The sequence below is a fragment of the Leifsonia xyli subsp. cynodontis DSM 46306 genome, from assembly GCF_000470775.1.
GTDB classification, from domain to species: Bacteria; Actinomycetota; Actinomycetes; order Actinomycetales; family Microbacteriaceae; genus Leifsonia; species Leifsonia cynodontis.
The window spans coordinates 740126-797084 of record NC_022438.1; the positions used below are offsets into that span (position 1 = coordinate 740126).

The 56959-nt window shown below is 67.9% G+C and carries 50 protein-coding genes and 10 pseudogenes (2 of these 60 cut by a window edge); 37 read left to right on the plus strand and 23 right to left on the minus strand.

Annotated features, from left to right (window positions below; all coding sequences use genetic code 11):
- From O159_RS03505 to O159_RS03540, 7 genes are all read left to right on the plus strand, one after another.
- Positions 1-777: the 3' portion of an aldehyde dehydrogenase family protein gene (locus tag O159_RS03505; protein WP_021754371.1), read on the plus strand. 720 nt of this gene lie to the left of the window's left edge; only the last 777 of its 1497 coding nucleotides appear in the window; its start codon lies beyond the left edge, outside the window; its stop codon occupies positions 775-777.
- Entirely contained in the window at positions 774-1634 is an 861-nt protein-coding gene (locus O159_RS03510) for an aldehyde dehydrogenase family protein (RefSeq protein WP_043993480.1), read from the plus strand. The genes O159_RS03505 and O159_RS03510 overlap by 4 nt, the downstream gene beginning before the upstream one ends.
- Positions 1635-2251: 617 nt before the next feature.
- Complete coding sequence (locus tag O159_RS03520) at positions 2252-3217, plus strand: ABC transporter substrate-binding protein (protein WP_021754374.1); 966 nt, start codon at positions 2252-2254, stop codon at positions 3215-3217.
- A complete protein-coding gene (locus O159_RS03525) occupies positions 3214-4227 on the plus strand; it encodes a FecCD family ABC transporter permease (RefSeq protein ID WP_144267536.1) in 1014 nt (337 codons plus the stop codon). The genes O159_RS03520 and O159_RS03525 overlap by 4 nt, the downstream gene beginning before the upstream one ends.
- Positions 4224-5075, plus strand: a complete 852-nt coding sequence (locus O159_RS03530) for an ABC transporter ATP-binding protein (RefSeq protein WP_021754376.1) — start codon at positions 4224-4226, stop codon at positions 5073-5075. Before O159_RS03525 ends, O159_RS03530 begins: the two co-directional genes overlap by 4 nt.
- The gene (locus O159_RS03535) at positions 5072-5587 is read left to right on the plus strand and encodes a pyridoxamine 5'-phosphate oxidase family protein (RefSeq protein WP_021754377.1); all 516 of its coding nucleotides are present in this window, start codon (positions 5072-5074) and stop codon (positions 5585-5587) included. The genes O159_RS03530 and O159_RS03535 overlap by 4 nt, the downstream gene beginning before the upstream one ends.
- A 68-nt stretch (positions 5588-5655) precedes the next feature.
- Complete coding sequence (locus tag O159_RS03540; protein ID WP_021754378.1) at positions 5656-6321, plus strand: SGNH/GDSL hydrolase family protein; 666 nt, start codon at positions 5656-5658, stop codon at positions 6319-6321.
- Positions 6322-6431: 110 nt separating this feature from the next.
- On the opposite strand, the gene O159_RS03545 is transcribed toward O159_RS03540, so the two are convergent.
- Together O159_RS03545 and O159_RS03550 are read right to left on the minus strand one after the other, a co-directional pair.
- Positions 6432-6920: an O-acetyl-ADP-ribose deacetylase gene (locus O159_RS03545; RefSeq protein WP_021754379.1), complete on the minus strand. Its 489-nt coding sequence runs from the start codon at positions 6918-6920 to the stop codon at positions 6432-6434.
- Between the two features lies 1 nt (position 6921).
- Positions 6922-7200 (minus strand): metal-sensitive transcriptional regulator, encoded by a 279-nt coding sequence (locus O159_RS03550; protein ID WP_021754381.1) that lies wholly within the window; start codon positions 7198-7200, stop codon positions 6922-6924.
- Between the two features lie 55 nt (positions 7201-7255).
- Here O159_RS03550 and O159_RS03555 point away from each other — a divergent pair, with 55 nt between their 5' ends.
- From O159_RS03555 to O159_RS03565, 3 genes are all read left to right on the plus strand, one after another.
- On the plus strand, positions 7256-7480 hold the full coding sequence (locus O159_RS03555) for a heavy-metal-associated domain-containing protein (protein WP_021754383.1): 225 nt from the start codon (positions 7256-7258) through the stop codon (positions 7478-7480).
- Positions 7480-9609: a heavy metal translocating P-type ATPase gene (locus O159_RS03560; protein ID WP_021754384.1), complete on the plus strand. Its 2130-nt coding sequence runs from the start codon at positions 7480-7482 to the stop codon at positions 9607-9609. The genes O159_RS03555 and O159_RS03560 overlap by 1 nt, the downstream gene beginning before the upstream one ends.
- Before the next feature lie 211 nt (positions 9610-9820).
- Entirely contained in the window at positions 9821-10249 is a 429-nt protein-coding gene (locus O159_RS03565) for a hypothetical protein (RefSeq protein ID WP_021754385.1), read from the plus strand.
- Here O159_RS03565 and O159_RS13130 read toward each other — a convergent pair.
- Positions 10191-10850, minus strand: a complete 660-nt coding sequence (locus tag O159_RS13130; RefSeq protein ID WP_021754386.1) for an efflux RND transporter permease subunit — start codon at positions 10848-10850, stop codon at positions 10191-10193. The genes O159_RS03565 and O159_RS13130 overlap by 59 nt on opposite strands.
- A 354-nt stretch (positions 10851-11204) precedes the next feature.
- Here O159_RS13130 and O159_RS03575 point away from each other — a divergent pair, with 354 nt between their 5' ends.
- The gene (locus O159_RS03575) at positions 11205-13370 is read left to right on the plus strand and encodes a DEAD/DEAH box helicase (protein WP_021754387.1); all 2166 of its coding nucleotides are present in this window, start codon (positions 11205-11207) and stop codon (positions 13368-13370) included.
- Positions 13371-13637: 267 nt separating this feature from the next.
- Here O159_RS03575 and O159_RS03580 read toward each other — a convergent pair whose 3' ends face one another.
- Genes O159_RS03580 through O159_RS03590 form a run of 3 tightly spaced genes read right to left on the minus strand, consistent with a single transcriptional unit; the run spans position 13638 to position 15693 of the window.
- Positions 13638-13823, minus strand: coding sequence for a hypothetical protein (locus tag O159_RS03580; RefSeq protein WP_021754388.1), 186 nt, complete (start codon positions 13821-13823; stop codon positions 13638-13640).
- Between the two features lie 41 nt (positions 13824-13864).
- Entirely contained in the window at positions 13865-14503 is a 639-nt protein-coding gene (locus tag O159_RS03585) for a response regulator (RefSeq protein ID WP_021754389.1), read from the minus strand.
- Positions 14500-15693, minus strand: a complete 1194-nt coding sequence (locus O159_RS03590) for a sensor histidine kinase (protein WP_021754390.1) — start codon at positions 15691-15693, stop codon at positions 14500-14502. Before O159_RS03590 ends, O159_RS03585 begins: the two co-directional genes overlap by 4 nt.
- Before the next feature lie 148 nt (positions 15694-15841).
- Between O159_RS03590 and O159_RS03595 the strand changes: the two genes are divergently transcribed.
- From O159_RS03595 to O159_RS03610, 5 genes are all read left to right on the plus strand, one after another.
- Positions 15842-16468, plus strand: coding sequence for a CYTH domain-containing protein (locus O159_RS03595; protein WP_021754391.1), 627 nt, complete (start codon positions 15842-15844; stop codon positions 16466-16468).
- A gap of 90 nt (positions 16469-16558) precedes the next feature.
- On the plus strand, positions 16559-17587 hold the full coding sequence (locus tag O159_RS03600) for a 6-phosphofructokinase (protein ID WP_021754392.1): 1029 nt from the start codon (positions 16559-16561) through the stop codon (positions 17585-17587).
- A 40-nt stretch (positions 17588-17627) separates the two neighbouring features.
- The gene (locus tag O159_RS03605) at positions 17628-18263 is read left to right on the plus strand and encodes an NADP-dependent oxidoreductase (RefSeq protein WP_236609533.1); all 636 of its coding nucleotides are present in this window, start codon (positions 17628-17630) and stop codon (positions 18261-18263) included.
- Entirely contained in the window at positions 18260-18571 is a 312-nt protein-coding gene (locus O159_RS15575) for a zinc-binding dehydrogenase (protein ID WP_236609534.1), read from the plus strand. Before O159_RS03605 ends, O159_RS15575 begins: the two co-directional genes overlap by 4 nt.
- Positions 18568-18975 carry a hypothetical protein gene (locus O159_RS03610; RefSeq protein WP_021754393.1) on the plus strand — a complete coding sequence of 136 codons (408 nt, stop codon included), beginning with the start codon at positions 18568-18570 and terminating at the stop codon, positions 18973-18975. Before O159_RS15575 ends, O159_RS03610 begins: the two co-directional genes overlap by 4 nt.
- Before the next feature lie 341 nt (positions 18976-19316).
- Here the strand turns inward: O159_RS03610 and O159_RS03615 are convergent, their stop codons facing one another.
- From O159_RS03615 to O159_RS03640, 7 genes and pseudogenes are all read right to left on the minus strand, one after another.
- Entirely contained in the window at positions 19317-19739 is a 423-nt protein-coding gene (locus tag O159_RS03615) for a DUF1622 domain-containing protein (protein WP_021754394.1), read from the minus strand.
- 31 nt (positions 19740-19770) lie between these two features.
- The gene (locus O159_RS03620; protein ID WP_021754395.1) at positions 19771-21807 is read right to left on the minus strand and encodes an APC family permease; all 2037 of its coding nucleotides are present in this window, start codon (positions 21805-21807) and stop codon (positions 19771-19773) included.
- Between the two features lie 71 nt (positions 21808-21878).
- Positions 21879-22154, minus strand: a pseudogene (locus O159_RS03625) (short-chain dehydrogenase); the annotation flags it as partial.
- A pseudogene (locus O159_RS16975) lies at positions 22155-22250 on the minus strand (IS5/IS1182 family transposase); the annotation flags it as partial.
- 52 nt (positions 22251-22302) lie between these two features.
- Positions 22303-23244, minus strand: a pseudogene (locus O159_RS03630) (IS30-like element ISLxc3 family transposase); the annotation flags it as partial.
- Positions 23245-23644: 400 nt separating this feature from the next.
- Positions 23645-24772, minus strand: a pseudogene (locus tag O159_RS03635) (SDR family NAD(P)-dependent oxidoreductase); the annotation flags it as partial.
- Positions 24773-24807: 35 nt separating this feature from the next.
- A complete protein-coding gene (locus O159_RS03640; protein ID WP_021754400.1) occupies positions 24808-25215 on the minus strand; it encodes a DUF1801 domain-containing protein in 408 nt (135 codons plus the stop codon).
- 515 nt (positions 25216-25730) lie between these two features.
- Between O159_RS03640 and O159_RS03645 the strand changes: the two genes are divergently transcribed.
- The 7 genes from O159_RS03645 to O159_RS03675 all read left to right on the plus strand — a co-directional run bounded on the left by O159_RS03645 (position 25731) and on the right by O159_RS03675 (position 35096).
- On the plus strand, positions 25731-26066 hold the full coding sequence (locus O159_RS03645) for a hypothetical protein (RefSeq protein WP_021754404.1): 336 nt from the start codon (positions 25731-25733) through the stop codon (positions 26064-26066).
- Positions 26067-27568: 1502 nt separating this feature from the next.
- The gene (locus O159_RS03650) at positions 27569-28252 is read left to right on the plus strand and encodes a GH25 family lysozyme (RefSeq protein ID WP_236609559.1); all 684 of its coding nucleotides are present in this window, start codon (positions 27569-27571) and stop codon (positions 28250-28252) included.
- Positions 28253-28806: 554 nt separating this feature from the next.
- On the plus strand, positions 28807-29649 hold the full coding sequence (locus O159_RS03655; protein ID WP_021754408.1) for a hypothetical protein: 843 nt from the start codon (positions 28807-28809) through the stop codon (positions 29647-29649).
- Between the two features lies 1 nt (position 29650).
- Positions 29651-30799 (plus strand): site-specific integrase, encoded by a 1149-nt coding sequence (locus O159_RS03660; protein WP_021754410.1) that lies wholly within the window; start codon positions 29651-29653, stop codon positions 30797-30799.
- Positions 30800-30875: 76 nt separating this feature from the next.
- On the plus strand, positions 30876-33428 hold the full coding sequence (locus O159_RS03665; RefSeq protein WP_021754412.1) for a DEAD/DEAH box helicase: 2553 nt from the start codon (positions 30876-30878) through the stop codon (positions 33426-33428).
- A gap of 124 nt (positions 33429-33552) precedes the next feature.
- Complete coding sequence (locus O159_RS03670) at positions 33553-34767, plus strand: inorganic phosphate transporter (protein WP_021754413.1); 1215 nt, start codon at positions 33553-33555, stop codon at positions 34765-34767.
- On the plus strand, positions 34764-35096 hold the full coding sequence (locus tag O159_RS03675; RefSeq protein WP_021754414.1) for a hypothetical protein: 333 nt from the start codon (positions 34764-34766) through the stop codon (positions 35094-35096). Before O159_RS03670 ends, O159_RS03675 begins: the two co-directional genes overlap by 4 nt.
- 4 nt (positions 35097-35100) lie before the next feature.
- Here the strand turns inward: O159_RS03675 and O159_RS03680 are convergent.
- A pseudogene (locus tag O159_RS03680) lies at positions 35101-36384 on the minus strand (uracil-xanthine permease family protein).
- A gap of 155 nt (positions 36385-36539) precedes the next feature.
- Here O159_RS03680 and O159_RS03685 point away from each other — a divergent pair.
- The 3 genes from O159_RS03685 (at position 36540) to O159_RS03695 (ending at position 40807) form a co-directional block, all read left to right on the plus strand.
- Positions 36540-37958 carry an NCS2 family permease gene (locus O159_RS03685; RefSeq protein WP_021754417.1) on the plus strand — a complete coding sequence of 473 codons (1419 nt, stop codon included), beginning with the start codon at positions 36540-36542 and terminating at the stop codon, positions 37956-37958.
- 83 nt (positions 37959-38041) lie between these two features.
- Positions 38042-38725, plus strand: a complete 684-nt coding sequence (gene trmB / locus O159_RS03690) for a tRNA (guanosine(46)-N7)-methyltransferase TrmB (RefSeq protein ID WP_021754418.1) — start codon at positions 38042-38044, stop codon at positions 38723-38725.
- Between the two features lie 567 nt (positions 38726-39292).
- On the plus strand, positions 39293-40807 hold the full coding sequence (locus O159_RS03695; RefSeq protein ID WP_043993981.1) for an aspartate ammonia-lyase: 1515 nt from the start codon (positions 39293-39295) through the stop codon (positions 40805-40807).
- Between the two features lie 157 nt (positions 40808-40964).
- On the opposite strand, the gene O159_RS03700 is transcribed toward O159_RS03695, so the two are convergent.
- Positions 40965-41840, minus strand: coding sequence for a fumarylacetoacetate hydrolase family protein (locus O159_RS03700; RefSeq protein WP_021754420.1), 876 nt, complete (start codon positions 41838-41840; stop codon positions 40965-40967).
- A 45-nt stretch (positions 41841-41885) separates the two neighbouring features.
- Entirely contained in the window at positions 41886-42662 is a 777-nt protein-coding gene (locus O159_RS03705; RefSeq protein ID WP_021754421.1) for a glycosyltransferase family 2 protein, read from the minus strand.
- A gap of 582 nt (positions 42663-43244) precedes the next feature.
- Here O159_RS03705 and O159_RS03710 point away from each other — a divergent pair.
- The gene (locus O159_RS03710) at positions 43245-44636 is read left to right on the plus strand and encodes an FAD-binding oxidoreductase (protein WP_021754422.1); all 1392 of its coding nucleotides are present in this window, start codon (positions 43245-43247) and stop codon (positions 44634-44636) included.
- Positions 44637-44827: 191 nt separating this feature from the next.
- Entirely contained in the window at positions 44828-45202 is a 375-nt protein-coding gene (locus O159_RS03715; RefSeq protein ID WP_021754423.1) for an FKBP-type peptidyl-prolyl cis-trans isomerase, read from the plus strand.
- A gap of 88 nt (positions 45203-45290) precedes the next feature.
- Here O159_RS03715 and O159_RS03720 read toward each other — a convergent pair.
- A pseudogene (locus tag O159_RS03720) lies at positions 45291-46045 on the minus strand (SDR family NAD(P)-dependent oxidoreductase).
- A gap of 113 nt (positions 46046-46158) precedes the next feature.
- Between O159_RS03720 and O159_RS03725 the strand changes: the two are divergent.
- From O159_RS03725 to O159_RS03735, 3 genes are all read left to right on the plus strand, one after another.
- Positions 46159-46761, plus strand: coding sequence for an acyl-CoA-like ligand-binding transcription factor (locus O159_RS03725; RefSeq protein WP_043993982.1), 603 nt, complete (start codon positions 46159-46161; stop codon positions 46759-46761).
- A 139-nt stretch (positions 46762-46900) separates the two neighbouring features.
- Entirely contained in the window at positions 46901-47170 is a 270-nt protein-coding gene (rpsO, locus tag O159_RS03730; protein ID WP_021754425.1) for a 30S ribosomal protein S15, read from the plus strand.
- A 185-nt stretch (positions 47171-47355) separates the two neighbouring features.
- Positions 47356-47808 carry a VanZ family protein gene (locus O159_RS03735; RefSeq protein WP_021754426.1) on the plus strand — a complete coding sequence of 151 codons (453 nt, stop codon included), beginning with the start codon at positions 47356-47358 and terminating at the stop codon, positions 47806-47808.
- Positions 47809-48072: 264 nt separating this feature from the next.
- On the opposite strand, the gene O159_RS03740 is transcribed toward O159_RS03735, so the two are convergent.
- Complete coding sequence (locus tag O159_RS03740) at positions 48073-49644, minus strand: glycoside hydrolase family 2 protein (RefSeq protein WP_021754427.1); 1572 nt, start codon at positions 49642-49644, stop codon at positions 48073-48075.
- On the opposite strand from O159_RS03740, the gene O159_RS13785 reads away from it, so the two are divergent.
- Entirely contained in the window at positions 49603-49722 is a 120-nt protein-coding gene (locus tag O159_RS13785; RefSeq protein WP_269078385.1) for a hypothetical protein, read from the plus strand. The two genes, O159_RS03740 and O159_RS13785, sit on opposite strands and share 42 nt — an antisense overlap.
- Here the strand turns inward: O159_RS13785 and O159_RS03745 are convergent.
- Positions 49719-50717: pseudogene (locus O159_RS03745) on the minus strand (IS481 family transposase). The gene O159_RS13785 and the pseudogene O159_RS03745 overlap by 4 nt on opposite strands.
- Before the next feature lie 44 nt (positions 50718-50761).
- Between O159_RS03745 and O159_RS13790 the strand changes: the two are divergent.
- Together O159_RS13790 and O159_RS03755 are read left to right on the plus strand one after the other, a co-directional pair.
- A pseudogene (locus O159_RS13790) lies at positions 50762-51620 on the plus strand (IS5 family transposase).
- A gap of 246 nt (positions 51621-51866) precedes the next feature.
- Positions 51867-52226 carry a transcriptional regulator gene (locus tag O159_RS03755; protein ID WP_021754429.1) on the plus strand — a complete coding sequence of 120 codons (360 nt, stop codon included), beginning with the start codon at positions 51867-51869 and terminating at the stop codon, positions 52224-52226.
- A gap of 85 nt (positions 52227-52311) precedes the next feature.
- Here O159_RS03755 and O159_RS03760 read toward each other — a convergent pair whose 3' ends face one another.
- Both O159_RS03760 and O159_RS03765 read right to left on the minus strand, forming a co-directional pair.
- Positions 52312-52560 (minus strand): hypothetical protein, encoded by a 249-nt coding sequence (locus O159_RS03760; RefSeq protein ID WP_144267540.1) that lies wholly within the window; start codon positions 52558-52560, stop codon positions 52312-52314.
- 10 nt (positions 52561-52570) lie between these two features.
- Positions 52571-52819, minus strand: coding sequence for a hypothetical protein (locus O159_RS03765; RefSeq protein ID WP_144267542.1), 249 nt, complete (start codon positions 52817-52819; stop codon positions 52571-52573).
- Between the two features lie 194 nt (positions 52820-53013).
- Between O159_RS03765 and O159_RS14400 the strand changes: the two genes are divergently transcribed.
- The 3 genes from O159_RS14400 (at position 53014) to O159_RS03780 (ending at position 56154) form a co-directional block, all read left to right on the plus strand.
- The gene (locus O159_RS14400; RefSeq protein ID WP_144267544.1) at positions 53014-53445 is read left to right on the plus strand and encodes a hypothetical protein; all 432 of its coding nucleotides are present in this window, start codon (positions 53014-53016) and stop codon (positions 53443-53445) included.
- Positions 53446-53882: 437 nt separating this feature from the next.
- Positions 53883-54815, plus strand: coding sequence for a hypothetical protein (locus O159_RS03775; protein ID WP_021754433.1), 933 nt, complete (start codon positions 53883-53885; stop codon positions 54813-54815).
- 238 nt (positions 54816-55053) lie between these two features.
- Positions 55054-56154, plus strand: coding sequence for a tyrosine-type recombinase/integrase (locus O159_RS03780; protein ID WP_021754434.1), 1101 nt, complete (start codon positions 55054-55056; stop codon positions 56152-56154).
- A 39-nt stretch (positions 56155-56193) separates the two neighbouring features.
- On the opposite strand, the pseudogene O159_RS16980 reads toward O159_RS03780, so the two are convergent.
- Positions 56194-56286 (minus strand): annotated as a pseudogene (locus tag O159_RS16980) (IS5/IS1182 family transposase); the annotation flags it as partial.
- A 52-nt stretch (positions 56287-56338) separates the two neighbouring features.
- Positions 56339-56959, minus strand: a pseudogene (locus O159_RS03785) (IS30-like element ISLxc3 family transposase) (its annotated part continues 321 nt past the right edge of the window); the annotation flags it as partial.

The window sequence follows — 56959 nt, forward strand, 5'->3', positions numbered from 1 at the left end:
CGAGAGATCGCCCGCTCGGTCGCCGGCACCGACAAGAAGCTCACCCTCGAGCTCGGCGGCAAGGCGGCGAATATCGTCTTCGACGACGCGCCGATCTACCAGGCCATCGAGGGCATCGTCAACGGCATCTTCTTCAACCAGGGCCACGTCTGCTGCGCGGGCAGCCGTCTCCTGGTGCAGGAGAGCATCCACGACGAGGTCGTCGACCGGCTCAAGCGCCGCCTGGCGACGCTACGCCTGGGCGACCCGCTGGACAAGAACACTGACATCGGCGCGATCAACAGCGCCGCGCAGTTGCAGCGCATCCGCGAGCTCTCCGACATCGGGGAGGCGGAAGGAGCCGAGCGCTGGAGCGCCGACTGCGCCATTCCCCAGAACGGGTTCTGGTTCGCGCCGACGATCTTCACCGGCGTCTCGACCAGCCACCGCATCGCGCGGGAGGAGATCTTCGGCCCGGTGCTCTCGGTGCTGACGTTCCGCACGCCCGCTGAAGCGATCGCCAAGGCGAACAACACTCCCTACGGTCTCTCGGCCGGTGTCTGGACAGACAAGGGCAGCCGCATCCTGGCCGTCGCGGACAGGCTGCGCGCAGGCGTGGTCTGGGCCAACACCTTCAACCGGTTCGACCCGGCCAGCCCGTTCGGCGGCTACAAGGAGTCTGGCTACGGCCGTGAGGGCGGCCGTCACGGCCTCGGCGCCTACCTCGTCCCCGGGCGTTCGCTCTCGCCGGCCGCCGTCACCGCAACCGCCTCGACCCGCAAGGGAGCCAAGAAATGAGCAGACTGGCCGTGCCGAAGACCTACAAGCTCTCCATCGGCGGAAAGTTTCCGCGCAGCGAGTCCGGACGCACCTACGAGGTGCTCGCCGCCAAGGGGGATTTCCTGGCGAACGCGGCCAAGGCCTCGCGGAAGGACGCCCGGGATGCGGTGGTCGCCGCGCGTGCCGCCGTCTCCGGCTGGTCGGGTGCCACGCCGTACAACCGCGGCCAGGTGCTCTACCGCATCGCCGAGCTGATGGAGGGCCGTCGAGCCCAGTTCGTGGACGAGATCCAGCGCGCGGAGGGCGTCGCCGCTGCTGCTGCGGGCGCCCAGGTACACGAGGCGATCGACCGATGGGTGTGGTACGCAGGCTGGGCTGACAAGTTCGCCCAGGTCGTCGGCAACGCCAACCCGGTCGCCGGTCCCTACTTCAACATCTCGGTGCCGGAGCCGACGGGTGTCGTCGCCATCGTCGCGCCGCAGGACTCCAGCCTGCTGGGGTTCGTGAGCGCGGTCGCCCCCGCCCTCGTGTCGGGCAACGCGATCGTCGCCATCGCCAGTGAGCGCTTCCCGCTCTCGGCGATCAGCTTGAGCGAGGTGCTGGCGACCAGCGATGTCCCCGGTGGCGTGGTCAACATCCTCACCGGTTCGCCCGCCGAGGTCGCGCCCTGGCTCGCCTCGCACGCCGACGTCAACGCGCTCGACCTGGTCGGCGCGGGCGACCTGGAGTGGATCGACCTCCAGATCGCCGCGGCCGACATGCTGAAACGCGTCCTGCCCCCGGAGAACGGCCCGGATGCCGCCGCCCCCTCGCTCGACCGGATCGCGTTCTTCACCGAGACGAAGACCGTGTGGCACACCAAGAGCCTTCTTTAGCCCGGGGTCGCCAGGAGGAGTTTGCCCTCTGGTCCGCCATCGCACGAGTGCGGACGATCGTCCCGGTGTGATTCGCTCAGAGCGAGCAGACCCATGCGATTCCGAACATCAGCGCATATCCGCCGAGGGGCGCCGCGTTCAGGACCAAGGCGATGACGGCTGGCCATGTCGTCTGCCGCGGTGAGGCGATTCCCGCGACCGCCAGGCCGATTCCCCCGGCGGAGAGGACCACTGTCGCGTTCAGCGACAGGATCAATCAGGGCGACGAAAAGGATCCCGCCCCCTTCGCCCTCAGGGGCGGAGAGAAGCAGGATCCACAAGACCGCGCATGGCAGGAAGTTGAGTCCGCCGAGCGATGCGATCGTGAGAGACGAAATCCATGCCCAATGGCCCCGCTCGCGGCGCGAGGCCCCCACTGTCGTGGCGACGGGCGCGGGCAGTCCTCGAGAGTCGGCCCCGTGGATCGTCATCGCCGGCGTCCTGCCATTGCCTGGTCCAAACCGGCGTGGAAGCGGGAGGTCATGTGAACAGTATCTCCGCCTCTCCCGCGAGATGACATGCAGAATTCTTTAGGTTAGCCTATCCTCAGTAAGGTCACCCTAAGGAGTTTCACCCCTATGCGCCTGCCAGCCGCCTGTCTCCTCCCCGCCGCCGCCCTCGCGCTGCTCGCCGGGCTCACCGCGTGCAGCGTCCCCGCCGACCCCGGCTCCACAACCGTCCCGTCTGCGACGCCCCTCGCCGACGGTGTCGACCCGGCCGCGCTCGCCGAGGCGCTCGGACAGTTCCCGGCCGAGCCGCCCTCGAGCGTCGTCAGCGCGTCCGTGCCGCTCGCCGAGATCCTCGGCGAGCTCGGGGTCCCGGTCGCCGGGGTCCCGTCGACCACGACGCAGCAGCTGCCTCAGTCGCTCGCCGATGTTCCGCGCATCGACAGTTCGATGGCGCCCGATGTCGAGAAGATCGTCGAACTCGCCCCCGGCCTCGTCGTCGCGGCCGAGTCGGCGCGATCCACCGTGGAGGCGTCGCTGACGGACACCGGCACACCGAGCGTCTTCCTCCAGACCGATACGCTCGCGGACGCAAAGCTCGCGGTGAAGACCCTCGGTGCGGCGTTCGACCGCCAGGAGCGGGCGAGCGCCATTCTGGACCGGCTGGGCGCCGCCGAGGCCGAACTGCGCGCCCTGCGGCCGACCACAGCGGGGAAGCCGACCAAGGTGCTCCTGCTCATCGGCGCTGCCGACTCGTTCATGGTCATGAGCGACGGTTCTTACGCCGGCTCCCTGGTCGCGCTCACCGGGGCCGACAATATCGCCGGCTCCCAGCTGGGCGCGACCGGCGCCTTCACCGCGGTGGACCTCGAAAAGGTCATCGCCGCCGCACCGGATGTCGTGCTCGTCCTCTCCTCGAGCGGCGCGGATGCGGCCCAGCGGGCCCTCGACGCCGAATTCGCCGCACGGCCAGCGTGGCGGAGCGTCCCGGCGGTCGCGGACGGCCGGGTACACGTCCTCGACTACGGCCGATTCGGCTACACCTCGCTCGCGGCGCTTCCGGCCGCTGTCGGCGAGCTGAGCGGCTTCCTGCGGTGACGAGCACTGTGCTCGGGGCGCGCTCCCGCCGGCGGGCGGTCGTCCTCCCGGCGGTGGGTGTCGCGTTCGCCGCGGGGGTGGTCCTCGCGCTCGGCGTCGGCAGCGTGGTCATCGCCGCCCCCGATGTGCTCGCCGCGCTCGCCGGGCGGGCCGCTTCCACCGTCCACGCGGCGATCGTGTGGGATGTGCGGCTGCCGCGCATCCTGCTCGCCCTGCTGGTCGGCGCCTGCCTCGCCGTCTCCGGCGCCTTGCTGCAAGCGGTCGTCGGCAACCCGCTGGCCGACCCGGGGCTGACCGGGGTGACGGCGGGCGCGGCCTCCGTGGTTCTCGTGATCCTGCTCGCCGTCCCGGCCGCGACCGGGCTCGTGCCGCCGGCCGCCTTCGCCGGCGGATGCGTCGCCGCCGGGCTCGTCTACGCGCTCGCGTGGCGTCGGTCCGGGATGCGGCCGCTCGACATCATCCTGGCCGGCGTCGCCGTCAACGCGGTCGCCGGCGCCGTCATCGGGCTGCTCTCGCTGCGGTTCAGCGATCGTCAGCCGGCCGCGATCCAGCGGCTGAACGGCAGCCTGGCGGCGAAGGGCATGGACACCGTCCTGCTGCTCGTGCCGTATGCCGCGGTCGGTCTGGTCGCCGCGCTGGCCTGCTCCGGCAAAGCGAACATCCTGCGCCTCGGCGACGCCGTCGCCGGAAATCTCGGCGAGAACGTCGCCCGCACACGCCTGATCCTCTCGGCCGTCGCCGTGTTCCTCGCGGCGGTCGCGGTCGCCGCGGTCGGTGTGCTCGGCTTCCTCGGTTTGGTCGTCCCGCACCTCGCGCGGCTGCTCGTCGGCTCGGACCATCGCGTGCTGCTGCCGCTGAGCGCCCTCCTCGGCGCGCTCCTCCTCCTCGTCTCCGACACGATCGGCCGTACCGCGTTCGCCCCCGTCGAGATCCCGGCGGGGATCGTCATGGCCTTCGTCGGGGCGCCGTACTTCCTGTTCCTCCTGCGGCGCTCGGGGGCGCCGCGATGAGCGCCGCTCCTCCCGCCGCGCTGGTCTCCGCCCGGGAGATGTACGTGGGCTACGGTCGCAAGCAGGCCGTCCGCGGCGTCTCCCTCGATGTCGCCGCGGGCGAGACCATCGCGCTCATCGGTCCCAATGGTTCGGGGAAGTCGTCGCTGCTGCGCGCGCTCGCTGGCCGGGTGCCGGTCGACGGCGGCTCGGTCCGCATCGGCGGCCGGGACATCGCTCGCGCCGGCCCTCGCGAGCGTGCCCGCGCCGCCGGGCTGCTCGAACAGCGCAACCCCGCTCCGGCCGACCTCACCGTGCGCGAACTCGCGAGGTATGGGCGGCATCCGCACCGCCGCTGGTTCGAGCGCGGGGGCGAGGCCGACCGCGACGCCGTCGACTGGGCGCTGGCGCACACGGAGATGCTCGCCGACGAGGATCGCGTCGTGGCCGAGCTCTCCGGCGGCGAAGCGCAGCGCGCCTGGCTCGCCATGGTCCTCGCCCAACGGCCCCGGGTGCTGCTCCTCGACGAGCCGACCACCTACCTCGACATCGCCCACCAGGCCGATGTGCTGGAGGTGGTGGGCGAACTGCGGAGAGTGCTCGGGATGACCGTCGTCTTGGTGCTGCACGACCTCAACCATGTCGCTGCGGTCGCCGATCGCGTGCTCGCCCTGTACGAGGGCGTGGCGCTCGCGACCGGGACGCCCGCCGAACTGTTCACGCCCGAGACGATCCACGCCCTCTACGGGGTCGCCGCCGAGGTCGCCCCCGGTGTGGACGGCGGGCCGCCGCGCATCCACCTCGATCACCGTGCGCGGCGCGACCAGCGCACTCAGCGCACCCACCCCGACCAGAAGGAGAGACCATGACCGCCCCAGCCTCTGCCTCCGCCCTCGAGCACGCTGCCGAGCGCGAGCGCTACCGCGCCTTCCTCGCCGAGCGTGCGACGCTGACCCTCGGCGTCGCCGACCGCGACGGCGTGCCGATGGTCGCCGTCACTCCGTTCGCCGCGGTCGACGGTGCGCTCTATCTCTATGTCAGCGCCCTCGCCGACCATCACGACGCCCTCGCCGCCGCCGACGAGGTCGCTGTGCTCTTCCGTGCCGATGAGGACGGCGCGCCCAATCTGTTCGCCCTCGAGCGTGCGCGGTTCCGCTGCGCCGTGCGGGTCGTACACGATGAGGGCAACGAGGCCGTGTTCGACCGGTTCGCGGAGGCCACGAGCCCTGCGCTCGTCCGGCTGCTCCGCGGCCTCGACTTCGGTCTCTACCGGCTCGAACCGCTCGCCGGCCGATACATCGTCGGGTTCGGGAAGGCTTACGATGTGGACTGGGCCGGTGACCGCTTCGACCATGTCGTCATCGACAAGACGCAGAGCTGATGCGTCTCTGCCTCACATCGCCGCGGAAAGTGCGAGAGGATGGCTCAGGACGCGCGAAGGAGGTCGCGATGACGCACGGGACAGGCGGAGCGCTCGCGCTGGTGGGCGACAGCCTGACGCAGGGCGGGGACTGGGCGGTCTTGCTCCCCGGTGAGGATGCGCGGAACTTCGGCGTCGCGGGCGACACCACCGACGATCTCCTCGCCCGCCTCGACGCCGTCATCGATTCCCGCCCGGACACGCTCGCCCTGCTGATCGGAACGAACGACCTTGCCTGGCGGCGTTCGGCCGAGCATGTCGTGCGGAACACCGAGACCATCCTGGTCACGCTCCGCAAGGAGCTGCCGGAGGCGCGCGTCCTGATGCAGTCGGTGCTGCCGCGCGGGCACGATTTCGCCGAGCAGATCCGCGACATCAACCGGCACCTGTGGCAGTTCGCGCCGACCGTCCACGCCGGATGGCTCGATCTCTGGCCGGCGCTGGCCTTGGAGGACGGCGAACTCAACCCCGCGTTCAGCGAAGACCGGCTGCATCTGAACGACGAGGGCTACCGCGCGTGGGCCGGTGAGCTCGTCCCGGGGCTGGAGCGCCTGCGCCAGCTTCCGCCCTCTTCCCGGGCGATCTCCCCCTCCCCGACCTCGGCGGCGCCGCCTAAGCCCACTCCACCGGACCCCGCCGCGCCGAAACCGAGGATGTTCTCACCCGTGAGCCCGGCGATGTCCTCCCTTTCCTGATATCCATCGGTCTCCGGGCGAGAGCTCCTCCCTTCTATGCGGCGGCGATGGGAGGGAATCGCACCGCGATCCGGGTGAGCACATCCTCCGATTCCGGCGCCCCGCCCCGTTCACCCGCCCGCCGCCGCGCGGAAGGCGGCGAAGGCGGCGTCCCGGAAGAGCACGAACCGAACGCGTTCCACCGATCCGACTCCGGACGACAGCACGGCGCGTACCGTGCTCACGGCGATGCGCGCGGCCTCGTCCATCGGCCACCCGTAAGCGCCCGCCGAGATCGCGGGGAAGGCCACCGTCGCCGCGCCGAGTTCGCGGGCGACCCGCAGCGAGGAGCGGTACGCGTTCTGTAGCAGCGGAGTCCTGTCCTCCTTCGCCGTCCACACCGGCCCGACCGTGTGGATCACCCAGCGCGCATCCAGGTCTCCCGCGGTGGTCGCGACGGCCTGGCCGGTCGGCAGCCCGTCCGGCAGGGCCGTCGCGCGCACTTCTCGGCAGGCGGCCAGGATGGCGGGCCCCCCGCGCCGATGGATGGCGGCGTTGACGATGGCGTCCGCGCTCTGTTCGGTGAGGTCGCCGAGGACGAGTTCGGTCGAGTCTGTCATCTCAGCCCCGGTTGTTCGAGAGCTCGTAGATTTTCAGCAGTTCCAGGATCGCGGTGTCGCGCTGTTCCCCGCCCTCCTCGAACATCTCGGAGACATGGGTCTTCAGGTGGTTCTCCACGAGCAGTTTGTTGAGGGAGCCGAGGGACTTCTGGATCGCGAGCGACTGGGTGATGATGTCGATGCAGTAGTCCTCGTTCTCGATCATCTTCTCGAGTCCGCGGAGTTGGCCTGAGAGGATGCGCGTGCGGTGGAGGGCCCGCTTCCTGATGTCTGCGATCACTCTCTCAGGGTACTCTTATATACCCCTAGAGGGTATCAGTGGTACTCTCGGCGGAATGAAGACCACCTATGACATTCTCGGCATGACCTGCGCCCACTGTGCGCGGGCCGTCAGCGAACACCTCGGCGCCCTCGGCGGCGTCACCGGCGTGGACGTGGATGTCGCGGAAGGCAGAGCGGTCGTCACGAGCTCCGTCGCCCTCGACCCGGTCGCCGTCGCCGTCGCCGTGGGAGAAGCCGGATACACACTCGGCCGTCCGGACCGTCTCCGGCTGCCGTGATGGAACCGGCGCTCACCCGCATCGACCTCGCGATCGAGGGGATGACCTGCGCGAGCTGTGTGGCCCGCGTCGAGCGACGGCTCGGACGCCTCGACGGGGTGGAGGCGGTCGTGAATCTGGCGACCGAGCGCGCGAGCGTCCTGGCCCCGGCCGGGGTGGGGGCCGAAGCGCTCGTCGCGGAGGTGGAGAAAGCGGGCTATGGCGCGCGGGTCCTCGCCGACTCCCGGGACATCGTGGGGGAGCAGGGGCCGGACGCCCGGCGGCTGCGGTTGCGGCTGCTGGTCGCCGCAGCCCTCAGCGTCCCGATCGTGCTGCTCGCGATGGTCCCCGTCCTGCGCTTCCCGGGGTGGGAGCTCGTGTCTCTGGCGCTGGCGGCGCCGGTCGTGCTGTGGGCCGGCTGGCCGTTCCACCGCTCGGCTGCGGTGAATCTGCGGCACGGTGCGACGACGATGGACACGCTGGTGTCGCTCGGGACGCTCGTCGCGTTCGCGTGGTCGGTCGCTGTGCTCGCGCTCGGCGCAGGCGGCCACATCTACGTCGAGGTCGCGGCCGTGGTGACGACGTTCCTCCTGCTCGGCCGGTTCGCCGAGGAGCGGTCGCGGCGCCGGGCGGGCGCCGCTCTGCGCGATCTGGTCGCGGCGGGGGCGCGCGAGGTGTCCCGGGTGGACGACGCGGGCCGCGAGCGCCGCATTACCGCCGATCTCCTGGGCGCTGGCGAGCGGTTCGCCGTCCGTCCGGGGGAGTGGATCGCCGCCGACGGGATCGTGCTGGAGGGCGCTGCGGCGATCGACGCGAGCGCTGTGATAGGGGAGTCCGTGCCCGTCGAGGTCGCCGTGGGAGACGAAGTGACCGCGGGGACGATCGCAGCGGGCGGCTCCCTCATCGTGCTGGCCACCCGTGTCGGGCCGGACACCCGGGTCGCCCGTCTCGTCGCGGGGGTGGAGGCGGCGCAGCTCGCGAAGACCCGGGCACAGCGCCGGGCGGACCGGGTCTCGTCGGTGTTCGTCCCCGTCGTGCTCGGACTCGCCGTGCTGACCTTCTTCGTGTGGACCCTCGTCGCGGGGGACCCGGCGGTGGCGCTGTTGCCCGCGGTCGCCGTCCTTATCGTCGCCTGTCCCTGCGCGCTGGGGCTTGCGACACCGACCGCGCTGCTGGTCGGGACCGCCCGCGCCGCGCAGCGCGGCATCCTGCTCTCCGGCCCCGACGCCCTCGAGCGCGCGGGCCGGATCGACACGGTGGTGTTCGACAAGACCGGCACGCTGACGACCGGCCGGATGACGCTTCTGGAGACGGTGGCCGGGGCGGGATGGGCGGCGGACGAGGCGCTGCGGCTCGCCGCCGCCGCCGAGCGGGTCTCGGAGCATCCGCTCGGGCGCGCCATCGCGGCCGAGGTCCCGGCGGCCGGCCCGGTGACCGTCTTCCGTTCGCTGCCCGGTGTCGGAGTGACCGCGTGTGTGGCGGGCCGGGAGGTCTCAGTCGGGAAAGCCGGCGAGTCCCTCCCGTCCGAACTGGCGGACGCCGCTTCGCGCATCAGAAGCGCCGGCGGAACCGCCATCGCTGTGAGCGTCGACGGTGTCCCGGCGGCTGTTCTCGGAGTCGGCGACCCGCTGCGCCCCGACGCTGCCGAGGCCGTCGCCCGCGTCCGGGCGGCCGGCGCGGAGCCGATCGTTCTCAGCGGCGACCACCCCGCGACGGTCGCCGCTGTGACCGCGCGGCTCGGCATCGCACGCACGCTCGGGGGAATGAGCCCGGAGGGGAAGGCCGCTGCGGTCGCGAGCCTGCGCGCCGAGGGGCGTCGCGTCGCGATGGTCGGCGACGGCGTCAACGATGCGGCGGCGCTCGCCGGATCGGATCTGGGCATCGCGCTCGGCTCCGGCACGGATGCGGCGATGGCCGCCGCCGACATCACCCTGCTGCGTCCTGAGCCGGTGATCGTGGGCGAGGTCCTGAGTCTGTCGCGCCGGATGGCGGCCGTCATCCGGGGGAACCTGTTCTGGGCGTTCGCCTACAACGTCGCGGCCCTCCCGGTCGCGGCCTTCGGCCTGCTCGACCCCATGATCGCTGGTGCGGCCATGGCGTTCTCCAGCGTCTTCGTCGTGCTCAACAGCCTCCGCCTCCGCCGCTTCTGAGCACGGCATTCCGATGCGGGAATGCGCGCGGGACGCCGCGGCCCGCGGCGGATGGGAGGTGGTGGCGGCGGGAGCGCGCGGGTCGTCGTCCGCCGTCGGACCGGCGTGCCGGGGCCGCCGCCCCTAACGGGGGGTGGGGGAGGACATACCGGTAGGTCTATCCCCCCTGTAGGGGTTGAGAGATATTTGTTATTACAGGAAAGGCCCGACTTTGCTGAAGAACCTCAGCCCGCTGCTGTCCGGTGTGCTCCTGAGCGCGCTGGATGCGATCGAAGAAGGCGGAACGCTCACCCTCGTCGGCAGCGGTTACCCGAATGAAGCACTGACAGCGCCCATCGTCCACCTGGGGGAGGAGGTGACCACCGAGGCCGCCGCCGAGGCGATCCTCAGCGTCTTCCCGCTCGCGGACCCCGACGCCTCGCCGATCGTCTTCCTCGACCTCACCGACGAGCCCTACGACGTCCCCGATGTCGTCTTCGCGGTCACGGGCATCGCCTCCGACGCCGAACTCCGCCGCATCCCGATGATCAGACTGGGGCTCGCGCCGTTCCTCGAACTCGCCCGACAGTCCTCTGTGATCGTCAGCGTGGGCTCCAGCGCTCCGCCGTGCGCCTTCCTCTTCCGGAAGGGCTCGCTCTGACGCGGTGGCGGCGCTTGCCCGAGGCGGTCCACGTCACCCGTGCCTCACCCGTGCGTTCGTGTTCCTGTTCGAGGGTCAGACGGGCTCCGCCGGCACGCACGCCGGGAATGCCGGCCAGCGCGGCCGAGACCGCCTGCCGTGTCGCCGTGCTCAGCCCGCCTTCGGCCGGGGTCAGCGCTGCCTGGACGATGAGGACGTCGTCGACGCTGGCCGCGCGGATCATCGGCCGGACGCCCTCCGGCAGCGCGCGTCCGGCAGCGTCCATGGCTTTGTCCAGCCGTTGCTCGATCGCGTCGAGGTCGGCGCCGAGGTGGAAACCGGCGAGGACCAGTGAATTCGATGCGCTGCTCACCGTGGAGACCGAGGCGAGTTCGTCGACCGAGCCGATCGCCGTGGCGATCGGCTGTGACACGCGCACGTCCATCGCTTGTGGGTCCGCGGCGGTGTACTCGGTGACGATCGCGAAGCGTGGAGCCGTGGTGGGCGGCAGGAGTTCCCGCGGCAGCATCGCCATCGCCAGGGTTCCCGTGACGCAGAGGACCCCGGCGAGCACGAAGACGAAGGGGCGGTTGTGGAGGGCCGAGCTGAGAAGCTTCCTCATCCGGCGTTCAGGGGTCGATCCGAAGTGCGCACCACCCGATTATAATATAATATATGTAATTATACCGACGATGATTGCTGAAGGGAGAGGGAGGCGTTCCGGCGCCATCGCTGCTGCTGGGCTCGCGCTCGCGGAGGGCGGCCGATGCGTCGCCCGCCGACACTAACCGCTGAATTCTCAGCGCTTGCGCCGTGTCGTGCGGTAAGGTAGCACACGCACGTCCATCCCGCGTCGTGCTTCCGGCGTCCTCGCGCCGGCTCGGGACCGTTCGGCTCCCAGCCGCTGCCGCGCCGGCCCTCACGCCATAACAGCGCCGCGCTCTCGGCAATCGCGCGACGCCCCCACTGGAGGACCATGTCTCGATCGGGTCAGCGCACGTCTGGACAGCGCACCGCGTCGCGGCCGCAGCAGCGGCGGAGCAAGCACGCCAACAACGACGGTCTCATTCCGGTCCTCGCCCGCAAGGTGCGCGAGGTCGAGGCGAAGGCTGCCGACGGCAAGAAGCTCGGGCCGACCAATCGAACCAAGTTCCAGGTGATCGCCTTCCTGATGCGCGAAGAGCGCGCCCGGGTGAAGTCCGACGTCAAGCTGATCGACGCCCAGCGCGCCGAACAGCTCAAACGCCTCGATGGCATCGCGACGATCCTGGCCAAGACCGCCGCGCGCGACACCTCCCTCCTCTCGCTGCTCGAGAGCGAGGCCCCGCCCACTGCCACCGCGCAGAAGATGCGCCGGGACTGGCTGTTGGAGTCGGGGACGGAGCTCAGCCCGGACGAGCTGATCATCACGGTGGAGCGCCCTGTCCGCACGGAGACCGTCCTCCCGCCGGAGCTCGCCCAGAAGCAGGTCGTGCCGCAGAGCGTGAAGGCGCGCCAGCTGTCGAACCCGTTCCTCGCCCCCGATTTCTCCCGTGCAGCCCCCGCCCCCGCGCCCCGGCGGCGGCTCGACTCGTGGGAGCTGCTCGGGCCGCTCTTCAAATCGTTCGAATACGGTTCCGGCAGCCAGGCGGCCAGCATGGAGCTGCCGCCGGCCCCGGGGACCGACCGCTACTCGCCGCACGGCCTGGAACTTATGCACCACCAGTCGCGGTTCATCGAGAGCGTGCGTCAGGGGCACCGCACCTTCCTCCTCGCGGACGAGCCCGGCCTCGGCAAGACGGCGCAGTCGGTGCTCGCCGCCTCCGTCGCGGGAGCCTATCCGCTGCTCGCCGTCGTCCCGAACGTCGTCAAGATGAACTGGGCGCGCGAGGTCGAGCGCTGGACGCCGCACCGCCGCGCCACGGTCATCCACGGCGACGGCGAGGGCCTGGACGCCTTCGCCGATGTCGTGATCGTCAACTACGAAGTGCTCGACCGGCACCTCTCCTGGCTGAGCATCCTCGGGTTCAAGGGGATGGTCGTGGACGAGGCCCACTTCATCAAGAACCTGCACTCGCAGCGTTCCCGTCTGGTGCTCGGTCTCGCCGAGGCCCTCCGCGAGAAGACTCCGGACCCGCTGCTCATCGCCCTCACCGGCACCCCGCTGATCAACGACATCGACGACTTCAAAGCCATCTGGCAGTTCCTCGGCTGGATCGACGGCGACCGGCCGGCCGCGGAGCTCATGGAGAGCCTGGAGGAGACCGGGATGACGCCGGCGGACCTCGGCTTCTACGCGGCCGCCCGCGAGTCTGTGATCGATCTCGGCATCGTGCGCCGCCGCAAGATCGACGTCGCCGCCGACCTGCCGAGCCGCCGCGTGGTCGACCTCCCCGTCGAGCTGGACGGCGACCTCGGACGCTCCCTCCTCCAGGCGGAGAAGGAGCTCGCCGACCGTCTGGTCGCGCGTTTCCACCGGGCGGCGGCCGCGGGGCGCCCGGACTCGTTCGACGGCGACGACGCTGCGCACCGGAAACACCTCATCCGGCTGGTCGCCCAGTCGGAGCTTGAGGAGTCGAAGTCGGCCAAGACCGGCGACAATGTCTTCACGATGGTGCGGAAGATCGGCCAGGCCAAGGCCGGTCTCGCCGCCGACTACACCGCCCAGCTCGCCCGCTCGGTCGGCAAGGTCGTTTTCTTCGCCAAGCACATCGACGTGATGGACGCAGCGGAGGCGGCGTTCGCCGCGCGCGACCTCACGACGGTGTCCATCCGCGGCGACCAGAGCGCCGCTGTCCGCCAGAGGGAGATCGACGCGTTCAATACCGATCCCGAGGTGTCGGTCGCCGTGTGCTCGCTGACCGCCGCCGGTGTCGGCCTCAACCTGCAGGCCGCCTCGAACGTCGTGCTCGCAGAGCTCTCGTGGACCGCCGCCGAGCAGACTCAGGCGATCGATCGCGTCCACCGCATCGGCCAGGAGGAGCCGGTCACCGCCTGGCGCATCATCGCCGCTCAGACCATCGACTCCAAGATCGCCGAGCTGATCGACGCCAAGCAGGGCCTGGCCGCCCGTGCTCTCGACGGCAGCGACGTCGAGCTGGGCTCCACCGACTCCGTGCAGCTGGATGCCCTCATCCATATCCTGGAAGAAGCGCTCGGCTAAGCCCCTCCTACCGTCGCTCTCTCCATCCGTCCACAAGGGAGGAGTTCCGGCCCCTCACCGCCCTCGAACTCCTCCTTTTCCGTTTCCCTCCGGCGTGTCGCCTCCAGAACTCCTCCCTTTTCGTCGCGGTCGAAAACGGAGGAGTTCTGGGGCTGGATGCGGCGTGTCGCCGGAAAGGGAGGACGATCGCCGTGGCCAGGGGGGAATCTCCTCCGTTTTCGACCGCGACGAAATCCGGGTCGGCGGAGGCGAGACAGAGGGGCGGGGTCAGGCGGGGCCGGTGTCGTCGGGGTCGAGGGAGACGGGGCGGTCGTCGTCGGGCAGAAGCCGCTCGTCCTGGCCGCCGTCCACGGGGAGGTCGTCCTGGTCGCGGATGACGGGCTCGGGCTCGTAGTCCGCGTTCTGCGCCTCCCGGAAGCCGGCCTCGCCGGGATCGCCTGCCCTTGCGTCCATGCCCAGAGGATACCGCTGCGCCCGGCGCCCGTCGAGGGCGCTCAGACGCGGATGAGGCCGAGCTCGCGGGCGCGGGCGACCGCGGCGGTCCGCGACGGGACGCCCAGTTTGGCGAAGACGTGGACGAGGTGGGATTTCACCGTCGCCTCGCTGAGGAACAGCTCTCGCCCGATCCCGGCGTTCGTCCGCCCGCCGGCCACCAGAGCGAGCACCTCGATCTCGCGGGCGCTCAGGCGGCTGCCGCGCTCCTCGCGCCGCGACCCCAGCCGCGCCGAGACCGCGGGGGCGAGGGTGCTCTCTCCGGCCGCGGCGGCGCGAACCGCGGCGATCAGCTCGGCGGGCGGCGCGTCTTTCAGGAGGTAGCCGCTCGCGCCAGCCTCGACGGCCGCGAGGATGTCCGCGTCCGTGTCGTAGTTCGTCAGCACCAGGACGCGCGGCGGCTGCGGCAGTCCGCGCAGACGCCGGGTGGCGCTCGTGCCGTCGCCGTTCGCGCCGGCCCCGAACTGGAGGTCCATCAGCACGACATCCGGCCTCAGCCGTTCACCGAGCGAGACGGCCTCCTCGGGGGTGCCGGCCTCGGCGAGCACCTCGATGTCCGGCTCGGTCGCCAAGAGCGCGCGGAGGCCGGCGCGCACGACAGGGTGGTCGTCCGCCAGCACGAGCCGGATGGCCGCCGTCACCGCGCGCTCCCGGTCGGCACGGTCACCGCGACAGCCGTCCCCCGGCCCGCCGCCGACTCGATCGCGACCTCGCCGCCGAGCCCGGCCGCGCGCTCGCGCATGGCGCGGAGGCCGAACGAGCCGGGATGCCGCTCCCCGTTGCCCGCAGTCGCCGCGTCGAAACCGCGGCCGTCGTCCACGATGTCGAGCGTCACAGCGCCGTCATCATAGCTCAGCGTCAGGCGGGCCATCGTGGCTTCCGCGTGCTGCACGACGTTCGCGAGCGATCCCTGCGCGCTTCGCAGCAGCGCGGTCTCGACCGGCATCGGCAGCGGCGACGCTTCGCCGCTCACGCTCACAGTCACCCGCAGACCGCTCGTCCGCTCCGTCTGCCCGGCGAGTCGCCGCAGCGCGCCCGGCAGGGTTTTGTCTTCCAGCGCGGGCGGGGTGAGCGCGTGGATGAAGCGGCGTGTCTCGGCGAGGTCGGCCGCGGCCGTCTCCCGGGCGAGGCGCACCGCGTCGAGGACGGCCGGCTCCGTGGTGGAGCGTTCGGCGGCGTGCAGCAGGAGCTGGATGCTGGAGAGCCCCTGGGCGACGGTGTCGTGCAATTCCCGCGCGAGCCGGGAGCGTTCGGCGAGCGTTCCCGCCGAGCGTTCGCTGGCGGCCAGCTGCTCCCGGGTCGCCACGAGGTCGCGGATGAGCTGCTCGCGCTCCTGCGCTTCGCGGAACAGCGCCCGGTAGCCGAGCTCGATCGCGACGGCGACGCCCGCGCCGATGACCGGGCCCAGGGCCCCGCCCGCCGTCCACCCCGAGTGCGCGGCGAACAGGAGGATTGTGGCGACCGTGCTGGCGCCGACGGCGACGACGCTCCACGGCAGGGGCAGCAGGTGGAGGAACAGGAAGAACAGAGGGAAGACGAGGAAGGCGGCGTCTTGGGTGAGCGCGGCCAGCAGCATCCACTCGGCCGTCAGCGCGCCCAGCCACAGCAAGCGCAGACCGCCGCGCATCCGGGTTCTCAGCGGCCCGCCCGCCGCGTAGGTGAGCACGAACAGCAGCGCCACGGCGATGACCGCGCCCGCCCGCCGCGCGTCGCCGGTGGCCGCGACCTCGACGCAGGCGCGCACGAGAACGGAGGCGGAGAGCCCCACCACCAGCGCGTGCAGGCCAATGCGCAGCGCGGTGAACACCGGTGTGAGGGCGGAGTGGTTCACCCCGCTAGCCTACGGCGGCCGGCTGAGCCTGGGGCGGAGACGAGGGCCGCGTCCGCGTCGTCGTGCCGGATGCGCGCCTCCCCTCCCGCAGGCCGTGCGGACTCTCCCGTCATGGCCTTGGAGAGCGTCATGGTGCTAGACAGGGGAGATGTCCCCGCACCGCTCCCAGATCGAGATAGAACGCACCTACGATGTCGGCTCCGCGCTCACCCCGCCGGATCTCGTCGGCGTCGGCCCGGTCGCCGCCGCGCTTGATCCGGCGACGGGCGAACTGGTCGCCACGTACTACGACACGCCGGAGCTCACGCTCGCCCGGGCCCGGATCGGTGTGCGCGCGCGGCGCGGAGGCGACGATGAAGGCTGGCACGTCAAGCTCCCGCCGGAGGAGGAGGGCCGCCGTGAGCTGCACTGGCCGCTCGGCGATGGCCGTATCCCGCCGGAGGAGCTGCTGGCTGCGGTGGCCGGGCGCCTCGGCGGTCCCGTCCCGCCGATCGCCCCTGTCGCCCGCGTGACGAATACACGTGTGACGACCGTGCTGCGGGACGCGGCGGGCCGCGACCTCGCGGAGCTCTGCGACGACCACGTCCGCAGCGAGAACCTCCGCACCGGCGGCACGGACGCTTGGCGGGAGTGGGAGGTCGAACTGCTGAGCGGCGCGCCCGGCACTCGTCCCGGCCGGACCGAACTCCTCGACGGTCTCGAGGAGAGGCTGCTGGCGGCGGGCGCGCGTCCGTCGGCCCGTTCCTCCAAACTTCAGCGGGCGCTCGGCCTCTGAGCCGTGGCCGGCCGCTCGGGGGACCTGCGCTTTTGTGCTGCAGGTCTGTCTCGGGCATGATGCTCAGGGACGCTACGAGAACGGAGCAGCATGAAGATCGGCATCCTGACCAGTGGCGGCGACTGCCCGGGGCTGAACGCGGTCATCCGCGGCGCTGTCCTCAAAGGCGACCGGGTCCACGACTCGGAGTTCGCCGGCTTCCGGTACGGCTGGCGCGGCGTGGTCGAGGGCGACATCATGCCCCTCGATCGTCATTCGGTGCGCGGCCTCTCCCGGCAGGGCGGCACGATCCTGGGCTCGAGCCGCACCAACCCGTTCGAGGGGGAGAAGGGCGGTCCGCAGAACATCCAGCGGATGATGGATGAGAACGGCATCGACGCGATCATCGCGATCGGCGGCGAGGGCACGCTCACGGCGGCGCGCCGGCTCACCGACGCTGGTCTGCGCATCGTCGGCGTCCCGAAGACCATCGACAACGATCTCGCCGCCACCGACTACTCGTTCGGCTTCGACACCGCGGTGGAGATCGCGACCGAGGCGATCGACCGGCTGCGCACGACGGCGGAGTCGCACCAGCGCTGCATGGTCCTGGAGGTCATGGGCCGCCACGTCGGCTGGATCGCTCTCCACTCCGGCATGGCTGGCGGCGCGCACGCCATCCTCATCCCCGAGCAGCCGCAGTCCGTCGAGCGGATCTGCGAGTGGGTCGAGTCGGTCCGGGACCGCGGCCGTGCGCCCGTCATCGTGGTCTCCGAGGGCTTCCACCTCGACACGATGGAGGAGGCGCACTCGCACAAGGGCCTGGACGCCTTCAACCGGCCGCGGCTCGGCGGCATCGGCGAGATGCTCGCCCCCCTCATCCAGGAGCGCACCGGGATCGAGTCGCGCGCGACCGTTCTCGGCCACATGCAGCGCGGCGGCGTCCCGAGCGCGTACGATCGCGTGCTCGCCACCCGCCTCGGTATGGCGGCGGTGGACGCGGCCTCCGAGGGCCGCTGGGGCTCGATGGTCGCGCTGCGCGGCACCGATGTCGTGAACGTCTCGATCGCGGACGCGACCGGCGGGCTGAAAACGGTCCCGCAGGCGCGTTATGACGAAGCGGCCCTCCTTTTCGGCTGACGCGGGGTTAAGCTCCCTCCTAGAAGAGGAAGGAGTGGGTGTGCCCAGATTCGTCCAGTTCGAGGAGTTCGGCTCCCGCGACTTCCTCCAGCTCGTCGAGCGGGAGCGGCCGTGGCCGGGTCCCGGCCAGATCCTCGTGCGCGTCCTTGTGTCGGGCCTGAACCCGATGGATGTGAAGGCCTACCGCAGCGAACAAGTGGCCGGCCGCATGGGGGTCACGCTCCCCAGCGGCATCGGCCAGGATTTCGCCGGCGTCGTCGAGGAGCTCGGTGCGGGGGTGACCGCTTTCTCAGCGGGCGACGCCGTGCTGGGCACCGCCCCTTTCGCCGCTGTCGCGGACTTCGTCGTCGTGCCCGCCGACGGCCAGGTGATCCGGAAGCCGGATGCGCTGAGCTTCCCGGTGGCCGGCGCCCTCGGAATCGTCGGCCGGACGGCGATGGCCAGCACGGCCTCCCTCAGGCTCGGCCCGCACGACACGGTGCTGGTGAGCGCGGCGGCCGGAGGCGTCGGCGTGCTGGCGGCTCAGCTGGCGATCCGCTCCGGGGCGAGGGCCGTCGGGACGGCGAGCGAGGAGAACCACGAATTCCTGGAGACGCTGGGCGTCATCCCGGTGCGCTACGGCGATGGTCTCGCCGGCCGGGTGTGCGTGCGGCGCTGGACGATGGCGACCGGGTGAGCGCTGTGCTCGACAACCACGGCCCGGACACGATCGCCGCCGCCCTCGAACTGGGTGTCCCTCCCGAGCGCATCAACACCATCGCAGCGTTCGGACCGGCGGCCCAGGGCGCCGCGACCGTGGGCGCGAGAGCCGCCGGCAACGCCGAGCTCGCGGAGGCCGCCCGGCTGCTGGCCGGGCGCGAGCTCGTGCTGCCCATCGACTCGGCCTACCCGATCGAGCGCGTCGTCGAGGCGTACGGCCGGCTGGAGGCCGGCCACGTCCGCGGGAAGATCGTGGTCGTCACAGACGAGAAGGATCTTCCATGATCGACGAGGACACGGCGCGCCTGCTGCGGGCAGCGGGCCTGCGCTGGCAGCCCGTTTCGGGGGACGCGTTCGCCATCGACCGGCCGGGGATGGACGGCGAGCGGTTCACCGTCAGCGAGATGACCATCGAGCCGCACCACGTCGACACCGGGACCATCCTGGGTTTCAACGGCACGACCGAGTGGGCGCTCGACTCGCTCGCCGTCGAGGACGCTCTGTGGATGCCGCGCGAGGATCAGCTGCGCGAGCTCCTCGGCGGCTCCTTCCGTCAGCTCTCTCGCACACCGGGCGGCTACCGCGTCACTGTCCTGATCGGTGGCGAGGAACGGCCTTTCGAGGAGGAGGACGCCGCGATGGCCTACGCGCAGGCCCTGCTGTCGCTCATCGGGGCCTCAGCGTTGTAACCGACCGCCGCGCCCCGGCCGGCCCCGTGGCGTGCGCTCGGGCATCCTCGCCCGCACGGGCTGCGCTGCGACAGACCTAGCGGCGGCGGCCTCGCCGCGGCTTGGGCGTGCTCCGTCCCGCCCGCTGCTTGCCTGTCCGCTGTCTCTCTGTCCGCTGTCTCTCTGTCCGCTCCCGCTCGGCGACCTCCGGGTTGCGGGAGCTGTGCGCGGTCCGGCCGCGCACGATGCCGATGAACTCGTCGACCAGGGGGTGCTGGCCCTCGCAGGCTGCGGTCCGGGCCGAGAACGCGCGCGTGAAGCAGCGAGACGCTGAGCGCGCCGCGCGAGCCCGGGACTGACGCTCAGGCTCCGGACGCGGCCGGGCCCGGCCGCTCGGGCTGCGGCTCGCCGGCTCTTCTGGCCGCGCGTGCCAGCATCTCCGGCCCGGTCACGAAAGCCCGCCGCCACGGCGCCACCCCCTCGATCTCAACCTGGAGCGAGAAGCTCAGTATGGTGCGGATCAGCACGATGACGCCGAGCACGAAAGCATCGGTGAGCGTCGGATCGGAGGCGACCGTCTTCACGAGGTCCGCTGCGACGAGGATCTCCAGCCCCAGCAGGATGACACCACCGAAACTCTCGCGCAGCGTCCGGATGGCCGCCGCACCGCTGCCGGTGCGCCGCCAGGCGGCCGCGGCGAGAGCAAGGAGGAAGCCGATCGCGAGGGCCAGCGACGCCGGCCACCTCGAAGGCGGTGCCGATCGCCTCGAAGACGGGGTGCGCATCCATGCGCTCATGCTGCCACAGCGGCACGCATCAGGCGACATGCACGGCCGGGCGGCGTTTCGGGTCCTTCTCGGCCTCGCGCAGCACCTCGCGCGTCACGGGGGCGACTTCCCCGACGCCCGTGATGAGGTAGCGGAACACGTTCGAGATGGGGTTGCCTTCCGTCCACTCGAAGTAGACCGTCGGGACCACACCGGTGAGATCGCGGATCTCCAGCAGCACGGCCGCGATGGTGTTCGGGACGTTGCCGCTGCGCACCTGGAGCACGCGGTAGCCGTACTTCACGATGCCGTTCACCACGAGGTCCTCCTCGAAGTCGGAGGAGTCGGAGCGGAGCACTTCGATGAAGATGGTGCGGGAGCGCTGAGGGATGTGGCTGAACTTCCGCTCGTCCTTGTTCTTCTCCTCGTACTCGCGGGTGGTGTCCACATCCGGTTCGTGGGCGATGATGCGGATTTCCCCCTCCTCGGCGTCCTCCAAGACGAAGTCGAGAGCCGTGACGTCGAGTGTCACGCTCGTCGCGCGCAACTCGAAGGAACGGCCGATGCGCGACACGATGGAGACGACCAGGATGCCGAGGATGAAGAGCGTGGCGATGCGCAGCCCGTCCGGGCGCTCGATGATGTTGTCGATGGTCGTGTAGACGAAGATCGCGGTGATGAGCGCGAACGCGACGGTGCGCTTCCTCTGTCTGTTGCGCCACGCGGAGAGGGCCACCGCGAGGGAGGCGGAGGTGATGAGCACCAGCACGCCGGTCGCGTACGCTCCGCCCTGCGCGTCCACATCCGCCTGGAACACGATCGTGATGAGGAAGGCGATCGCGGTGAACAGCAGCACCAGCGGACGCACCGCCCGCGCCCACTGCGGCGCCATCCCGTAGCGCGGGAGGTAGCGCGGGACCAGGTTCAGCAGGCCCGCCATCGCCGAGGCCCCGGCGAACCACAGGATGAGGATGGTGCTGATGTCGTAGACCGTGCCGAAGGCGTTGCCCAGGTACTCGTGGGCGAGGTAGGCGAGTGCGCGGCCATTGGCGGAGCCGCCGGACTGGAATTCCTTCTGCGGGATGAGCAGCGTCGTCGTGAAGCTCGAGGCGATGAGGAACGCGCTCATGATCAGGGCCGCGGTGGTCAGCAGCCGCCCGGCGCCGCGGATGCGTCCGCGCGGGTTGTCCGGCTCGTCCTCCGGCTCGCCCTTGATCTGCGGCATCACGGCGACACCGGTCTCGAACCCCGAGAGGCCGAGCGTGAGCTTCGGGAAGACCAGCAGCGCGATGCCCACGATGAGCCAGGGATCCCCGTTGGTCCGGAACAGGGCGTCCCACCAGTCGCCGAACACGGTGGGATGCTCGAACACCTCCACGATCGAGGTCGTGATGACCACCACGTTGAGAGCGAGGTAGACGGCGACCAGGACCACCGCGATCCTGATGGCCTCCCGGAACCCCCTCAGGAAAACCGCGCCGAGGAGCACCAGCAGGAACAGGGTGATGAGCACATTGTTGCCGTGGAACCATTCGGGGGCGTACGGGTTCTCGATCGCGTGCGCCGCCGCGTCCGCGGCGGAGAGCGTGATCGTGATCGTGAAGTCCGTCGCGGCGAAACCGAGCAGCACCAGCACGAACAGCTTTCCCGCCCACCAGGGCAGCAACCGCTCCAGCATCGCGATCGACCCCGAGCCGCGGAACGACTCGCGCGCAACCCGGCGGTACACCGGCAGCGCGCCGAGCAGCGTCAGCGCGACCAGGACGAGGGTGGCGAACGGCGAGACGAGCCCGGCCGCGAGCGCGGCGATGGCCGGCTGGTAGCTGAGGGTGGAGAAGTAGTCGACACCTGTGAGGCACATGACCTGCCACCAGGAATGCTGTCGCTCGGGTTCGTGGCCGTGCGGGCCCTGCTGGGTGCCGCGCTCGTCCACCATCCCGCGCAGCAGCCAGTGCCGGAACGCAGAGACGGGTTTCGCTGTCGCGCGCAACGGCCGTGCCTGACCCGGGACCGGGGCCTTCGCGACCGGGGAGATGCGGGGTGGGATCGTCCGCTCGCGGTCAGGGCTCTCGGGGGTGCTGGACATCCTCGCTCCTCCACTCGCACCGGGCCCGGACTGCTGTCCGGCGGCCCCCGGCGCTGAGGATCACTGTACGGTCACCATGCCGAGGGGCGGTAGTCTTTGAGGAAAACGCCGTGGAGGTCTTCACCGGCTTCGCCGCGGACGATCGGATCGTAGACCCGCGCGGCGCCGTCCACCAGGTCGAGCGGGGCGTGGAAGCCCTCTCCGGCGAGGCGGACTTTGGTGTGGTGCGGCCGCTCGTCGGTGATCCAACCGGTGTCGACGCTGGTCATCAGGATGCCGTCGGAGGAGAACAGTTCGCCGGAGCTCGTCCGCGTGAGCATGTTCAGCGCGGCCTTCGCCATATTGGTGGGGCGGATTCTAGTGGTCGTTGCAACACGACGATTAGCTGGTAGGTAGTTTAGCGAGGCGCTGGGCTGGGGTTTCCCAGCCGAGCGTTTTGCGTGGGCGGGTGTTGAGTTCGTGTGCGACTCGGGCAAGGTCCGCGGGCGAGTGCTGTGAGAGGTCGGTGCCCTTCGGGAAGTACTGCCTCAGCAACCCGTTCGTGTTCTCGTTAGAACCGCGCTGCCAGGGCGAGGCTGGGTCGCAGAAGTAGACGTCCATGTCGGTGGCGATCGTGAACGTCTTGTGGGCGGCCATCTCCGCACCCTGGTCCCAGGTCAGCGACTTCTTCAGTTCGGCCGGCAGGCCGCTCATCGTCCGAATGAGGCCATCGCGGACGGTCTCGGCAGCGTGGTCGGTCGGGAGGTGGACGAGCATCACGAACCTGGTGGTTCGCTCGACGAGGGTGCCGATCGCGCTGGCGTGGTCAGCGCCGATGATGAGATCGCCTTCCCAATGCCCTGGAACAGCACGATCAGCGACCTCAGCGGGGCGCTCGGAGATCATGAGCATCGGGTCGACGAACCGCGAACGACGTGCGTTGGTTCCCCGGTTCGGTCGGCGACGTGCGCGCCCGGTACGCAGCGCTGTCGCGAGATCACGGCGCAGCTGGCCGCGTCCTTGGAGATAGAGCGTCTGGTAGATCGTCTCGGTCGCCACTCGCATCCCAACGTCGTCCGGGAACTGACGGATCAGGGCTCGAGTGATCTGCTCGGGAGGCCACCGCAACGCCAGCTTCGACTCAACGAAAGCACGCAACCGCAGCTCTGTCACCAGTCTTCGCGGCTTTGGCCGTGGGCGACGCTTCGCCGAGTAGCGATGTGCTGCGAAGGGGTGATAGATCCCGGTCGAGGACCGGTTCCGGGAGATTTCCCGACTGATCGTGGATGGCGACCGCCGCAGCTGGGCGGCGATGCTCCGCAGTGACAACCCATCGCGGAGGAGATCCCGGATCTGCTCACGTTCCTCCAGCGAAAGGAACCGCGGATCGAGCTTCCTCTCCAGCTGAAAGATCGCCGCCGGCGAGATTGTCTCGGTGCCGTCAAGAAACGTCGTCATACCTGTTTTGTAATCGACGACCCGACCATCTGGGTAATAGCGGCGATGAGCGGTCTTCCGGACACCGTTATCCCAATCCCGTGCCGTGCGGATGTTCACCCCGACGGCAGCCGCTGCTTCGCGACGCGAGATGCCATCGCGTCGCAACTGGAAGTAGCGTTCCTTTCCTGGATGCGGACCAGTCCCGGTTTTCCCCTGGCTGCGCAGGCCGGCCTTCCATACCCACGTCCCGCAGGTCGCCGGGTTGAACCCCAACTCACGCGCCGCGATCGTGATGCTCCCACACGCCTCGAACAACGCGAAGAACGCGTCCTTATCAGCCTGCGTGAAACAGCGTCGATCCCTCGAATAGCTCCTTAAACGGGCCACGGTCGTTACAACTCCCAGAAAGTCCAGGTGTTGCAACGACCGTTAGAACCCAAGCCTCCAGCAGCTCCAGCGGATCGACATCGCCGACGGTCTGCGTCCAGCTGTTCACCGTGGCCACATCCGGCACCAGTCCGCCCGCGTCGATGGCGCTGCCGTCCGAGTGCTTCGCGAGCGAGGATGAGCCCGGGGCCATCGCGAGGGCGGCCAGATCGTCGGCGCTCAGCGTGCCGTCGCCCGCTCGCGCGAACTGCGCGATCGTGCCCGTCGTCTCCGCCGCCGACAGCAGCGGGTGCGCGGCGACCGATGCCTCCAGGGCCTTCGGGTGCGGGTCGGCGGTGTGGCCGAACGTCTCCAGCTCCGGCAGCGGTCCCTCTGGCAGCGGCTGCGACTCCGCCTCGGCCAGCAGCGAGTAGGCGCCCGGCGAGCGCTTCACCGTCTGCGCGGCGTTGTTGATGAGGATGTCCAGCGGCCCCGACGCGGCGACCGAGTCGGCGAGCCCGATCACCTGGGCGGGGTCGCGCAGGTCGATGCCGACGACTCGGAGCCGGTGCAGCCACTCGGCGGCGTCGGGGAGCTGGGCGAACCGGCGCACAGCGTCGCGAGGGAAGCGCGTCGTGATGGTGAAGTGTACGCCGTCGCGCAGCAGCCGCAGGGCGATGTGCATCCCGATCTTCGCGCGCCCGCCGGTCAGCAGCGCCCGCCGCCCGCGGAGGTCGGTGCGCGCGTTGCGCTTCGCGTGGCTGTGCGCCGCGCAGGACGGGCACAGCTGGTGGTAGAACCAGTCGATCTCCGTGAACCGCTGCTTGCAGATGTAGCAGGCTTGCGATCTCCGCAGTGTTCCGGCCGTCCGCTCGCCGGAGCTGGAGGAGGTGAGCTCCCGCCCGCGTGTCTCGTCGTCGATCCGGTCGGGTGTGCCGGTGGCCGTCGCCGCGATCACCGCGCGGTCGGCGGTGAGCTCTTCTTCCCGCGCCTTCCGGCGGCGCGCCAGCTTCGCCGCCTTGAACATGTGGGCGGTCGCGCGCAGGACGACGAGGTAGTCCGGGTGCTCCTGATCGAGTTCGTGCAGGGCCGCGAGCACACGGAGTGTGGTGGCCAGATCGCCGGGGTCGATGCCGGAGCCGGCGGAGGAGGCGGAAGCGGGGGCGGTTTCGGGTGGCACCGGAGAATTCTACGGTGTGGGCTCGGGACGCCGGATCAGGCCATCCCGTACTGCGCCCGGGTCTCCGCGAGCGTGGCCTCCAGAAGCTGGCGCAGCACCCCCTCGTCCACGCCGGTGAGTCGCGGCAGGTACAGACACACCTTGCTCGCGGTGTGCGGGCCGAGCGTCGCGAGCAGTCCGGCGTGGCTGTCCGCGAAGCCGGGCAGCAGGTAGACCGTGTGACGGCGACGGTCGCTCGCGAATCCGAGCAGAGGGGCGTCGCCCTCGTGCCCGCTCGCGTAGCGGTAGTGGTATTCGCCGAAGCCCTGGATGCGGCCCGCCCAGACGATGGGCGGCTCGTCGCTGACCTCGGCGTGGAGGGCGAGCAACCGCTCGGCCTCCGCACGCCGGGGGCCGGGCACGCGATCGAGGACGGCGGCGACGGGGAGGTCGGACGGGGTCATCGCAGGCATAGTCGGATCATCACCTCCTTCCCGACCATACCGCTCAGGCTTCGCTCCCGCGGGTGTGACAGGCTGGGGGACCATGACCACTCCGAATGGTGGCTTGTTTGCCGTTACTTCCGCGGGTTTACGGGCCGGTTCACCTCGTTTGGGTCTGGTTGGGATCGGTTGGTTTCGGGGTGTTTGTGGGCAAAGTGTGGGCAGGGGGGTGGGGGTATGTCTACCGCCTGGAGGTTGCGGTCGATACGATTTGGCTGCACCCTGGACGGAAGGATCGTGGTGGGGCGATACTGGCGGAAGCACCCCAAGAAAGAATTGGAGGCTTTGCTTGGCGAGTTCCACGAAGCAGGGTGGCGAATCCAGGACCCGCCTAAGTACTACAGGCTGTATTGTCCGTGCTCCGCGGAGCACAAGACGTTCGTCCATCTGACGCCCAGCGGCGGATACTACGCTAATCACAAGCTGCAGTGGCTTTACAACCTTGACTGCTATACCGGATCGCGAGGAGAGAACTGATGCTTACCAGCATCCACAGCCAGTTCTATGTGTCCGGGGACAATGACCTGGATGCGCAGACAGACGCGGTGATGGAAGCTCTTCTTGAACTCGAAGAGGCGTCCGAGGGTCTCCTCAGCGGCAGCGACGTTACCGCATCTCTGCGGGAGCGGGTGGTGACCATCTCGGTTCTCATTGAGGCCGAGTCGGCGGCTGACGCGAAGCGCATCGGTGTCCTTGCCCTCGATGCGGCGGTCAGGATCGCGGGTGGCAACCCGACGATCCTGGAAGATGATGGTCCCGAAGATGGGTTCGTTCTCCAGGGTCGCACCGCCGAACTCATCGGCTCCAACTGAACGACGAAGCCCGCCCCCGCACAACAGGGGTTGTGCGGGGGCGGTAGGGCTCCGTGAAAGAGCTGCGACAGCTTGTTCCGGGTGGGGGCCGCGGTTGTTACGGTGGGGATGTCGGGAGGTAGTGGCGGGTTATGGTGAGCGCGCATGATGTCTTCGCGCTGCCAGGCATTCGTCCAGAAATACCGCTGGTCGGGAGCGGGGGGATGTGTGAGGAGCATCGATCCATACGCTCCGTTATCGGGACGAGGCCGGGACTGCCTGAACGATTGAAATGACCGTGCCGTGCTGGGTCGAAGTGTAAGAACCGCTGCCCTGTGGCCGCGGAACCGCTGCCGTCGTGATCGTGCTCTGGATCTGGCTGACCATGGTGTCTCCTAGTGTGGTGATTAGTTCCGATTATGCGCCCGGCGGCTGAGTGGGTTCCCAGCCATCCGGAGGAGCCTGACATGTTAGTAACATGTGGATAAGTTGTCGGGTATTGTGCAGACTTTCCACGTTTCATTCGGTAGTGTGAGTGTCACGACGGTCCGGTTACCGGAACGTTGCCATCCTAAGACCCCGCCATCGGCGGGGTCTTAAGTGTTCACGGAAGCCATACCCAGACGCGGTGCCTCAGGGGGTGCAGACTGTGCCTCTTCGTCGGCTTCTCGAACCCCTACATGGGCACGCTCCCGCTCGCTTACATCGGCATCGGCCTCATCGGCTTGGCGGCCACCGCCCTTCTCGTCGCACTCGGTGCCGCGGCCGCGCGCTGGACGCGGGACTAGTCCGAGTAAAGCTTTCCCCGAGGTGGCAGCCTTGTCGGGTGTGGGCAAAGTGTGGGGGTATGCCCGGTGGTGTCCTCGTGTGGATGTGTTTTTCGCTGTGATAATATAATGGATATGAGCACACGGCTGGAGGTCTGGCCTGTCGCGTAGTTCCACGCACGCCGAGCAGAGCGGCAGCGGAACGACCTGCCAGCGAGCTCGTGAGTTTTCGGCGCGACCATCGGGATGCAAAAGGCGTGCAGCAGTTCTTGTTCTGACCCCGACCCGCCGCAGTGTCACCCTGTCCGCGCGCCGGTCACCACAGATCAGGAATCACCCAAACCCTCAGCAGTCCTACGCGACTCCTTGTCATAGCTGGTTATCACGAACGACTTCACTTGTCCCCCAGAAGATCCCGGTTTGCTTTACCCGGTATTGACACTCGGCCGGCGCCGGTGGCATTGTCATAGCTCTCCATAGATACACCGATTTTCTTTGAAAACGAGGTTATTCTTAATGAACGTTCAAAAGATGATGCGAGGACGTCGAGCTCATTCGGTGCGTGTCGGTATGGTCTCGGCCGTGATGGCCGCGATCCTGGCGGTGGGGCTCGGTGGTTCTTTGTCCGCCGCGGCGGCGGAGCCGGACAGGGGCGGTGGCGATCCCACCCAAGACCACGCTGGTAGCACGCTCGCTCGCGATGTAAGCTCCCAAGAGTTGCGGCAACGACCGCGGCCAATTCCGCCTTTGGATTATGTGCGTGGCGATGATGTGAGCGGCTGGCAGACCGACGTCAACTGGAGCGATGCGGCGTCGAAGGGTGCCCGTTTCGTTTACATCAAAGCGACCGAGGACGACGACTACGTGAGCTCCCAGTACGAGAAGCAGTGGAAGGGAGCCCAAAATGCCGGGTTTTATCGCGGGTCGTACCACTTCGGACGGCCGTTCTGGTCGGACGGCACTTCGCAGGCGAAGCACTTTATGAACACCATCCACAACTGGGAGCCCACTCAGCGTATCCTGCCTCCCATGCTTGACCTGGAGCACCGTTGCGACGACCTGACGAAGCCGTGGGCAATCAAGAAATGTAAGGCGATGACCCCGGCGGACATCGTCAAGTGGATACACGATTTTGTCTCCGTGGTGGAGAAGAGGACGGGTGGTGTGAAGCCGGTCATCTACACCAACCCGTCCTGGTGGAAGGAGTACACTGGCAACACCACGGACTTCGCCTCCTACCCGCTGTTCATCGCCAACTGGGTCTCGGACGTATCGGACGGCCCCGGCGCATTGCCCGGTGGGTGGAAACACTGGACGCTGTGGCAGCACTGGGACAACACGAGCCCCTACGCGGGCCCAGGCGGCCTCCTGCCCGGGGACCAGGACTTCTTCCACGGCACCAAGCTGGCGCTCAAGCGATTCTCCAATAACGTTCATTAGGTGGCCATCTCTTCCAGCATTGTCAAGCCCGGTGTCCACTGATCACAGTCAGCGCCACGAGCCTCCTCTCGGAGGAGACACTGGAATTGCACTTGGTCGGCCGATGAAACCGGCCCACCAAGTCTGAATTCCAGCAAATGGCCTGCATACCTCTTCAAGGTGTGCAGGCCATTTGGGTTTCGTGTCCGCCATGGAACCTCTGCGATCGGGGCAGTGTCGTCACGCGCGTAACGCCAAGAACATAGCGCCCATCGCTCAGCTGGCGCACTACAGGCGGTCGTCGCATGACGGAGCGCCCCTACGCATCCCCGCCTACTGACCAACGACCATCAACGCGGACAACGACCGGCCAACTCTTCTTACATGCCCTGATCAACAAGATTCCCGCCAACCACGCCGTCACCGAAATGGGATTCCCCGCTGGTTGGAACACCCCAGAGATTTGGTCGTGAATCGCGCCACTGTGAGACAGACCCTCCCCATTGCTGAGGCCAGCGCAGAACACAAAACCTGCCACGTTCTGGGCGCTTCTACTCATCGCCATCTGCTTCACAATGAAGCTCGACCCCGTCTACCTGCGCCTGGACCCCTTGATCGGCGGACATAACTACCTCACGCTGGTCTCCAACCTCGTGCTCCTGGCAGGGATCTTCGTCCTCACGAGCGGGATCGCCCGCGCCGTCGCAGAAGAGACCACAACCCCAACGTGGATCGTCATCTGCATGATCCTCTCGGGCGTCATCCTTACCGTTCTATTCCTCCTGCTCACTCCGCAACCAACAACGACAACGTTCAACATCAGTTACCGAAACCAGCCGCTCACGCTCGTCCATACCTCGTTTCTGGCCCTGGTCATGGCACTCGCGTTCTCAGGAACCGCTATCGTCTGTCTCCGCGAGTTCTCCTCGCTCACCGCCCTCACGTCCCGCATCGGTGTCGCGTTCATCGTTGCCGGATGTGTCTCGGTCGTCGTCTTGACCGTATCGACCTTCTTCCTCAACTTCGGGATGTTCTTCAACGCATCCAGTGCCGTGAAATTCGGAAACATCGTGTATAACTTCACGCGCCCGCTGTCCATCGTCCTTCTCGCCATCGGTATGGCGCTCCCGCCTGCTGCCGCCTGGCCCTCTAACCAAAATGCTGACCGTGTGATCCACCGCAACATCGAATCACTCAAGCCCATCCATGAACGGCTCGAAACTGCCCCGATCCCCGACGACGCAACCTCGCGTCAAAGACTCACTCGCATGATCGTGGACATCAACGACAAAATCCTTCGCCACGGGCAAGAAGCAGTCCTGCAAAACGAATCCCCCAGAGTCCTCGAACAGGCCGAAACCGCCCTTCTCACCCAAACCCGTCACACCGCCTACCCCCACAACACCAAGGACTCTTGAGGTGGCGGGCACCATCACCTCCTACGATACGGTGGCGGGCAGGCGTTACCGTGTGCGGTATCGGAAGCCCGACAAGTCGCAGACCGACAAACGCGGCTTCCGCACGAAAAAGGAGGCCGAGCTGTTCCTTGCCTCGGTCACCGTCTCCAAAGCCACAGGCGACTACATTGACCCGGCGCTGGCTCGAGTCACGGTCGCGGATCTCGCTGAGACGTGGCTGGCTGGGAAGCGACCGCCGACACTGAAGCCGTCATCCTTCAAGCCTCTCCTCACGTCGTGGAACGTCCATGTAGAGCCGACGTGGGGACACCGCGAGATCCGCTCGATTCTCCCTTCGGAGGTTCAGGGATGGGTCACACGGCTCGGTCAGCCCGTCATCTCCGGTGGTGGAGATAAGTCCGCCACGGTTGTGCTGCGCGCACTCGGAGTGCTGGCCGGCATTCTCGATATGGCCATCGCCGACCGCCGCATCTCTCGGAACCCGGCCAGGTCTCTCACGAACCTTCCACGGAAGTCCCGGAAGGTCGGCCGCGCCTACCTCACCCACGACCAGTTGCAGACCCTTGCCGAGAAGTCCGCCCATCCGGCGCTCGTGCTCACGCTCGGCTATTGTGGCCTCTGCTGGGGCGAAGCGACCGCTCTTCGGGTCCGTAACGTCAACCAGCTACGTCGCCGCCTACACATCGAGGAGAATGCTGTGCTCGTCGGCTCGGATATCCACGTAGGCACTCCGAAGACGTGGGAGCAGCGCTCCGTCCCGTTTCCGGCCTTCCTCTCGCCCATGCTCGCTGAACTCTGTCAGGGCAAGGGGCCAAATGATCTCGTCTTCGGAAAGGGGCGCACCCACATGAAGCGCGGGGACTATATTACTGGCTGGTTCGCGACGGCCGTGAGACGTGTTCAAAGCCTCGATGAGACGATGCCGCGGGTCACCCCTCACGATCTGCGGCACACAGCCGCATCCTTCGCCGTCAGCGCCGGAGCGAACGTGAAAGCGGTCCAAAAGATGCTTGGCCACGCATCCGCGTCGATGACACTGGACACCTACACGGACCTCTTCGACGACGACCTCGACTCAGTATCGAACCGGATGGAGAAGGCAGTGCGTCTAGCGAGTGTGGGCAAAACGTGGGCAAAGCGCCTCGCTTAGACATTCACGAATGCCTATTTTTCCCGTTGAATCAATGTTCAAGGAGGCCTCCTTGGATGTTGTCCTTGGGGGGACCATGACCCTCCACCCCAGCGCCCTCCCCGGTTGGAGCGGTCCCGGCAGTGTCGGCGAGGATGCGGTCTACGAGGCGTTCGTCGCGTGGGCGGAAGCGGGTGGGTTCGCGCTGTATCCCGCGCAGGACGAGTCGGCGATCGGGATCGTCGGCGGGGCGAACCTCATCCTCTCGACCCCGACCGGAACCGGGAAGTCGCTCGTCGCCGTCGCCGCCCACTTCGCCGCCCTCGCCCGCGGCGAGCGCAGCTTCTACACCGCTCCGATCAAGGCGCTGGTCTCAGAGAAGTTCTTCGCGCTCCTCGACATCTTCGGGCCCGGGAATGTCGGGATGATGACGGGCGACTCCGCGGTCAACCCGGACGCGCCGATCATCTGCTGCACCGCCGAAATCCTCGCGAACCTCGCCCTCCGCCACGGTGCGGAGACGCCGGTCAGCCAGGTCGTCATGGACGAGTTCCACTTCTACGCCGATCCCGAGCGCGGCTGGGCGTGGCAGGTGCCGCTGCTCATCCTGAGCCGTGCCCAGTTCGTGCTCATGTCCGCAACCCTCGGCGATGTGACCGCGCTCGCCGAGGACCTCAGCCGCCGCACCGGGCGCGAGACCGCCACGGTGACCGGCGTCGAGCGGCCGGTCCCGCTGCACTATTTCTACGAGACGGCCCCCCTCCACGAGACCGTCGACGACCTGCTGCACACCGGGCAGGCGCCGGTCTACGTCGTCCACTTCTCCCAGCTCGCCGCGCTGGAGCGCGCGCAGTCGCTCTCCAGCGCCACGATCGCCAGCCGCGAGCACCGGGATGCGATCGCCGAGGCGATCGGCGGCTTCCGCTTCACCACGGCGTTCGGCCGCACGCTCTCACGGCTGCTGCGTCAGGGCGTGGGCGTGCATCACGCCGGGATGCTCCCGAAGTACCGCCGCCTGGTCGAGCAGCTTGCCCAGCGCGGGATGCTGCGCGTCATCTGCGGCACCGACACGCTGGGCGTCGGCATCAACGTCCCGATCCGCACGGTGCTCCTCACCGCGCTCACCAAGTTCGACGGCACCCGGATGCGGCAGCTCAACGCCCGCGAGTTCCACCAGATCGCCGGCCGGGCGGGCCGGGCCGGCTATGACACGGCCGGGACGGTCGTCGCCCAGGCGCCGGAGCGCGAGAGCGAGAACCTCAAAGCGCTCGAGAAGGCCGGCGACGACCCGAAGAAGCGCCGCAAGATCGTCCGCAAGAAAGCGCCGGAGGGTTTCGTCTCCTGGGGCGAGCCGTCGTTCCGGAAGCTGATCGAGGCGGAGCCGGAGACGCTCACCTCCTCGATGCAGGTCACTAGTGCCATGCTGATCAACGTGATCGCCCGCGGCGGCGACGTCTTCGAGCATGTTCGCGCCCTGGTGTTCGACAACCACGAGCCGTGGAAGCGGCAGCTCGCCCTCGCCCGGCGCGCGCTCGGCCTGTACCGCTCGCTCGTGACCGCGGGCGTCGTGGAGGTCGTGGCCGGGCGTATTCGGCTGACCGTTGATCTGCAACCCAACTTCGCGCTCAACCAGCCGCTCTCGCCGTTCGCTCTCGCCGCGTTCGAGCTGTTCGATCGGGAGAGCCCGACATTCGCGCTGGACCTGCTCTCGGTGGTCGAAGCGACACTGGACGATCCCCGTCCGGTGCTCTCCGCCCAGCGGTTCCAGGCGCGTGGCGAGGCGGTTGCGGCGATGAAGGCCGACGGGGTGGACTACCAGGAGCGGGTGGAGGCGCTGGAAGAGGTCACCCATCCTCGGCCGCTCGCTGGGCTCCTGGACGAAGCCTTCCTCACCTACGCTTCCAGCCAGCCCTGGGTCGCCGACTTCGAGCTGCGCCCCAAATCGGTCGTCCGCGACCTCTACGAGCGTGCGATGACCTTCGGCGAGTTCGTCTCGTTCTACAAGCTCGCCCGTTCAGAGGGCGTCGTGCTGCGCTACCTCTCCGACGCCTACCGCGCTCTCGGGCAGACTGTTCCGCTCGAGCTCCGCACGGAAGAGCTGCGCGACATCATCGAGTGGCTCGGCGAGCTGGTGCGCCAGGTCGACTCGAGCCTGCTCGACGAATGGGAGGAACTCGTCCATCCCGATGCCGTCCCGCACAGCGCCGAGGCGGGCGAGCTCATCCCGCCCGCGCCGCGCACGGTCACCGCGAACCGGCGCGCGTTCTTCGTCCTGGTCCGCAACGAGCTGTTCCGCCGCGTCCGGCTCGCCGCTCTCGACCGCGTCGACGAGCTCGCCGCCCTCGAGGCCGAGGCCGCGGTCCTCGCCGGGGCGTCCGCGCCGTCCTTCACCGAACAGGACTGGGACGCCGCCCTCGGCGACTACTACGCCGACCACGACGACATCGGCACCGATGCCGTCGCGCGCTCGGCCGCGATGCTCGTCGTGGATGAGACGGCCGCTTCCGCCGAGGGTGTCTGGCGGGTCCGGCAGATTCTCGCGGACCCGGCCGGCGACCACGATTGGGGCATTTGCGCCGAGGTGCTCCTCCCGGCCTCGGCGGCCGCCGGGAGCGCGGTGCTCCGGGTCACCGGTGTGAACCGGCTGTGACGGTTTTACGCACGCCCATCGCCGTGTGAGTATCGAGACGGTCGCCTAACCGCGCCAGCCTCCCTGCATGAAACCCCGGTGAACTCCCGTCGGGGCGTCCGTCCTCCACGCGAGAAAGAAACCGGTGGATCTCACCCTCATCGTCGTGCTGGTCATTGCGCTGGCTCTCTTCTTCGACTTCACCAACGGCTTCCACGACACCGCCAATGCGATGGCCACACCGATCGCCACCGGCGCGATGCGGCCGAAGGTCGCGGTCGCGCTCGCCGCGGTGCTGAATCTGATCGGCGCCTTCCTCTCCACGGAGGTCGCGAAGACGATCTCCGGCGGCATGATCAACGAGGGGCCGGGCGGTGTCCTGATCAAACCGGAGCTGATCTTCGCCGGCCTGGTCGGCGCGATCGTCTGGAATATGGTGACCTGGCTCTTCGGCTTGCCGTCCTCGTCCAGCCACGCGCTGTTCGGCGGTCTGATCGGAGCTGCGATCGTCGGCGCCGGTCTCGCCTCCGTCAACGTCCTGGTCGTGGTCGAGAAGGTCATCCTGCCCGCCCTGATCGCCCCGCTCACGGCGGGCATCGTCGCCTACGCGGCCACCAGACTCGCCTATGCCGTCACTCGTCGCTACGACGGCCGGCCGGACGGTCGCGGCGGCTTCCGCTACGGCCAGATCTTCTCCTCCTCCCTGGTCGCCCTCTCCCACGGCACGAACGACGCCCAGAAGACGATGGGCGTCATCACCCTGACGCTCATCGCGGCCGGCCTCCAGCCCACCGACAGCGGGCCGGAGCTGTGGGTCGTCGTCGCTTGCGCCCTCGCCATCGCCATCGGAACGTACTCCGGCGGCTGGCGCATCATCCGCACCCTCGGCCGGGGCCTCACCGAGGTCAAACCGGCGCAGGGCTTCGCCGCCGAGACGAGCACGGCGGCCACCATCCTCGCGTCCAGCCATCTCGGCTTCGCCCTCTCGACCACGCAGGTCGCCTCCGGCTCGGTGATCGGGTCCGGCCTCGGCCGCCGCGGCGCCTCGGTGCGCTGGGGCACCGCCGGGCGGATCGTCATCGGCTGGGTCATGACGCTGCCCGCCGCCGGAATCATCGGTGCTGTCGCTGCGCTGATTGGTTCGGCCGGCCCGGTCGGCATCCTCATCGACGCCGTCGCCGGCACCGCCGTGGTGGTCTTCATCTTCTGGCGCTCGCGCCGCAGCCGGGTCTCCAGCGAGACCGCTGTCGAGCCTGCGCCCGTGCAGGGGCAGAGCGAGGTCGCCGCCTCCGGGCGGATCGTCAAGATCCGGAAGGTCAAACCGCTCAAGAAGGACACCAGCGGGAGGAAGAGCGCATGAGCGCCGCCCTCCAGTTCCTCACCGTCTTCGCCGCCGCCCTCTTCGGATCGTGCGTCGTCGTCGGTTTCTACTCACTCGGGACGCGTCTGCTCGCCGTCGCCGGCCGCGGGCTCTTCGTGGAGCCCGCCGAGTTCACCGACGCCATCACCGTGATCACCCCGGAGGAGGCCGCCAAGGCCCAGAAGAAGGCGGACAAGGCCCGGCGCAAGAATCCGCTCAGCGACGGTCAGAAGCGGGCCGCCCTGAGCGGGGCCTACGCTTGCTTCGCGGTCTGCGGCCTCGCGGTGCTGTACGGGCTGTACCTGATCATCCCGTACTTCCAGGGCTGACCGCTCACGCTGTCCCGCGTACACGCGCGATCGCGTTCATGACGTGGTAGACGACGATCGCCGCGAGGGCGCCGAGCGCGATGCCGTTGAAGGTCAGCTGGCCGAGGTTCAGCGTGACGTCGCCGATGCCGACGATGAGTGCGGTCGCCGCGGTGAACTGGTTGACCGGGCGGGAGAAGTCCACCTTGTTGTCCAGCCAGATCTTCACGCCGATGATGCCGATGAGGCCGTAGAGCGCCGTGGTCACGCCGCCGAGCACGCCCGCCGGGATGGTGTTGATCACCGCACCGACCTTGGGGGAGAGGCCGAGCAGCACCGCCACGATGCCCGCCACCCAGTACGCCGCGGTGGAGTAGACGCGGGTGGCCGCCATGACACCGATGTTCTCGCAGTAGGTGCGTCGTCCCCGAGCCACCGAAGAATCCCGCGACCGTGGTGGCGACGCCGTCGGCCATCAGAGTGCGGCCGGTGAGTCGGTTGACCGACGGATCGGTCAGCTGCGCCACCCCGCGGATGTGGCCGACGTTCTCGGCGATCAGCACCAGCACCACCGGCAGGAAGGCGGGCAGGATCGCCCGGGTCGCCGACGGCTCCGCGAACGGATCGGCCGGGAAGGCGAACGGCGGCAGCCCGACCCAGGGCGCCGAGGCGACTTTGCGGAAGTCGACCTCGCCTGCGAGCACGGCGAAGAGGTAGCCGACCGCGACGCCGAGGACGATCGAGAGCCGCCCCAGCATCCCCCGGAAGAGCACGCACGGTACACAGGATGATCGCCGCCAGCGTCACCAGCGCGGTCACCGGGGCCTGCATCACATTGTTCTTGGCGGCCGGAGCCAGATTGAAGCCGATCAGCGCCACGATCGCACCAGGCGACCACCGGCGGCATGAGCGAGTCGATCCAGCGGGTGCCCGTCACGACGACGACCAGGCCGACGATCGCCAGCAGCACGCCCGTCGCGACGATCCCGAACAGCGCAGACGGCATTCCGTGCGCCGTTGTTGCCGCGACGATCGGAACGATGAACGCGAACGAGGAGCCCAGGTAGCTGGGGAGCGTGTTGCGCGTGATCAGGAGGAACAGGATGGTGCCCACCCCCGAGAACAGCAGTGTCGTGGTCGGCGGGAAGCCCGTCAGCAGCGGAACCAGGAACGTCGCGCCGAACATCGCGACGATGTGCTGCGCACCCAGGCCGATCGTGCGCGGCCACGTCAGACGCTCGCCCGGCAAGACGATCTCGTGGGCGCCGACGGCGCGGCCGTCTCCGTGCAGCTTCCAGGGCAGGGCCATGCTCGTCCTTCGTCGTGTGGGAATGGGCTTGAGGCATTTAAGATTTAAGCTTGTCGCGAGCGCATCGCGCCGCAGCTGTCCTGCGTTCAGCCACCAACCCCTCCGAGATACTATGGGAGACGACCATTTCCGCACCGACCTCCGCACCCGAGCCGATGACTCGCGGCCGCTTCGACCGGTTCTTCGAGATCAGTGCGCGCGGCACCACCTGGGCGACCGAGGTGCGCGGCGGTGTACTGACGTTCGTGACGATGGCGTACATCGTCATCCTGAACCCCCTCATCCTGAGCGGGAACCCCGATGTCACCGGCCACTCGCTGCAGAGCCAGCAGGTCGCCGCCGTCACCGCGCTGAGCGCCGGCGCGATGACCCTGCTGTTCGGCCTCGTCGCCCGGCTGCCCTTCGCCTTCGCGGCCGGACTCGGCATCAACTCGTTCCTCGCGGTCAATGTGGTCGAGGTGCTCAGCTGGCAGGAGGCGATGGGCCTCGTCGTCGTCAACGGGCTCCTCATCGTGCTGCTCGCCGCCACGGGTCTGCGCCGCCTCATCTTCAACGCGGTCCCGCCGCAGCTGAAGACCGCCATCACCGTCGGCATCGGCCTCTTCATCGCCTTCATCGGTTTCGTGGACAGCGGCTTCGTGCGCAGCACCGACAGCGCCTCCCCGCCCGTTCAGCTGGGCGAGTCCGGCTCCATCGCCACGCTGCCGACCGTCGTCTTCCTGATCGCGCTCATCGTCATGGGTGTGCTGATGGCCCGGAAGGTCAAGGGCGCGCTCCTCATCGGCATCGTGGCGGCCACCGCGATCGCCGTCGTGGTCGAGGCCGTCTGGCACCTCGGACCGTCCCTCGGCGGCAAGAACCCGGGCGGCTGGAATCTCACTGTCCCGCAGCCGCCGACCTCGCTCGTCAGCCTTCCCGACCTCAGCCTCGTCGGCCAGTTCGACCTCGTCGGCTCCCTCGGCCGCATCGGCGCGCTCTCGGCGATCATGCTCGTCTTCACGCTCGTCTTCACCAACTTCTTCGACGCGATGGGTTCCATGACCGGCCTCGCCCGCAGCGCCGGCCTGGCCGATGAGGATGGCACCTTCCCCCGGCTCCAGCCTGCGCTCATCGTGGAGGGTGTCGGAGCCGTGGTCGGCGGCGGTGCCTCTTCGTCGTCCAACACGGTCTTCGTGGAGTCTGCCTCCGGCATCGGCGAGGGCGCCCGCACCGGGTTCGCCAGTGTCGTCACCGGCGCGCTGTTCCTCCTCGCGATGTTCTTCACGCCCCTCACGAACGTCGTCCCCTCCGAGGTCGCCGCCGCGGCGCTCGTCATCGTCGGCGCCCTGATGGTCATGCAGATCCGCCACATCGACTTCGGCGAGTTCTCGAGCACGCTCCCGGTGTTCCTGACCATCATCGTGATGCCGTTGACCTACTCCATCGCCAATGGCATCGGCGTCGGTTTCCTCAGCTGGGTTCTCGTCCGCTCGCTTTCGGGCAAGGCACGGGAGATCAGCCCGCTGCTGTGGATCGTCGCGGCCGGGTTCCTCGTGTACTTCGCGCGCGGGCCGATCGAGGCGCTGCTCGGGTAGTCTGCCCCATCCTGGGCGAGTGGGCCGGAAGCGGGAACCCGTTCGCGTTCCACTGACATTTCCGCGCCTGCGACAATGGAGGGATGGAACCCACCCCTCTCGTCCGGCCGCGCAGCTACGTCGTGCGCGGGCGGAAGACCGACGCCCAGGAGCGGGCGATCGCGGAGTTCTGGCCGGCGTTCGGCGTGGACTTCGACGGCGGCCCGCTCGACCTCGACGCGCTCTTCGGGCGCACCGCCCCCAGGACGGTCGAGATCGGCTTCGGGAACGGCGAGAACCTGCTCGCCCTCGCCGAGCGGCACCCCGAGCGGGACGTCCTCGGGGTCGAGGTTCACGGCGCGGGCGTCGGGCGTGTGTTCGCGGCGATACGCGAGCGTGGGCTGTCCAACATCCGGGTGATCCGGCACGACGCGGTCGAGGTCTTCGAGACCGGGCTCGCGGCCGGAAGCGTGGCCGATGTGCTCCTCTTCTTCCCCGACCCGTGGCCGAAGGCCAGGCACCATCGGCGCCGGCTCGTCCAGCCCGATGTCGTCCGGCTGTTCGCCCGCGCGCTCGCCGCCGACGGCGTCCTGCGGCTCGCGACCGATTGGGAGCCTTACGCCGATCACATGCTCGCGGTTCTGGACGCCGAGCCTGCTCTCGTGAACGTCGCCGGGGCGGGCGCCTTCGTCCCGCGCCCCGAGGCGCGCCCGGTCACCAAGTTCGAGCGCCGCGGCCAAAACCTCGGCCACACCATCTTCGATCTCGAATACCGCCCTCGCCCCTGACCCCCTCCTCGCCCCTCCCCCGCAGGAAAGGGAGGAGACCCCTCCACATCACCCGGCCTCATCTCCTCCCTTCCCTGCCACGCACGGCGTGTCGAGGCCGGTTCTCCTCCTTTTCCTACCGGGGCAGAGAGGGGGGTGCGCGCCCCCGTCGCACCCGAGGCGCCCTGCGTTCGCGCCGGAGTCCGGTGTTTCCGGTGGATCGGCGCACAGCCTCCGCCTGCCTCGCGTGGATCGGCGCACGGCCTCCGCAGGGGTGCGCGGCATCGGCGCTGCGGGCGTTCAGCCCCGGGAAGGTTATATGCCGACGTTGGTGAGGCCGACACGCTCGGGTGGCTGTCGTCCTGCGCCACGAGCAAGGATCGTTTCGCGCCCGGACTGCTAGGCCGGAGGGCGGCATTCTGTACAGCGTGTCGAACATTGTCTGGAATACTGGACGCGGTGTCGAGTCCACCACCCTGATCGAGCGGTAGAGTCGCAGTGCGGGCGGGCACGAAACCGCCGGCGCAGAGACAGCATGCCACCGCACAACGAGAGGCGACAGAGCCAAACGTGGACCCCGCAACGACGATGGATGAGCACCACACCCAGCACCCGGCCGCGATCGACGCATCGGAGAATGTGTCCGATGTGCCGGACCCGGTCGTCGAGGGCCGCGACGTGCGCGTCGAGACCGATTCGCTGGGCGCCCGCGACATCCCCGCCGACGCCTATTGGGGTGTTCACACCTCCCGGGCGCTCGAGAACTTCCCGATCGCCAAGCGCCCCATCTCCGTGTACCCCGATCTCATTGTCGCCCTCGCGAGCGTCAAACAGGCCGCCGCGCGCGCCAACCTCGAGATCGGTGTGCTGGACGTACACAAGGCCGGCCTCATCGACCGCGCCTGCCAGCTAATCATCGACGGCCGGTTCCACGATCAGTTCGTGGTGGGCGTCATACAGGGCGGGGCGGGCACCTCGACGAATATGAACGCCAACGAGGTCATCGCCAACATCGCCCTGGAACTCGACGGCCACGCCAAAGGCGAGTACCAGCATCTCAGCCCGATCGACGACGTCAACCGCAGCCAGAGCACCAACGACACCTACCCGACGGCGATCAAGATCGGACTAACCTTCGCGCTCGGCCATCTCCTGGACGAGCTGGCGCTGCTCCGCGACTCGTTCGCGAGCAAAGGCTCGGAGTTCCGGCGCATTCTCAAGGTTGGCCGGACACAGCTCCAGGATGCCGTGCCGATGACGCTCGGCCAGGAGTTCAGCGGTTTCGCCACCACGCTCACCGAGGACCACGCCCGCCTCACTGAGACCAAGTGGCTCCTCGCCGAGATCAACCTCGGCGCCACGGCGATCGGCACCGGAATCACCGCGGACGCCGGCTATGCCGCTGCGGCGGTCAAACACCTCAACCTCATCACCGGCCTCCGCCTCGAGACCGCTCCCGACCTCATCGAGTCGACCAGCGATGCGGGCGCTTTCATGTCGTTCTCCGGATCGCTGAAGCGCAGCGCGATCAAACTCTCGAAAATCTGCAACGACCTGCGCCTGCTCTCCTCGGGACCGCAGGCCGGACTTGGCGAGATCAACCTCCCGCCGCGTCAGGCCGGTTCGAGCATCATGCCGGGCAAGGTCAACCCCGTCATCCCGGAGGTGGTCAATCAGGTCGCCTTCGCAGTGGCCGGTGCCGATGTCACCGTCACGATGGCGGCGGAAGGCGGCCAGCTCCAACTGAACGCATTCGAGCCGGTGATCGCCCACTCGCTGCTCCAGAGCATCACCTGGATGGCTCAGGCGTTCCACACTCTCCGTGTCAACTGCGTGGACGGCATCACTGCCAATGAGGAGCGCCTCGGCGCGATGGTCGGTTCCTCGGTCGGGGTGATCACCGCGCTCACCCCGCACATCGGTTACGCGGCCGCGGCCGCGCTGGCGAAATCGGCGCTGCTGACCGGCCGGAACGTGGCCGACCTCGTGGTCGAGGCGAACCTCATGAGCCGTGTGGAGGTCATGCGCCTGCTGTCCCCGGCGCGCCTGTCGGGGCTGGAAGCGATCACGACGGCCATCCCGGTGATCGACCAGGAGATGTGAGGGTGTGCTGGCGGGGACCGGCTCAGCTCGGTCCCGGCCAAACCGGAACAGCGCGATCGTGTCTCGTGCCTGGCGCGGGGCCGTCTCGCAGAGCTGCGAGACGCCCCGGCAGACCGCCAGCCGTTCCCAGGGACTGCGGGCAAGCCGGACGTCGAGGTCAGGTGACCCGGCAGTATGTCGTCAGGTGGCCGATCCCGCCGATGGAGACGGTCACCATCGAACGGTCGTGGAGGAAGACGGGAGGGGTGCGCGAGTAGCCGGCACCGCCCGGGCTGCCGGTCGAGATGAGCGTGCCGGCCGGGATGGTCGCCGAGCGTGAGAGGAATTCGATGATCTCTGCCACCGAGCGCACCATATCGGCGGTGGAAGCGTCCTGCAGGATGGCGCCGTCCACATTGGTGGTGAGCCAGAGATCCTGCGGGTCCGGCACCTCGTCGGCTGTCACCGCGACCGGGCCGTTGGGCGTGAAGCCGTCGAAGGACTTGCAGCGCGACCACTGCGCCTCGGAGAATTGCAGGTCGCGGGCCGTTATGTCGTTCACGACGGTGTAGCCCCAGACATAGTCCAGGGCGTCCTGCGCCGGCACATCCCGAGCCGGTCTGCCGATGATCACGCCCAGCTCTGCCTCGTAGTCGACCTGTGTGGCGAGGTCGCCGGGCCAGGAGGTGGTCCCTCCGTGACCGGCGAGCGAGTTCGGCCAGAGCGAGAACACGGTTGCGGCTTTCTCGCTGCGCAGTTTGAGTTCGGAGGCGTGAGCCGCGTAGTTCGCGCCGATGGCGATCACCTGCGGGGGACGGAGGACGGCCGAGGCGTGGCGCAACTCCTGCAGCGGTATCAGCGGTGTCTTGGTCGTGACGGCTTCCCCCACGAGGGCGCGGACATCGGCAAGCGCTTCCTCTCCGCGTTCGATCAGGTCTTGCAGGTCTCGGGGCGCCTGCGCCATCCTCTCATCGAGGAACAGAGCTTCGTCTCCGATGACGGCGGCCAGCCGCGGTTTCGAGTCGGGTGTTCTGCTCAGGTGCGAGAATCTCACGGTCCAAGGTTATCGGGGAAAACCGTCAGGATACGAAACGCGCGGTCAGGCCAGGGCGCCGCCGGCAGCGCCCTGTGCCGGATCGGGACGCTCCTCCTCCCACCGCCGTCGCGCCTCCCACCGCCGCCACGGCGACTCGTCGGGCAGATGCAGTCGCAGGGTCCCGAACGCCCAGCGCAGCCGCCGCCCCAATCCGCGCCAGGTCGAGAACGGTCGCGCGGAGATGCCGACCGTCAGCCGCTCGTCGAAGCGCACGGCCACGCCCGGGTCGAGATGGAACGCGAGGTCGAGGTCGTCATGCACCTCCCGCAGCGAACGGTGTACCCGCTCGCGCACGCCCCACCACACCGAACGGCGCATCGCGAAGCTGGAGCCGAAGATCGGGGGATGCCCGAGCCAGATCCCCATCGTCCAGAAGTACGCGCCGATGTAGAGCAACTGCCCGAGTCCCGCGACGAGGACCCTGCCGTCATAGAACACGCCCGGCCCCGTCAGCACTCCCGTCTCTGGCGAGTCGGCGAACGCCGCCTCGATGTGCAGCAGCCAGTCTGCCGGCGGGCGGGAGTCGGCGTCCAGCCGGGCGATGATGTCGCCGCTCGCCGCATCGTAACCGGTGGCCGCCGCCGGGAAGATCCCGCGCACCGACTGCTCCAGGAGGCGCGCACCTCCGGCCAGGGCGACCGCGGCGGTGTCATCGCCGCTGCCGTTGTCCACCACGATGATCTCGTCGGCGGGTCGCAGCTGGGCGGCCAGATCGGCGAGGCAGCGCGAGAGCATCTCGGCGTCGTCCAGCGCGGGGATCACCACAGTGATCGAGGGCACAGCGTCTTTCCCCTTTCCTGCCGGTGAAGCGCATGTGTGGCCTGTGGCGGAATCCTAGCTGTCGCCGCGGCCGTTGTCGTCCCCGCTGTCGAGGGAGCGCGCGAGGCACGTGCCTCGCGCGGCGGCTGTCCACAGCCGCATCCCGCGTAGCTCCGCCACGGAGCCCACCGCTCGCTGTGCGCGGCGAGCGCGCGTGGCTCCGCGGGCAGCCCGAGGCGCGCCGCACCCTCGCGCAGTGCCAGGTCGCCGGTCGGCGAGGCTGTCGCCGGGACCGCCGGTGGACTCCATCCCCGGGATCGCCCGTGCCGCCAGGAAGCCGAGGAGGGCAGCGCCGTCGGACGGGGCGCGCGCCGGCAGCCGGAGCGAGACAACGGCACCGCCCTGCCCGCTCTGTGCGCTGGCGGGCGTCCGCCGTGCGGAGTCCTGGATTCGCTCCCGGTGTCAGGTGGCACACCTCGGCGATCGTCTCGGTGAGCTGCCGCACGCTCGCGAATCCCGCCGCGAACGCGACATCGGTGATCGGAAGGTCCGTCCCCGTGAGCAGCAGCCGTGCTGTCTGCGGTTCGCCGTACGATACTCATCATGAACGTCATCGACTGGCTCACGGCCGCTCTCGGAGAGGCCGCCGTCGCCTCGGGAGTGCTCACGACCGATCCCGCCCGGCTGGAGGCCGCACGGGCTGATCGTTCCGGATGGGCGGCCGATGGCCTGCCTCTGGCCGTGGTGGAGGCGACCTGGGTGGAGCATGTGCGGTCGACGATGCGGGCGGCGAGCGAATTCCGCGTTCCGGTGGTCCCGCGCGGGGCCGGAACCGGGCTCGCCGGCGGCGCGAACGGGTCCGCCGGGTCGATCGTGCTGAGCCTGGATCGCATGGACCGCATCCTGGAGATCTCGGCCGAAGACCAGCTGGCCGTCGTGGAGCCGGGAGTGATCAACGCCGATCTGAACACGGCGCTGGAGCCGTACGGACTCTTCTTCGCTCCTGATCCCGCCAGCAGGGCGGTCTCCACGGTCGGGGGGAACATCGCCACGAACGCGGGCGGGCTGCTGTGCGCGAAGTACGGGGTCACGAGGGAGGCGGTGCTCGGGCTCGACGTGGTGCTCGCGGACGGACGCCTCATCCACACCGGGCGCCGCACCGTCAAAGGCGTGACGGGGTACGACATCACCTCGTTGCTCGTCGGCTCGGAGGGGACGCTCGGGGTGATCGTCGGCGCGACGGTGCGCCTGCTGCCCTCCCCGGAGGGGCCACCGACGACGCTCGCCGCGCTCTTCCCCGACATGCGTTCCGCCTCCGGCGCGGCCGCGCGGGTGACCGCCTCGCGTCTGCGCCCGGCCATCATGGAATTGCTGGACGCCTCCGCACTGGAGCGCATTGCGGCGCACCTCGGGGAAGCGGCGATCCGTGCGGCGTTCGGCGCTGCCGAGGGCTCCAGCTTTCTCCTGCTGAGGTTCGACGGGCCCTCCGCTCACCCGGACGGGGTGCGGGCCGCCCGCATCGTCGAGGAGGCGGGCGGAACGGTCCGCCTGGCCGCCGACGAAGCGGAGGGGGAGCGGCTGCTGGCGATCCGGCGCGCCTTCCACCTCGCGCTCGCCGCGTCGGGGTCGGTGCTGATCGAGGATGTCGCGGTGCCGCAGTCGCTGATGCCGGAGATGTTCGCCGCGATCGAGCGGATCTCGGTGCGGTACGGCATTCCGATCCCCACCGTCGCGCACGCGGGCGATGGCAATCTGCACCCCAATTTCGTGTACTCGGGCGCGGCGGCGGCGCCGGCGGTGTGGGACGCGGCCAACGAACTGTTCCGCACCGCCGTGCAACTGGGCGGCACGCTGACCGGCGAGCACAGTGTCGGCGTGCTGAAGCGCCGCTGGCTGGCCGAGGAGCTCGGGCCGGACTCCTATGATCTGCAACAGAGGCTGAAGTCGGTGTTCGACCCGCTTGGCATCCTGAACCCGGGAAAGGTGTTCGGGTGAACCGGGTCGCTCGGCCGGACGCGGCCTGGGAACGCCTCGTGCGCTCTGGGTGAAAAGACTCGGCGCCCCGGTGGTGCGGCGATGCCTGCAACTCTCCCGGAGCGTCGAGCTATACCTCCAGGATGCCCCTGGCGCGCCCGGAGCGCAAGACCTTTTGACGCCGGCGGGGGTGGACGGGTTGGATGGGGGTCATGGCAGAGAACACCAACGAGAAGCCTGAGATCGACGCTCCCGAGGTCCCGGCGCCCGAGACGCTGGAGATCGTCGACATCGTCGAGGGCTCCGGCCCCGAGGCGGCCCCCGGTTCCAAGGTCGACGTACACTACCTCGGCGTCGAGTACGATTCCGGCGAGGAGTTCGACTCCTCCTGGAGCCGCGGGCAGTCCATCGATTTCCCGCTCAACAATCTGATCAAAGGCTGGCAGGACGGCATCCCCGGCATGAAGGTCGGCGGCCGTCGCAAGCTGACCGTCCCGCCGGCGCTCGCCTACGGCCCGGCCGGGGGCGGTCATCCGCTCTCCGGGAAGACCCTCATCTTCGTGATTGACCTGCTCGGCGTCAGCTAAGACCCCCGAGACAGACGGACGCTCCCCCGGCCCGGCCGCGGGAGCGTCCGTCTGTCTCGGATGCGATCGGAGGCAGTGCGGTTCCCGCTCAGACCGCCGACCAGCCGCCGTCCGACGCCAGCACGACACCGGTCACGTTGGCCGAGTCGTCGCTGAGCAGCCAGGTGATCGCCGCGGCGAGCTGCTCCGGCTGAGCGACCGGGGGAACCGTGGTCTGCATGATCGGCCCGAGCCGCTCGCCCGCCCACGACGACTGGATCGGAGCCTCGATGTTCGTCGCCACGCCGCCGGGGGCGACGGCATTGGCGCGGACGCCCCTCGGCGCGTAGAGGACGCTCGTGCTCTTGGTGAGGCCGATGACCGCGTGCTTGGAAGCGGTGTAGGCCGCGCCGGCGGCCGAGCCGCGCAGGCCCGCCTCACTCGAGACGTTCACGATCGCGCCGCTGCCGGCCTCGACCATGAGGGGGAGGACGGCCCGGCTGAGCCGCATGATCGCGGTGACATTCACGCTGAACACACGGTCCCAGAGGGCATCGTCGACCTCGGCGGCCGGCAGGAAGCCATCCATGATGCCCGCGACGTTGGCGAGCGCATCCACTCGCCCGCCGCCTCCACGAGCTGGGCGATCGTCTCCTCGCTGCAGACGTCGCCCGCGACGGCCACGAGGTCGAGCCCCGGGTTCTCCGCCACCAGCGCGGCAAGCCGCTCCTTGGAGATGTCGCTGCCGATGACGCGGGCTCCCTCGGCGGCGAGGCGCAGGGCCGTCGCCTTCCCGATGCCGGACCCGGCGCCCGTGACGATGGCTGTCTTGCCGGCGAACCGGGTGGAATCGGTGGTGCTCATCTTCTGTGCTCCTCGTGGGTGTCAATGACATCGATGGTGTCCGATCGGACGTTCCTCTATTTATAGCACTCAGTGCCATAATGAGGAGGCGACTTCGCCGCCATAATGTGGAGGTGAGTTCACCCGCCGAATCCGCGCCGCGCCGCCGGGGCCGTCCCTCCAGGGTGGACCCGGAGCGCATCGCCCTGCTCGCGCTCCGCCGCTTCGCCGCGCACGGGTATGACGCGACGACGATGGATGACGTCGCCGCCCTCGCCGGCGTCGGCCGGCGAACGCTGTTTCGTTACTTCCCGAGCAAACCCGAACTCGTCTGGGGCGGTTTGGAGCCGGTCGTCGAGCGGATGCGCGCCGTCCTCGACGCGCCATCGGCGGGGGAGTCGGTCCGCGACACTCTCGCCCGGGCGTTCACGCGCTCCCTCGACTTCGAGCCCGAGGCCCGGGAAGCGGCCCGCCTGCGCCTGCGTTTGATGGCGTCCGATCCCGAGCTGATCGCGTTCGGCGTCGCCCGCCTGGGCGCCAATCGGGATCTGCTGGCCGATTTCCTCGCCCGTCGCCTCGGCATCCCGAGCGATGGACTCCGCGCCCGGGTGCTCGCCGACGCCCTCAGCTCCGCCCCTTTCTCTGCGCTGCTCTGGTGGGCGGACAATGACGACGGTGCGCCGTCCCGCGCGGCGGTGGAGGCCGTGGACGCGGTGCTGCGCGGCGTGGAACGCTGAGACACGCTCGGGGTTTCGGGCGGGGGACGCATCTGCCGGTCTGGTAGACTCTTCCGGTTGCCGTCCAACGGCCGCGGAGAAAGAGAGCCCAGGCAGAAGGCCCCGGGCACCGCGCAACGAACGAAAGGGATCCCCTTTAATGGCACTGGATGCTGAGACCAAGAAGGCGATCATCGACGAGTACGCTACCCACCCCGGTGACACCGGATCCCCCGAGGTCCAGGTCGCCATCCTGACCCAGCGGATCAAGGATCTCACCGAGCACCTCAAGGAGCACAAGCACGACCACCACTCCCGTCGTGGCCTGCTCCTCCTGGTCGGTCAGCGCCGCCGTCTCCTCGGCTACCTCGCGGACATCGACATCAGCCGCTACCGCGCCCTCATCGAGCGCCTCGGCCTGCGTCGCTAGTCACACGTCCTCGCGGCGGCCCCGGAGGTCGGTCGACGCCGCGAACGTCTGCGGAAACGGGCCGTGATCCTCGGGTGGCGGCCCGTTTCCGCGTCCGGGCATCGTCTCGGAGCCGTTCCGGCTGACGGCGGACTCAGTGGATTTCCCCCCTGCATTCGGATAACAGTATGCGGGAAGATGGGCGCATGCTGCTTTCCCGTCTCCTGTCCGCGGTGACCGCGCTCTACCTCCTGGCCCTCGCGTGGATCACGCTGAACCCGTCCCCGCCGCGACCGCAGCGCAACAGTCTGTTCAAGGGGCTTCTGGCGGCGTTGGCCTCGTCGCCGCTGCTGAGATGGATCGATGGCGCTGTCGTGGAGTTCGCGGCCAACATCCTCCTGTTCGTTCCCTTGGGCGTGCTCTTCACGCTCCGGTTCGGTCTCCGCCGGTGGTGGCTCGCTCTCGCGCTCGGGGCGGCCACGACGCTGACGATCGAGTTCGCGCAGCTGTTCATCCCCGAACGGGTCAGCGACCCGCGCGACCTGCTGGCGAACACTCTCGGCACTGCACTCGGCATCGCGATCGTGGCTGTCATCGCCAGGCTCCGGCGCGTTCGCCGGAGGAGGCGGAACCGGCTCAGCGGTCCCGCTCGCCCGTGAGAATCGCCGCCCGCAGTCGCTCGATCGGCGCTTTGGGGGGTGCGGTCGTCGCTCAGAAGGCCGTTGGTCTCCTGCAGGGTGTCGCTGAACTGGGTGTAGCAGAACCCGGCGAGGAAGTCGCTCTCGCGCACGGCGCCCACGAGGGCGGCGATGCGGTCGGCGAACTCGTCGGCGCTGGCGGCGGTGGAGTAGCCTCAGGCGTCTTCGGCCGTGTACGTCGTCGTGAACGAGATGCCGCCGAAATCGGTCAGCAGGAACGGGCGCTCACCGATCCCCTGATCGTCCAGCGCGACGGCGCGGCTGGCCGGTCCGGTTCCCGAGAGCAGGCGTTCGCGGGCCGCGGCGTCGCGGTAGCGGGCGGAGACGACGGCGGGGTCGGCCTCGTAGTCGTGCAGCGTCAGCATGTCGGAGTCGACGTGCTCCCAGCCGTCGTTCGAGATGATGGGACGGGTGGGGTCGACCGCCCGGGTGAGCGCCGCGAGCACGCGGGCGAACTCGCGCTGCGCGCGGCTGGCGGCGATGTGCTGCACACCCCAGCTCTCGTTGAGCGAGAACCCAGGTCACGATCGGAGGATGCGAGCGGTCGCGCTCGAGGGTGGCCAGCCACTCGCTGGTCGTACGCTGAAGCGCGCGCGGCCCGAACTCGTACGCCCCGGGCGCTTCGCCCCAGACGAGGATGCCGAGGCGGTCGGTCCAGTGGAGGAAGCGCGGGTCCTCGATCTTCTGGTGGATGCGGACCGCATTGAAACCGAGTTCTGCGATCAGCTCGACATCGGCGCGGAGAGCCGACGCGCTCGGGCTCGCGAGGTGGGATTCGGTCCAGTAGCCCTGGTAGAGCACGCTGCGGAGGTAGAGCTGGCGATCGTTCAGCACGAACTCTCCGCCGCGCACGGCGGTGGAGCGCATTCCGAAGTAGGACGCCACGGCATCCCGGCGTCGGCCGTCGGCGTCCAGCGTCACGGTCGCGTCGAGCAGCACGGGGGAGCCGGGGTGCCAGAGCAGTTCCTCGTGGGCCTGGCCGTTGCGCTGCGCGGGGATCGGGATGACGATCTCGGCGCGCTGGTCGGTCACGGTCGCGCTGACCCGGGCGAGCGCCTCACCGTCGCGTCCGATCGCGACGGTGACCGCGGCGGGAGAGGCCGGGCGACGGCTGAGCTCCAGTTCCAGCCGTACCTCCCCGCGGGGGACGTCGGGCGTCCAGTGCAGGGTGCGCAGGTGCAACTCGTCCACGGCCTCCAGCCACACCGGCTGCCAGATCCCGCTGGTGCGCTGGTACCAGATGGCGTGCGGTTCGGGAAGCCACTCCTGCTTGCCGCGCGGCTGCGCGACGTCCAGCGGGTCGTCCTCGACGCGGACGACGATGCGATGGGTCGCGCGGCCGGCGTCGAGCGCGTCCGTGGCGTCGAAGGCGAACGGAGTGTGCCCGCCCTCGTGTTCGCCGAGGAGATGACCGTCGACCCAGACGCGGCAGCGATAGTCGACCGCCCCGAAGCGCAGCATCAGCCGGCGGCCGGACTCGTGCCCGGCGCGGCTCAGCTCTCCCGGCGTGAGGTCCCTGGCGTACCAGACGACCGGGTGGTAGCCGGTGTCGCCGATCCCGGAGAGCTCCGACTCGAAGGGGAAGGGGACGCGGATGCTCAACGGGAATGCGCATGACTCCTGCCAGCGCTCGCTGAGCCCGCTGTCGGTGTCGTCGAAGGCGAACTCCCATTCGCCGTCGAGTTCTGCCCACGCGGAGCGAAGCGCCTGCGGGCGAGGATGGCCACCGTCCAGTGCGGCGTCCCCCTTCAGCGTCTGGAGGACACCCTCCGCGAGCGCGGCCTCACCACCGGGCACTCCCCGCAGTCGAAGCCGCTGGCACAGTACGGCGGCCTCACGGCGACGCGCTCGATCGGACAGTTCTCGACGCTCTAGGTGTGTTTCTCAGGGACGTTGGTCAATCTGCTGATGGGTGGCTGGCTGCCGATGGCGGTGTGGGGCCTGTGGTGATTGTAGGAGTGCAGCCAGGCCGGGAGTGCGTTGCGGCGGGCTGATTCGGAGTTGTAGTGCCGGGCGTATGCCCAGCCGTCGGCGAGGGTGCGGTGGAAGCGTTCGATCTTGCCGTTCGTCTGCGGATGGTAGGGCCGGGTGCGTTTCGGTTGGATGCTGAGCTCGGCGCAAGCGTCGCGCCAGGCGTATGAGCGGTATGCGGAGCCGTTGTCGGAGAGCACCTGTTCGACGGTGACGCCACGGCTGGCGAACCAGCCGACCGCTCGACGCAGAACAGCGATTGCAGTGGCGGCGGTTTCGTCGTCGTGGATCTCGGCGTAAGCGACACGGGAGTGATCGTCGATGACGGTATGAACGAACGCTGTGCCGGTGATCATGTCGCCGGTGATCCCGTGTTTCCCGGTCCGCTTCGCGGTGATGGCCTTGTTCCGCTCTCCCTGGAGACGTCCGACGTAGCGCCAGCCGCCACCGTCGGGGATGTTGCCGAGTTTCTTGATGTCGACGTGGATCATCGATCCGGGATGCTCGTGCTCGTAGCGGCGGGCGGGTTCGCCGGTGCGGACGTCGACGTGGCTGAGCCGATTGATCCGGCACCGGGAGAGGACCGTGTGAACGGTCGAGGCGGGCATGCCGAGCTGGGCGCCGATACCGACTGGTCCCAGCCGCTTCTTCCACCGCAGATGCACGACCTTGCGGACCAGTCTTCGCGGGGTCTTGTTCGGGCTGTGATGCGGCCGTGACGAACGGTCCAGCATTCCCGCCTCGCCCATCTCCACGTAACGACGAGCCCATCGGTCCGCGGTGCGTCAGGACACTCGGAAGTAGGTCGCCGCCGCAGCAACGGACCAGCCGTCGTCGACGACTTGGCGGGCCAGGCGGAGGCATTCGCGAGGAGTCAAAGCAGCATTAGCGTGGGTCACGAGGACCTCCTAAGAGGTGGTTTCAGTAGTCGGCGTGGCGGTGGTTGTTGTGGCTGGTTAGCGGGGATGCTGGTCGAGTGTCGACGCTTGCTGAGGATCGGTTCATTACGGATATGTTGTGGGAGCGGCTGGAGCCGTTGATTCCGCCTCGGCCGCCTGTGGTCAATGGGCGGGCTGGGCAGCCTCGGGTTCCTGACCGGAAGGTGTTCGCTGGGATCGTGTTCGTGCTGCTGACGGGGATCCCGTGGAGAAGCTCCCGCCCGAGTTGGGGTATGGGTCCGGGGTCACTTGTTGGCGGCGTCTGCGTGAATGGTCCGAAGCGGGCGCGTGGGATGCACTGCGGAAGATCATGCTCGACGAACTCGGCCAGGCTGGCATGATCGACTGGTCAAGAACCTGCCTGGACTCCGTAAGTGTCCGGGCGAAAAGGGGGGCGATCTCACTGGACCTAACCCCACGGATCGTGGGAAACGGGGCACCAAGTACCATGTCCTGACCGACCGCAACGGACTCCCGCTGCATGTGGAGATCTCCGGCGCCAACCGACACGACTCCATGCTCGTGGAACCTGTGTTAGACAACATCACCGCGATCAAGGGCGTCGGCCGCGGTCGGCCCAGACGCCGCCCGGTTATCTTCCACGCCGATAAGGCTTACGACAACCGCCGCGTCCGCTGTTACCTGCGTTGTCGTGGGATCAAGGCACGCATCGCACGAATCGGAGTCGACTCCAAACAGTGACTGGGTAAACACTGTTGGGTAGTCGAACGCACCATGGCCTGGATCCTCGCCTTCCGGAAACTCGCCACTCGCTACGACCGCACCGCCTCAACGATCACGGCGCTCGTCGCTCTAGCAATCGCGATCACCAGCGCCCGCAAACTCACCAAAAACGACTACTGAAACCATCTCTAAAACTGAACTCGCTTTGAGCCTTCAGCTTTCTATTGAGGGTCTGGTACGGGATTCCCGTCTCGTCTGAGATAGAACGCTTCGACCACCCAGAGTCTTCGATAGCCTCTTGAACCTTTCAAGCGCTGGCCTCAGCCACCTCATGATTAATCATGACATCACCTTAATTGACTTATTGATCACTTGTCAAGTGTTGAAATACTCACTTTGATCAACTTGATTGATATGAATGCTGCTATGGTTGACATCATGGACAACCGACAGCGAGCGGATGAGTTCGCCTACTACGTCGCCCTCGAGCTCAAAGGAAAAATCACCAGCCACGGGAAGACCGCCAAGGCCACTGCCGAGGCCATCAGACGACCCACGGCAACCATGAATCGATGGCTAAATGGGAAACTCCCCCTCCCTCTCTCCGTTCTTTGTGAAGCGTGCGAATTCCTGGAAATCGACCCCACATCAGTCGTTCAAAATGCCTACGACAGGCTCGCAATTAGGCGCGGCGAACGAAACGGTAAGCAGTATGACGAAGACTCAAAGCTAATCGCGCTGGAAGAACAACAAGAGCTTGAGAATCTCAAACCATCTGTGTGGTAATTCATAACGCACTCCTTTCTTAACCGGCCCAACAGGCCGGGGTGGCTCATGTGATTGGGTGAGACGGGGTGGGGGAGGGTCAGGCCTAGGCTTCATGCCCTTTGATCGCGTTCATGTACGCGACGACATCCGCCGTGTCATAGACGACGGTCTTGGCGTTCGGCTTCACGTATACCGGCCCACCTTTCGAACCGCGAACACCGGCACGACGAGCCGCCCGCATCTCCTTCAACGACCGCACCGTCATCCCCGGAACCAAGTCACAGACCTGCTCCGGAGTCAGATAGACAGGAACGGCCACCACCTCCGGCGTCACAGCCACGGTCTTACTCACGACGCCACCTTCATGCCGATTCATGCCGACGCACTCGCCTGAGTGGATCGAGGCGCAGGGATGGCGCGGCTGGCACGGCGAGAAACTCATCCAGAGAGAGGCCGAACACCTGAGCGATCTGCTCGACCTCACTGAACTTGAACATGGTCCGGTTGTTCATACGACTGCCGATCCAAAACTGGTCCCGGCCCAGTTCTTCCGCTAGCCACCTCCGAGTCTTCCGTTGGGCCACCAGAAGAAGGCTGATGGCCGAGACCACCCCATCCTGGCTACTCTGATTGGTTTGCATACACCAAGCTTGGCGTGTACAAATAGGCTTGGTCAACACCAAGTCGGCAATTGACATGCAAGTAGCGCATATGCAAAGATCCTACGGTGGACCGCTACCCAGAAATGAGCCCATTCTCTGTCGCCCTCGCAGGGGCCTACAGGGGATTCATGAACGAAGCCCGAGTGACTGGAAAACAGATCGCCAAACAGCTCGGGCGCAATGCTGGCTATGTATCAGAGCGCATCAATGGGAAGCGCCCTTTGGATACGGAGGACGTGGATACGCTTGCCCTGCTTGCTGGAGGCGACTGGACTGGTCAGAACTTGATGATGGAACTCGTACGCCGCGCCAACGCGGCTCAGCATGCTGGGCGGCCAGCCACCCCTCCCAAGGTTCACGCATTGCCGCCCAGCGCAGGAATTCAAGAAAGTGAGGAGAATCCAGCTCTTTCGGCAATCGACGCACGAGAGCGTTTTCGACGAGCACTGGAACATGGCGGATACAGCGGACATGCCGCCGCAAGGGGCGGCCTGGTCGAGAAGCTGGACGATGAGGCCTTGAATGAAATAGCCGACCTTCTCGAAGATGTAGAGAAAGAGCATCGGAACCGATAGCGATGGGATCAACGTCGACCCCCGTTACCCAATTCAACCTGGACTTACCCGAATGCCCCACCTTATAACGACCTGGTTGATGCGGTGTCGGTTCGGGAGGGTAAACCCATATACCTTCGCCGAGCTCGCAGCTTGCGAGGCGAGAAGCCAAGCGGGCTTGTACTCCCCGCCGCCGATAAGTTCACCATTTTCCACTCTCCGCCGCTCCCATCGCTGCACGGCAGCGTCATCGTTTCGCATGAGCTGGCACACATTCTCCTCGGTCACACCAGCACCCCCTGCCACGAGATAGACGCGCTACTCGGCGTCTCCCGCGCACGCGGACTGTTCGATGATCCAGAAGAAAAAACAGCAGAACGGCTTGCGCGTGAAGTCGTGTGATACATCATCGGCGAAAAGACTTACCGTCAGCTATCCGGACTCGAGAGGATATTCCATTGGTCAACATCATCGTGACCGCCTTCATCTGGATCGCGGTCATTATCAACGCATTCCTGTGGCGCACAGCAAGCAGCCATGTAACCTTCTGGGCGCTACTCTCGATCGCGGTCAGTCTTACAATCAAACTTGACCCGATCTATCTACGGATCGACTCTCTGATCGGCAGCGTGAACTACGCCACGCTGATCTCCGACCTGATCCTTCTCGCAGGCATCTTCACCCTCGCGAACGGATTCACCCGCGCGATTTCCGGTGTCACCGCGACTCCGGCTTGGGTTGTCGCACTCGGCATAGCAGTAGGGCTGTTCCTCGTGCTGCTCTTCTTCTCACTGCGGCCGCTCCCTTCAACGACGACATTCAATATCACCTATCGCGCTCAACCGATCGCAACTATCTATACTTGTCTGCTTTTTTCAATAATCGCGACCATTTTCTCCGGCATCGCTTTCATCTGCATTCGTGAGATCGGGAGCCTGCAGAGTCCGATCGCCCGAGTCAGCGCGACTCTTATTATCTTTGGCTGCATCGCCGCAGTGGCGATGTCCGCATCTACCTACTTCATGAATTTCGGGGCTCTGTACGGCATGGTTGGTGCCGCGAAGTTCGGGTTTGTGCTCTATGCCATCAGCCGGCCCCTGACCGTCATCCTGCTCGCTGCGGGAATGGCACTACCGCTGACCGCCACATGGGTGAAACATGCTCGCGAAGATCGCGCATTCTCCATCAGCATCAACCAGTTACGGGCAGCACACCAACGCACCGGCCAAGAGCTCCCCTCCCATGGGACGCCACGCGCGAGGCTCTACGAGATTGTAGTCGATGTCCACGATGGAATCGTTCGTCACGGGGAGACTGTAATCCTGGCAAACACGCCACGTACTGCGCTCGACCGAGCCGAAAAGCTACTCGACGGCGAGAATTCCTCCTGACAAACCGCAGAGACTTTGGCACCCATTCACCCGACGAAACAGCCCACGAGGGCGAAGGTGCAGAAAGAGGCGATCCGTGGCCAGACCACCACTGCAGATTGAAACCTGGGGCAAAATCAGACGGCTCATAATCAACGAGACTCCAACCGCCCGGGCAAAGTACCGCGGTGTGCTCCCCGAACTGGTGCTCGCCTACCAACGGCTACTCCGTCGCGAGCGCGGCAAGGCGGTCCGCTGAATGGCTACGATCACTCCCTATGACACAGCGAAGGGGAAACGGTATCGGGTCAGATACCGGAAGCCCGACGGGTCGCAAACCGACAAGCGTGGGTTCCGCACCAAGCGAGAGGCCGAGCTGTTCGCCGCCAGCGTCATGGTGAAGCGTGCCGCTGGCGAGTACATCGACCCGACCAGGACGCGGGTGACGGTCGAGAGCCGGGCGGTCCCGTGGTTGGCGGGTAAGAAGGTCGCGTTGAAGCCATCAGCGTACAGGGTGTTGGAGATTACCTGGCGGTTGCATGTGGAGCCGCAGTGGGGGAATGTGCAGCTGGTTCGCATAGAGCATTCCGCAGTGCAGGAGTGGGTGACTAAGTTGTCGGCGAAGAGGTCCGCGAGTGTGACCTTGAGAGCGTACGGGATTCTCGCCGGAATCCTCGACGTGGCCGTGAAGGACCGGCGTGTCGTCCACAACGCGGCTCGGGGTGTGAATTTACTACGCAAAGGTAAAAAGGCGCACGTCTACCTCACCCACGAGCAGGTCGACGCGCTCGCGCGGGAGGCCGGCCAGCACGCCACGCTCATCCGCATGCTCGCCTACACCGGTATGCGGTGGGGCGAGGCGTCCGGGCTGAGAGTGAAGCACCTCGATATGCTGCGCCGACGACTACAGATCGATGAGAATGCCGTGAAGGTCGGCAAGGAGGTCATCGTCGGCACGCCGAAATCGCACAAGGCGCGGTCGGTGCCGTTCCCGCAGTTCCTCGCCGAGGGTTTGGCTAAGCAGTGCGATGGCAAGACCCGCGAGCAGCTCGTGGTCGGCGATGGCCGCAATCACATCACGACGCCGGATTGGTCGGGTGGATGGTTCGTCTACGCGAAGAAGCGCTCCGGCGTTCCTATAGAGCTGACGATCCATGATCTGCGCCACACAGCCGCGTCCCTGTCGATCGCAGCCGGCGCGAACGTCAAGGCCGTGCAGCGGATGCTCGGTCACGCCTCTGCGGCCATGACACTCGACGTGTATGGGCACCTGTTCGACGACGACCTCGATACTGTCTCCGCAGCTCTACACAACGCTGTACGTGTTTCAAATGTGGGCAAAAAGTGGGCAAACCGGTAGTCCGAACATGGAGAAGCCCCCGAACCCCTCGTAAAACCGGCGGATTCTAGTGGTCGTTGCAACACGACGATTAGCTGGTAGGTAGTTTAGCGAGGCGCTGGGCTGGGGTTTCCCAGCCGAGCGTTTTGCGTGGGCGGGTGTTGAGTTCGTGTGCGACTCGGGCAAGGTCCGCGGGCGAGTGCTGTGAGAGGTCGGTGCCCTTCGGGAAGTACTGCCTCAGCAACCCGTTCGTGTTCTCGTTAGAACCGCGCTGCCAGGGCGAGGCTGGGTCGCAGAAGTAGACGTCCATGTCGGTGGCGATCGTGAACGTCTTGTGGGCGGCCATCTCCGCACCCTGGTCCCAGGTCAGCGACTTCTTCAGTTCGGCCGGCAGGCCGCTCATCGTCCGAATGAGGCCATCGCGGACGGTCTCGGCAGCGTGGTCGGTCGGGAGGTGGACGAGCATCACGAACCTGGTGGTTCGCTCGACGAGGGTGCCGATCGCGCTGGCGTGGTCAGCGCCGATGATGAGATCGCCTTCCCAATGCCCTGGAACAGCACGATCAGCGACCTCAGCGGGGCGCTCGGAGATCATGAGCATCGGGTCGACGAACCGCGAACGACGTGCGTTGGTTCCCCGGTTCGGTCGGCGACGTGCGCGCCCGGTACGCAGCGCTGTCGCGAGATCACGGCGCAGCTGGCCGCGTCCTTGGAGATAGAGCGTCTGGTAGATCGTCTCGGTCGCCACTCGCATCCCAACGTCGTCCGGGAACTGACGGATCAGGGCTCGAGTGATCTGCTCGGGAGACCACCGCAACGCCAGCTT

Bases quoted from the DNA above. Each gene is read 5' to 3' on its own strand.
- O159_RS03510 (WP_043993480.1), top strand. From the start codon at position 774: ATGAGCAGACTGGCCGTGCCGAAGACCTACAAGCTCTCCATCGGCGGA.
- O159_RS03520 (WP_021754374.1), top strand. From the start codon at position 2,252: ATGCGCCTGCCAGCCGCCTGTCTCCTCCCCGCCGCCGCCCTCGCGCTG.
- O159_RS03530 (WP_021754376.1), top strand. From the start codon at position 4,224: ATGAGCGCCGCTCCTCCCGCCGCGCTGGTCTCCGCCCGGGAGATGTAC.
- O159_RS03535 (WP_021754377.1), top strand. From the start codon at position 5,072: ATGACCGCCCCAGCCTCTGCCTCCGCCCTCGAGCACGCTGCCGAGCGC.
- O159_RS03540 (WP_021754378.1), top strand. From the start codon at position 5,656: ATGACGCACGGGACAGGCGGAGCGCTCGCGCTGGTGGGCGACAGCCTG.
- O159_RS03545 (WP_021754379.1), bottom strand. From the start codon at position 6,920: ATGACAGACTCGACCGAACTCGTCCTCGGCGACCTCACCGAACAGAGC.
- O159_RS03555 (WP_021754383.1), top strand. From the start codon at position 7,256: ATGAAGACCACCTATGACATTCTCGGCATGACCTGCGCCCACTGTGCG.
- O159_RS03560 (WP_021754384.1), top strand. From the start codon at position 7,480: ATGGAACCGGCGCTCACCCGCATCGACCTCGCGATCGAGGGGATGACC.
- O159_RS13130 (WP_021754386.1), bottom strand. From the start codon at position 10,850: ATGAGGAAGCTTCTCAGCTCGGCCCTCCACAACCGCCCCTTCGTCTTC.
- O159_RS03575 (WP_021754387.1), top strand. From the start codon at position 11,205: ATGTCTCGATCGGGTCAGCGCACGTCTGGACAGCGCACCGCGTCGCGG.
- O159_RS03580 (WP_021754388.1), bottom strand. From the start codon at position 13,823: ATGGACGCAAGGGCAGGCGATCCCGGCGAGGCCGGCTTCCGGGAGGCG.
- O159_RS03595 (WP_021754391.1), top strand. From the start codon at position 15,842: ATGTCCCCGCACCGCTCCCAGATCGAGATAGAACGCACCTACGATGTC.
- O159_RS03600 (WP_021754392.1), top strand. From the start codon at position 16,559: ATGAAGATCGGCATCCTGACCAGTGGCGGCGACTGCCCGGGGCTGAAC.
- O159_RS03610 (WP_021754393.1), top strand. From the start codon at position 18,568: ATGATCGACGAGGACACGGCGCGCCTGCTGCGGGCAGCGGGCCTGCGC.
- O159_RS03615 (WP_021754394.1), bottom strand. From the start codon at position 19,739: ATGCGCACCCCGTCTTCGAGGCGATCGGCACCGCCTTCGAGGTGGCCG.
- O159_RS03620 (WP_021754395.1), bottom strand. From the start codon at position 21,807: ATGTCCAGCACCCCCGAGAGCCCTGACCGCGAGCGGACGATCCCACCC.
- O159_RS03640 (WP_021754400.1), bottom strand. From the start codon at position 25,215: ATGACCCCGTCCGACCTCCCCGTCGCCGCCGTCCTCGATCGCGTGCCC.
- O159_RS03645 (WP_021754404.1), top strand. From the start codon at position 25,731: ATGCTTACCAGCATCCACAGCCAGTTCTATGTGTCCGGGGACAATGAC.
- O159_RS03655 (WP_021754408.1), top strand. From the start codon at position 28,807: ATGAAGCTCGACCCCGTCTACCTGCGCCTGGACCCCTTGATCGGCGGA.
- O159_RS03665 (WP_021754412.1), top strand. From the start codon at position 30,876: ATGACCCTCCACCCCAGCGCCCTCCCCGGTTGGAGCGGTCCCGGCAGT.
- O159_RS03675 (WP_021754414.1), top strand. From the start codon at position 34,764: ATGAGCGCCGCCCTCCAGTTCCTCACCGTCTTCGCCGCCGCCCTCTTC.
- O159_RS03685 (WP_021754417.1), top strand. From the start codon at position 36,540: ATGACTCGCGGCCGCTTCGACCGGTTCTTCGAGATCAGTGCGCGCGGC.
- trmB (WP_021754418.1), top strand. From the start codon at position 38,042: ATGGAACCCACCCCTCTCGTCCGGCCGCGCAGCTACGTCGTGCGCGGG.
- O159_RS03695 (WP_043993981.1), top strand. From the start codon at position 39,293: ATGGATGAGCACCACACCCAGCACCCGGCCGCGATCGACGCATCGGAG.
- O159_RS03710 (WP_021754422.1), top strand. From the start codon at position 43,245: ATGAACGTCATCGACTGGCTCACGGCCGCTCTCGGAGAGGCCGCCGTC.
- O159_RS03715 (WP_021754423.1), top strand. From the start codon at position 44,828: ATGGCAGAGAACACCAACGAGAAGCCTGAGATCGACGCTCCCGAGGTC.
- rpsO (WP_021754425.1), top strand. From the start codon at position 46,901: ATGGCACTGGATGCTGAGACCAAGAAGGCGATCATCGACGAGTACGCT.
- O159_RS03735 (WP_021754426.1), top strand. From the start codon at position 47,356: ATGCTGCTTTCCCGTCTCCTGTCCGCGGTGACCGCGCTCTACCTCCTG.
- O159_RS03755 (WP_021754429.1), top strand. From the start codon at position 51,867: ATGGTTGACATCATGGACAACCGACAGCGAGCGGATGAGTTCGCCTAC.
- O159_RS03780 (WP_021754434.1), top strand. From the start codon at position 55,054: ATGGCTACGATCACTCCCTATGACACAGCGAAGGGGAAACGGTATCGG.